The sequence below is a fragment of the Olleya sp. AS48 genome, assembly GCF_038900355.1.
GTDB lineage: Bacteria > Bacteroidota > Bacteroidia > Flavobacteriales > Flavobacteriaceae > Olleya.
The window spans coordinates 57672-115342 of the sequence record NZ_JBBMRD010000009.1; the positions used below are offsets into that span (position 1 = coordinate 57672).

General features: G+C 31.2%; 49 protein-coding genes (2 of these 49 cut by a window edge). 19 read left to right on the forward strand and 30 right to left on the reverse strand.

The window, feature by feature from the left end; translation table 11 throughout:
• From WNY60_RS11765 to mnmE, 16 genes are all read right to left on the reverse strand, one after another.
• Positions 1–475 carry the 5' portion of a type I restriction endonuclease subunit R gene (locus tag WNY60_RS11765; RefSeq protein ID WP_342862490.1) on the reverse strand. Its footprint begins 2813 nt before the window's first position, so 475 of the gene's 3288 nt are visible here — the first part of the coding sequence; it begins with the start codon at positions 473–475; its stop codon lies beyond the left edge, outside the window.
• A 9-nt stretch (positions 476–484) separates the two neighbouring features.
• The gene (locus WNY60_RS11770; protein WP_342862491.1) at positions 485–2152 is read right to left on the reverse strand and encodes a DUF262 domain-containing HNH endonuclease family protein; all 1668 of its coding nucleotides are present in this window, start codon (positions 2150–2152) and stop codon (positions 485–487) included.
• Complete coding sequence (locus WNY60_RS11775; protein ID WP_342862492.1) at positions 2153–3448, reverse strand: restriction endonuclease subunit S; 1296 nt, start codon at positions 3446–3448, stop codon at positions 2153–2155. It lies immediately after the preceding gene.
• A gap of 2 nt (positions 3449–3450) precedes the next feature.
• Entirely contained in the window at positions 3451–5568 is a 2118-nt protein-coding gene (locus WNY60_RS11780) for a class I SAM-dependent DNA methyltransferase (RefSeq protein WP_342862493.1), read from the reverse strand.
• A gap of 3 nt (positions 5569–5571) precedes the next feature.
• On the reverse strand, positions 5572–6738 hold the full coding sequence (locus tag WNY60_RS11785; protein ID WP_342862494.1) for a hypothetical protein: 1167 nt from the start codon (positions 6736–6738) through the stop codon (positions 5572–5574).
• A 1-nt stretch (position 6739) separates the two neighbouring features.
• Positions 6740–9307, reverse strand: coding sequence for an N-6 DNA methylase (locus tag WNY60_RS11790; protein WP_342862495.1), 2568 nt, complete (start codon positions 9305–9307; stop codon positions 6740–6742).
• A gap of 59 nt (positions 9308–9366) precedes the next feature.
• Positions 9367–10380, reverse strand: coding sequence for a WYL domain-containing protein (locus tag WNY60_RS11795; RefSeq protein WP_116823057.1), 1014 nt, complete (start codon positions 10378–10380; stop codon positions 9367–9369).
• 284 nt (positions 10381–10664) lie between these two features.
• Positions 10665–10859, reverse strand: a complete 195-nt coding sequence (locus WNY60_RS11800; protein WP_342862497.1) for a hypothetical protein — start codon at positions 10857–10859, stop codon at positions 10665–10667.
• Between the two features lie 215 nt (positions 10860–11074).
• Entirely contained in the window at positions 11075–12271 is a 1197-nt protein-coding gene (locus tag WNY60_RS11805) for a primase-helicase family protein (protein WP_342862498.1), read from the reverse strand.
• 2 nt (positions 12272–12273) lie between these two features.
• The gene (locus tag WNY60_RS11810; protein ID WP_342862499.1) at positions 12274–12597 is read right to left on the reverse strand and encodes a hypothetical protein; all 324 of its coding nucleotides are present in this window, start codon (positions 12595–12597) and stop codon (positions 12274–12276) included.
• Between the two features lie 5 nt (positions 12598–12602).
• The gene (locus WNY60_RS11815; RefSeq protein WP_342862500.1) at positions 12603–13007 is read right to left on the reverse strand and encodes a hypothetical protein; all 405 of its coding nucleotides are present in this window, start codon (positions 13005–13007) and stop codon (positions 12603–12605) included.
• 29 nt (positions 13008–13036) lie between these two features.
• Positions 13037–13366, reverse strand: coding sequence for a helix-turn-helix domain-containing protein (locus tag WNY60_RS11820; protein WP_342862501.1), 330 nt, complete (start codon positions 13364–13366; stop codon positions 13037–13039).
• 193 nt (positions 13367–13559) lie between these two features.
• Positions 13560–14504 (reverse strand): hypothetical protein, encoded by a 945-nt coding sequence (locus WNY60_RS11825; RefSeq protein ID WP_342862502.1) that lies wholly within the window; start codon positions 14502–14504, stop codon positions 13560–13562.
• Complete coding sequence (locus WNY60_RS11830) at positions 14482–15633, reverse strand: site-specific integrase (RefSeq protein WP_342862503.1); 1152 nt, start codon at positions 15631–15633, stop codon at positions 14482–14484. The genes WNY60_RS11825 and WNY60_RS11830 overlap by 23 nt, the downstream gene beginning before the upstream one ends.
• A gap of 9 nt (positions 15634–15642) precedes the next feature.
• Positions 15643–16002 carry a helix-turn-helix domain-containing protein gene (locus WNY60_RS11835; RefSeq protein WP_342862504.1) on the reverse strand — a complete coding sequence of 120 codons (360 nt, stop codon included), beginning with the start codon at positions 16000–16002 and terminating at the stop codon, positions 15643–15645.
• Between the two features lie 255 nt (positions 16003–16257).
• Positions 16258–17649, reverse strand: coding sequence for a tRNA uridine-5-carboxymethylaminomethyl(34) synthesis GTPase MnmE (mnmE, locus tag WNY60_RS11840; RefSeq protein ID WP_342862506.1), 1392 nt, complete (start codon positions 17647–17649; stop codon positions 16258–16260).
• Positions 17650–17713: 64 nt separating this feature from the next.
• Here mnmE and WNY60_RS11845 point away from each other — a divergent pair, with 64 nt between their 5' ends.
• Positions 17714–18226, forward strand: a complete 513-nt coding sequence (locus tag WNY60_RS11845) for a TlpA disulfide reductase family protein (protein WP_342862507.1) — start codon at positions 17714–17716, stop codon at positions 18224–18226.
• Here the strand turns inward: WNY60_RS11845 and WNY60_RS11850 are convergent.
• A complete protein-coding gene (locus tag WNY60_RS11850; RefSeq protein ID WP_145001277.1) occupies positions 18223–18858 on the reverse strand; it encodes a rhomboid family intramembrane serine protease in 636 nt (211 codons plus the stop codon). The two genes, WNY60_RS11845 and WNY60_RS11850, sit on opposite strands and share 4 nt — an antisense overlap.
• Positions 18859–18921: 63 nt before the next feature.
• Here WNY60_RS11850 and WNY60_RS11855 point away from each other — a divergent pair, with 63 nt between their 5' ends.
• Positions 18922–19812 (forward strand): lysophospholipid acyltransferase family protein, encoded by an 891-nt coding sequence (locus WNY60_RS11855; RefSeq protein ID WP_342862508.1) that lies wholly within the window; start codon positions 18922–18924, stop codon positions 19810–19812.
• Between the two features lie 86 nt (positions 19813–19898).
• Here the strand turns inward: WNY60_RS11855 and WNY60_RS11860 are convergent, their stop codons facing one another.
• The 3 genes from WNY60_RS11860 to WNY60_RS11870 are packed head-to-tail and all read right to left on the reverse strand — an operon-like array spanning position 19899 to position 23880.
• On the reverse strand, positions 19899–21398 hold the full coding sequence (locus WNY60_RS11860; RefSeq protein WP_342862509.1) for an aminotransferase class V-fold PLP-dependent enzyme: 1500 nt from the start codon (positions 21396–21398) through the stop codon (positions 19899–19901).
• 26 nt (positions 21399–21424) lie between these two features.
• Positions 21425–22813 carry a phosphoglucosamine mutase gene (gene glmM, locus WNY60_RS11865; RefSeq protein ID WP_342862510.1) on the reverse strand — a complete coding sequence of 463 codons (1389 nt, stop codon included), beginning with the start codon at positions 22811–22813 and terminating at the stop codon, positions 21425–21427.
• On the reverse strand, positions 22810–23880 hold the full coding sequence (locus WNY60_RS11870; RefSeq protein ID WP_342862511.1) for an acyltransferase: 1071 nt from the start codon (positions 23878–23880) through the stop codon (positions 22810–22812). Before WNY60_RS11870 ends, glmM begins: the two co-directional genes overlap by 4 nt.
• 40 nt (positions 23881–23920) lie before the next feature.
• On the opposite strand from WNY60_RS11870, the gene WNY60_RS11875 reads away from it, so the two are divergent.
• Genes WNY60_RS11875 through WNY60_RS11885 form a run of 3 tightly spaced genes read left to right on the forward strand, consistent with a single transcriptional unit; the run spans position 23921 to position 26949 of the window.
• Complete coding sequence (locus WNY60_RS11875) at positions 23921–24520, forward strand: acyl carrier protein phosphodiesterase (protein WP_342862512.1); 600 nt, start codon at positions 23921–23923, stop codon at positions 24518–24520.
• The gene (ggt, locus tag WNY60_RS11880) at positions 24517–26196 is read left to right on the forward strand and encodes a gamma-glutamyltransferase (RefSeq protein WP_342862513.1); all 1680 of its coding nucleotides are present in this window, start codon (positions 24517–24519) and stop codon (positions 26194–26196) included. The genes WNY60_RS11875 and ggt overlap by 4 nt, the downstream gene beginning before the upstream one ends.
• Before the next feature lie 39 nt (positions 26197–26235).
• A complete protein-coding gene (locus tag WNY60_RS11885; protein WP_342862514.1) occupies positions 26236–26949 on the forward strand; it encodes a hypothetical protein in 714 nt (237 codons plus the stop codon).
• A gap of 78 nt (positions 26950–27027) precedes the next feature.
• Here the strand turns inward: WNY60_RS11885 and WNY60_RS11890 are convergent, their stop codons facing one another.
• Positions 27028–27552, reverse strand: coding sequence for a hypothetical protein (locus tag WNY60_RS11890; protein ID WP_028282992.1), 525 nt, complete (start codon positions 27550–27552; stop codon positions 27028–27030).
• 129 nt (positions 27553–27681) lie between these two features.
• On the opposite strand from WNY60_RS11890, the gene uvrA reads away from it, so the two are divergent.
• From uvrA to WNY60_RS11915, 5 genes are all read left to right on the forward strand, one after another.
• On the forward strand, positions 27682–30513 hold the full coding sequence (gene uvrA / locus WNY60_RS11895) for an excinuclease ABC subunit UvrA (RefSeq protein WP_028282991.1): 2832 nt from the start codon (positions 27682–27684) through the stop codon (positions 30511–30513).
• Positions 30514–30569: 56 nt separating this feature from the next.
• Positions 30570–31259, forward strand: a complete 690-nt coding sequence (locus WNY60_RS11900) for a TIGR00730 family Rossman fold protein (RefSeq protein WP_028282990.1) — start codon at positions 30570–30572, stop codon at positions 31257–31259.
• A gap of 8 nt (positions 31260–31267) precedes the next feature.
• Positions 31268–32533 carry a T9SS type A sorting domain-containing protein gene (locus tag WNY60_RS11905; RefSeq protein WP_342862515.1) on the forward strand — a complete coding sequence of 422 codons (1266 nt, stop codon included), beginning with the start codon at positions 31268–31270 and terminating at the stop codon, positions 32531–32533.
• On the forward strand, positions 32530–35358 hold the full coding sequence (locus WNY60_RS11910; RefSeq protein ID WP_342862516.1) for a metalloprotease: 2829 nt from the start codon (positions 32530–32532) through the stop codon (positions 35356–35358). Before WNY60_RS11905 ends, WNY60_RS11910 begins: the two co-directional genes overlap by 4 nt.
• 153 nt (positions 35359–35511) lie before the next feature.
• Positions 35512–37923 carry a thiamine pyrophosphate-dependent enzyme gene (locus tag WNY60_RS11915; RefSeq protein WP_342862517.1) on the forward strand — a complete coding sequence of 804 codons (2412 nt, stop codon included), beginning with the start codon at positions 35512–35514 and terminating at the stop codon, positions 37921–37923.
• 79 nt (positions 37924–38002) lie between these two features.
• Here the strand turns inward: WNY60_RS11915 and WNY60_RS11920 are convergent, their stop codons facing one another.
• Positions 38003–38833 carry an alpha/beta hydrolase gene (locus tag WNY60_RS11920; protein ID WP_339808976.1) on the reverse strand — a complete coding sequence of 277 codons (831 nt, stop codon included), beginning with the start codon at positions 38831–38833 and terminating at the stop codon, positions 38003–38005.
• A 193-nt stretch (positions 38834–39026) separates the two neighbouring features.
• Between WNY60_RS11920 and WNY60_RS11925 the strand changes: the two genes are divergently transcribed.
• Positions 39027–39290, forward strand: coding sequence for a DUF202 domain-containing protein (locus tag WNY60_RS11925; protein ID WP_145001247.1), 264 nt, complete (start codon positions 39027–39029; stop codon positions 39288–39290).
• Complete coding sequence (locus WNY60_RS11930; protein WP_145001245.1) at positions 39291–39761, forward strand: hypothetical protein; 471 nt, start codon at positions 39291–39293, stop codon at positions 39759–39761.
• Between the two features lie 66 nt (positions 39762–39827).
• Here WNY60_RS11930 and WNY60_RS11935 read toward each other — a convergent pair whose 3' ends face one another.
• The 3 genes from WNY60_RS11935 to holA form a co-directional block, all read right to left on the reverse strand.
• Entirely contained in the window at positions 39828–40388 is a 561-nt protein-coding gene (locus WNY60_RS11935; RefSeq protein WP_292949354.1) for a type 1 glutamine amidotransferase domain-containing protein, read from the reverse strand.
• Positions 40389–40551: 163 nt separating this feature from the next.
• Positions 40552–40917 (reverse strand): cupin domain-containing protein, encoded by a 366-nt coding sequence (locus WNY60_RS11940; protein WP_145001241.1) that lies wholly within the window; start codon positions 40915–40917, stop codon positions 40552–40554.
• 27 nt (positions 40918–40944) lie between these two features.
• Positions 40945–41949 (reverse strand): DNA polymerase III subunit delta, encoded by a 1005-nt coding sequence (gene holA, locus WNY60_RS11945; RefSeq protein ID WP_145001239.1) that lies wholly within the window; start codon positions 41947–41949, stop codon positions 40945–40947.
• Between the two features lie 70 nt (positions 41950–42019).
• Between holA and WNY60_RS11950 the strand changes: the two genes are divergently transcribed.
• The 3 genes from WNY60_RS11950 (at position 42020) to WNY60_RS11960 (ending at position 44606) form a co-directional block, all read left to right on the forward strand.
• A complete protein-coding gene (locus tag WNY60_RS11950) occupies positions 42020–42469 on the forward strand; it encodes a type I restriction enzyme HsdR N-terminal domain-containing protein (protein WP_292949358.1) in 450 nt (149 codons plus the stop codon).
• Positions 42470–42521: 52 nt separating this feature from the next.
• Positions 42522–43505: a glycosyltransferase family 2 protein gene (locus tag WNY60_RS11955; protein ID WP_342862518.1), complete on the forward strand. Its 984-nt coding sequence runs from the start codon at positions 42522–42524 to the stop codon at positions 43503–43505.
• 240 nt (positions 43506–43745) lie between these two features.
• Complete coding sequence (locus WNY60_RS11960) at positions 43746–44606, forward strand: OmpA family protein (RefSeq protein ID WP_028282978.1); 861 nt, start codon at positions 43746–43748, stop codon at positions 44604–44606.
• Between the two features lie 136 nt (positions 44607–44742).
• Here the strand turns inward: WNY60_RS11960 and WNY60_RS11965 are convergent, their stop codons facing one another.
• From WNY60_RS11965 to WNY60_RS11975, 3 genes are all read right to left on the reverse strand, one after another.
• Positions 44743–45363: an L-threonylcarbamoyladenylate synthase gene (locus tag WNY60_RS11965; protein ID WP_342862519.1), complete on the reverse strand. Its 621-nt coding sequence runs from the start codon at positions 45361–45363 to the stop codon at positions 44743–44745.
• A 17-nt stretch (positions 45364–45380) separates the two neighbouring features.
• Positions 45381–47714, reverse strand: coding sequence for a UvrD-helicase domain-containing protein (locus WNY60_RS11970; RefSeq protein ID WP_145001231.1), 2334 nt, complete (start codon positions 47712–47714; stop codon positions 45381–45383).
• Positions 47715–47793: 79 nt separating this feature from the next.
• Entirely contained in the window at positions 47794–49362 is a 1569-nt protein-coding gene (locus WNY60_RS11975) for a hypothetical protein (protein ID WP_342862520.1), read from the reverse strand.
• Between the two features lie 203 nt (positions 49363–49565).
• Here WNY60_RS11975 and WNY60_RS11980 point away from each other — a divergent pair, with 203 nt between their 5' ends.
• Positions 49566–51119, forward strand: coding sequence for an FMN-binding glutamate synthase family protein (locus WNY60_RS11980; RefSeq protein ID WP_292949367.1), 1554 nt, complete (start codon positions 49566–49568; stop codon positions 51117–51119).
• Between the two features lie 153 nt (positions 51120–51272).
• Entirely contained in the window at positions 51273–51791 is a 519-nt protein-coding gene (locus WNY60_RS11985) for a hypothetical protein (RefSeq protein WP_145001225.1), read from the forward strand.
• Positions 51792–51863: 72 nt separating this feature from the next.
• On the opposite strand, the gene WNY60_RS11990 is transcribed toward WNY60_RS11985, so the two are convergent.
• Both WNY60_RS11990 and WNY60_RS11995 read right to left on the reverse strand, forming a co-directional pair.
• On the reverse strand, positions 51864–52781 hold the full coding sequence (locus WNY60_RS11990) for a patatin-like phospholipase family protein (protein ID WP_145001223.1): 918 nt from the start codon (positions 52779–52781) through the stop codon (positions 51864–51866).
• Position 52782: 1 nt separating this feature from the next.
• Positions 52783–54783, reverse strand: a complete 2001-nt coding sequence (locus WNY60_RS11995) for a M1 family metallopeptidase (protein WP_342862521.1) — start codon at positions 54781–54783, stop codon at positions 52783–52785.
• A 337-nt stretch (positions 54784–55120) separates the two neighbouring features.
• Between WNY60_RS11995 and recG the strand changes: the two genes are divergently transcribed.
• Together recG and WNY60_RS12005 are read left to right on the forward strand one after the other, a co-directional pair.
• Positions 55121–57223 carry an ATP-dependent DNA helicase RecG gene (gene recG / locus WNY60_RS12000; protein ID WP_339808996.1) on the forward strand — a complete coding sequence of 701 codons (2103 nt, stop codon included), beginning with the start codon at positions 55121–55123 and terminating at the stop codon, positions 57221–57223.
• 3 nt (positions 57224–57226) lie between these two features.
• On the forward strand, positions 57227–57671 hold the start of the coding sequence (locus tag WNY60_RS12005; RefSeq protein ID WP_342862522.1) for an FAD-dependent oxidoreductase. The gene runs 632 nt beyond the window's last position; only the first 445 of its 1077 coding nucleotides appear in the window; it begins with the start codon at positions 57227–57229; its stop codon lies beyond the right edge, outside the window.

The following is a 57671-nucleotide window of genomic DNA, read 5'->3' on the forward strand; positions in this document are numbered from 1 at the left end:
CTATCATCACTAATGGCAAACCATTGACATACAGCAACAAATCAGGTCTTCTAGTAATATTTTCTGTTTGCAAATATTCTATACTTAATTGAGAAACAACTAAAAAATCATTATTGTCTGCATCTTCAAAATCTAAAACTTTTACGTATCCATTTTCTTCTCTTCCTTCCTTATTTTGATAAGAAACTGGAACACCATTTTTGATTAAATTATAAACCTCTTTGTTAGCAATAACAGGTGTTAAACTTGCTCTACTTTTTGATAGTTCATCAATAGCAAATTCTACACATTCTTTTGGTAACGTATCATTTAGTCTTATTAATGCAGTTCTTAAATCTTCTTTTAAAACTACATCTTTAAGGCTGTCTCTACCAATAAGTTTTTTCTCCCAAGCATCCTTATGAGTATAACCTAGCATTAGTTCAAAAAATTGAATATCTGCTTCTTCTATATGTGATTCGTTTATAAATGCCATAAATTAATTTTAAATTGTATTCGGATTCCAGTAACGTTTAGCAAAAATTACAATATCATCTTGTCGTTTTTTTATTTCAACTTCAGTCCAATTTTCTTTGAAAGGTTCTAAATTCTGTCTTTGGATTAAAACCGAGCTAGTAGACCTTTCTTCTGGTAAATTATTACTATCACTAGAATTTCTACTTCTAGTTGCTAAGACTAAATTCCCTATGTTGTTTAAAAATTTTTCATTAAACTCTTTTGAATATTCCAACTCATCTGGTTTTTGTGGTGTCCAATGATCTAAAGTGTTTTGATATTTAAATTTACCATAGGTATTTGCAAAATCATTATAACTCATTGCTGGTTCACGTACTTCATCACTGTTTCTTAAATCATTTTCGTATTTCCACAATAAGTAACGAGTTGGTTTTTCATAATGATTATCACCTTCAAGTTTGCTTTCAAAATCTCTAGTAAAATTCCAATACCATTTAAAACCATTATTAGCAAAGTTTAGTAGCTGCTTGTTTAATTCGACTAAATCACCTTGAAAATGTATAGCGGTATGATGTAAGTGATTGCTCTTATATCTTCCAACTGTGTATTCTTTTTTAAATAAAATTATTTCAATTAAACGAAGTGATTTCCTAAAGTTTTCTATCTCGTGAAAGTGGAATAATTTTAAAATTAAAGGAAAAGCGTTGTATTGGTCTAAATACAAAACATCGCCTAATAAACTTTCTTTATTTTTAGATCTTTGAATAGCAACTACGCTAGAAAAACTCTTTTTTAAAGCAACCGAAAAGTCTTTAATCCAATTACTTTTATTGTCTTGTTTTTTTAGTTCCTTTTTTACACGTTCTAATGAGGTATCATTATTTGAGACAAATGCGATAGTATGATAATTTAAGATCTGATCTTCATCAGCTATTTTTATGAGTTCTAATGACTGATAAATGGTCTCAAATTCCTTTTCAATATACGTTATATCATTGTTAGGGTTTTTACCTGAAATAGTACAATCTAAATAAATATTGAACATTAAAAACGACTTTAGTTTTTCTAACTCGGTTAAGTCTTTTCCTCTGTCGTTTTGAAATGTAAATAATTGTGTGGCTTCTGCTTTATCTGAAACAGAGTCTGTAGTTATTTTAGCATTTTCAATTAAATCTTTCCAATGCATAATATCTTCAATGGAAACTTCTTTTTTATTTAATTCTGAAGTAAAAAACTGAAATGCTTCTATAATTCGTTTTCTAGATTTGGTATCTGCTTTATCTTGTACTTGTCTGATAACGATATTTTCAAAAAAATTATTATCATAGGTTACTGTACAATATTTTTGGTCGCTATCTGTATTTACTAAATATTCATTATAAATATTTTTAGCTACATTGTTATAGGCTTCAATATCTTTTAGTTTGTTATACACACAACTTAAAAAGATAACCACTGTTGTTAGTCGTTGTTGACCGTCTATAATCCAAAATTTGCTTTTGTTATCTTCATCTTCTTCAAATAAGAAATGACCTAAATGATATTGAGCCACAGATTTAGGATGTTCTTTAATATCTTTTAAAAACTGTTTTATTTGCTTGTCTTTTTCCCAAGAATAAGCACGTTGGTAATTGGGTACTGCAAATAGGTTTTTACGTGGACTAAATATGTCGCTTATGGTTGATTTATAATCCATTTACTTACTATATTTTTCTTGTGGCTCTGCAGCCCTATTTAAACTTTCTCCTACCTCCAAATCCTCCACAGACAACTTACCACTTATTAAACGTGGTAATAATAAATCTCTGGTGTCTTGAAGGATTTTGTTTTTCTTTAAAAGAATAATTATTTCATCAAAAAATGATTTAGTTATATCTGAAAACTTCTCTAGTAAATCATCTGGTGGTGTGATAAATTTTAATTCTGAAGTATCAACTGGACTCAAGTTTTGTTGTGCTGCTCCATTAGAATAATTTTCTAATGTCATTCTTAAGAAATCACTTCTAAAGAATAAATACACATACTCAAACAAGTCTTTAGTTTTAGGTTTCAATTTTGCAACACGCTGATTTAATAAATAGTTATCTCCGTAAACCAAACAAATTCTACCAATGTTCCCAGTAAGAGAAAGTAAAATATCTTTGTCCTTTAAAAAAATATCATCCTTTATATTTTTAGGTAACTCTTTAATATAATCTGTAGTTTTAGTTACAAAAAAACCGTTCTGAACATTTTTAATCGTCACTAAGCCATAATCTCCATCTTCTTCAAAAGATTCAGTTTTAAAAGCATAGCCAGAAATAATATCAACAATATCTTTAGTAGGCCGTTTCTCCCATCCCTCAGGAATAGCACCTTTACTACCATGAGCAACTTTATTACCTTCTTTATCTAAAAAAGTAGCTTCTTTATACCCAGGAAAACGAAAACGTACAAACCACTCTTTGTAGATTTCTTCAGCCATTTCTTCTAAGAGTTTAATGCGTTGGTTGTTGTTTTCTATTAAATCATCGTAAGCAGAAAGGATTGAAGCTGTTTTTTTTTGGGTTGGTAGTTCTGGTAAATCTATTTTAAGTTTTAAAACTTCATCCTTATATATCCTTGGAGCTGTTGCTCCGTGAGAAATAGATTCAAAATATTTTAAGACGCCTTCTGTTAGTAATAAATAATAAATGTAAGTTTCGTCTGCTAAATCTTCATTTACTTGAAGAGCAAATACTCTACGAGAAATCATATAAACTTGATCTCCAGGAACTTTTGCTATTTCTCCAACAGGAGCTTCGGTTGTAATTAATATATCACCTGGTTTAATAAATCCTCTTGTGGTCCATTTATCATAATATTCTTTTGAGATAAACTTATCATCAATTTTAATTTTTCCTTTTTTAACATTTGCGGCAGATAAAACAGGAATACCACTATCAAACCTTTTAGGAGTTTTACCCCTGTAATCTATCGTCCCATGAATAATATCACCTAATTCATATTCCATACTTATATAAGATTTGATAAATTAGAAAATATAGACTCGTTGATATCATTCGATTCATTTACTAATTTTTTTAGCTTGTCTATGTTTAATTCCATTCTACCTTCAAACTCTTCTTTTGTAATACTATCTCCATCAATTACAACTCCTACATAACGTCCAGCATTTAAAGAGTAATCTTGTTCATCCACATATTCTGTTTTATCTGCCATTTTACATAAACCTACCACATCTTCGTATTTTGCTTCTGGAAAACGAGATTGTAACCAGTTTATGTTTGTACACCAATAGACAGCATCCTCTGTAGCTTCTAAATACAATTGTAAAGCTTCTTCTAAATGTTTATCAGCTTTTACTAAATCGTAATTACTCCAAACTTTATCTGAAGATAGTTTTAGGTTTTTGTCTGCTATTTTATACAGTTCTAAAATGGTATTGACATCTTGTTTTAAAGCATCACTTTCAAGCTTGTTTTGTGCAACATTCCATTGTAAATTTTCTGCTACTTGCAGTTGCGCTTCGTTATCTAATGGCGTACGTTCTATAGGGTGTGCTAGGTTGTTTAAAACAGTTTCATTTGCTTTAGATTTTATTCTTTTAAACCCTTGTACTAGATTAAAGAATTCAGTTTCTTTTAAAGCTTTGGTTTTTGCAGGTGTACGTTTAGCCTCTTTAGTTTCTGAAATGTGCTTTTTAAGGTTTTTAAATACTTTTTCTAATTGTAAGACCAGCGTTTCTTTAGCTGGTGCAATTTTAGCTTCCGCTTGGTCTGCTGCTTTTATATAGGTATCAATTAACTCTAAATAGCGGTTAGTTTCACCACGATACAAACGAACAATAGCAGCTAAATTTTGTTGGTTTTCTACTGTCCATTCTCTATGAGCTCTGTCTATTTGGTTATATACGTTACGTGCATCTAAAAACAAGATTTTGTCTTTACGTTCTGTATGTACTTTTTGCTTATCAAAAAACCATAAGGTTGCAGGTAAGGTTACCGTTAAAAACATATTGGTTGGCATACTAACCATACAATCTACAATACCAGAATCTACGATGTTTTTACGAATGTCATATTCAGAATGTCTAGCATCACTTGCAGAGTTAGGCATTACAAAACCTGCACGTCCGTTTTTGTTTAATGAGGTAGCAAAAAGTGAAATCCATAAATAATTGGCATCGGATATTTTATCGCTTTTCCCTTTACTTTTAGGTAAACCATATTTATAAAATCGTTCATCGTTCTTTACAGTAGCTTCCTTTACAGATTTTACGTTAAATGGAGGATTAGCCATGACAAAATCGAACTTTCCTAAACCATCATATGGGTCACTATCGTAAGAGTTGGCTTCTGTAATTTCGCCACGCAAATTGTGTACTAGTAAGTTCATTTTAGCCAAACGCACGGTTTCACCCATGTATTCTTGTCCGTAGACATAGATATCGTTTAGGTCGTGCCCTTCGTGTGCAATAAAATCGGCAGATTGCACAAACATACCACCAGAGCCACAAGCAGGATCGTAAATTTTACCTTTGTAAGGTTCAATTACCTCAACAATAAAACGTACTACAGAAGTTGGTGTAAAGAATTCGCCTCCTTTTTGTCCTTCGCTCATTGCGAATTTGCCTAAGAAGTATTCATAAATCTTACCAAATATATCTCCAGAAGCCTCTTTAGGAATGTCTGAAAAAGATTTTAATAGTTCTGGTAGAATATCGTCTTTCTTCTTTTCTATTTCAAAATAAGCTTCTGTTGGTAATACATCTTGAAACTTGGCGTCTTGATATTTTTCAATACCTTTCATAGCATCACGCAAAGCTTCTGCTCGTTTGTTGCCTTTTAATTTTAATAGATAATCATATCTGGCATTATCTGGTAAATAGAAACCACATTTAGCCAAGGCAATTTCTTGAATGGTGCGTTCCATTCTGGTGCCTTTATCTTTTTGGTATTCTTTTAGAATTTCAGGTTCGTGTTGGCTGTATTTATTTTCGGCAAACTTTAAGAAGATTAAACCTAAAACTGGTACTGCGTAATCGGATGCTTTAATTCCTCCATGTGCACGCATGGCATTGGCAGAATCCCAGAGTTTATCTTCTAAGTTTTTTAATTGATCGTGATTCATATATTATTCTATGAGTTTTTTTACTCGTTTTTTTAATTCTTGTGTTCTATTGTCTGTGTATTCTTCTATTTCACCTGTAATTAAATCATTTTCTTTTAAACTATGATTGGTTACTAAGTGAGGTGGAATAAAAACATTATCTGTCCCATCTTCAGGTTGTAAAAAGGCAAAACCTTTAAAGGGATGCAAATTTATTACCTGCCCTTTTTTAATATTACTTTCTATTTCTTGTGTTGTGTTTTCAATTTTACTCCAATTTTCTTTTTTCGGGTTGCTGTCAACATGAATTTTAAACCAGACTATGACATCTAACATTTGATATAGTATACTTTGAAAGAGGTAAGAAGTATTTAAATATTTAACATGTGCATCTATTTTTGACCTATGTGAACCATCTTGTGTCACAGATAAAATATTCCGCAACATTGTAGAAATCTGTGCAGGTATATGGGTATCTTCTAAATGATGATAGCCTTTTTCTGAGAAAAATTCTCCTTTATGATTTTTACCAGATAAGAATTTACTAGATTCATTTAATGCTACTGAAGGTGTAATAAACTCCGCAGGTAATAACTGAAATTTATTACAAGCAATAAAAATATCTTCAACAATTTTTCTTAACGTGTTAAATTGATTGTCTGTATTTGAATTATCGATACTTAATAATAGACTTAGTAAATCTGCGCCTGCATTCTCACCAATATATTTTTCTGTACATACATCAAAAACTCGCTGATACTTGTGCCTAATTTGAGTATCAATTTGCTTATCTGCTTCATCTTTGACAGCTTTAAACAAAGCATTATTATCTTTACTTTTAATAAAGATAGTTTCTTCTGCAAGCATTTCTCTTGCACTCGCATGTTCATCTTGATCAATATAACCAGAGAAAATAAAATAGGGTATTTTTTTTCTTTCTGATAAACGATTAATTTTTTTTATAGAATTAAATAGACCTGTTAATGCTGCTTTTTCGTCTTCTGACTCGTTATATACCATGGCATCTAAAATAACAGCATCATACTGCTCTATTTTAGAAGTCAATTCTTCCATTCCTAATTTAGATGTTTTACAATAGTTTATATCCAAACCGTTTAAGTATGCAGAATCTAAAAACCCATCTTGCTTTTCTGCATCATCATCTATCCATAATACTTTATATCTATTCATACTAAAGCGTTTCTAAATTAAATTGAAATTTAAAGCCTACAGGAAATTCACTTTCTGGTTCATCATAAACTTCTAGGTTACAATTAAAATGTTTTGCTATTTCCGCAACTTTCCATAGCCCAATACCTGTACCTGCTGTACTTCCTGCCTTCTCTCCTTTTACATCAAATCTTTCGGCAATACCTTTTGGAAATGGTTTTCCATTATTAACAAAATTAATTTCTAAAAAGTCATCTATATAAGCAATTGTAATTCTAAAAATATACGATTTGCTTTTATCCACAAAACCATGATTAATAGCATTCTCTAAAATATTATTATATATTTCTTCAAAATCGTTTTTAGAAATACTAATTAAAGGTTTTTGTTCTTGAAACGTAGCCTTTTCAACAATAATTTCTACTGAAAACAAATTATTTTGTAATCCTCTTTCCTTGCATTCCTTTATTATTTTAACCGAATCAATTATTTCAGCCGCATCATATCTTAATTCATTGGTAATATTATCTACATAATAAATTACTTTACCTAAACTTTCTTGTAAACGCTGAAAACGCTTTTCTACGGTAACACCTCGTCTTGGATCAATAATCTCATCTGACTTTAAAATACCATTATTTAACTCCATCATAGTAGTTAGAACATCCGCTGACGCTTTTACATTATTAAGATGCTGCATGATATTATGCTTTTTAGAACCCAAATCTTTCATTTGAGCTTCCTTAAGTTTGGCTATTTCTTTTTCAAAACCTAGATCTTTTGCAACAGATTGAAATCGAACTTCTCGCTCTTTTTCAAATATTTCTTTTTGTTCTTTTAATGGCGGAACAAAAATTTGGATGTTTAATAAATCTTGACGACTAATAGTAGACATACCAGTCCCTTTTCTGTAATTATCTAATTGAAATTGAACATAGTCTTTATGTAATTCTGCAATTAAGTATTCTAAATCTACTTGCTTAAAATCTACTTTAAAAGTATAGATTGCATTAGAAGAAAATGCTATTTTATCACTACTACTTTTATGATAAGTAGGTTTTAATTTGTTTCCTAATCTAGAAATCAAAAGTATATTATCTCCCATTAATCTATAATCTAGCCGGAAATCTCCTTTTTCTAAGATACTAGAATCAAGAAAAAAAGAATCCTGATTTGAAGCCAAATCTTTTATACTTATTCTTTTATAAGTAACATCAGAATCTATTTTCTTGGGTCTTTTATATTCTAAAATATCTCCTAGATTGATAGCTTTACTTAAATCTATTTCATCTAATTCCTCAATCCCAACATATCTACCTGGTGTCAATAGGTAATCGCTACTTCTAATTCCAGATAAATCAACAGATTTATTAAATCCTATTTTGTCATTGTATTTTAAATCCCCATCCTGCCATGACTTAAATAGGTTAGATATATCCAAAATTTCTTTCTCCAACAATAATCGCTGTGACCTATTTATCATTTTGCCAACATTACTAGCGTCAACGAATAGTACTTTATCCTTATTTGACTTATTCTTATTCAATATCCAGATACTTGCAGGAATACTAGTGTTAGAAAATAATTGAGACGGTAAGGTGATAATTGCTTCAATTAAATCTGCTTCAATTATATTTTTACGTATTTCAGCCTCTTTGCCTCCTGTAAATAAAGAGTTATTGCTTAATAAAATCGCTGACTTCCCGTTTTCCTTTAGATGAAAAAGAGCATGCTGTATCCATGCAAAATTCGCATTACTTTTTGGAGGTGATCCATACTCAAATCTAGGATCAAATTGAGTATTATTTGTTAACCAGTTTTTTACACTAAAAGGAGGGTGCATGATTACATGATCAACCTTTAAATAAGGGAATTGATCTTCAGTTAAAGTGCTTTTTGCTTCACTAAACTGAATGCTATCTTCTTCTTTAAAAGCAAATCTTAGTCTCGCTAAAGCCAAAGTAGAACGGTTTTGCTCTTGTCCATAAAACTGAAAGATTCCTTCAGGATAGTTTTCTGTTATTTTTTCAAAAAAACCACCAGTACCACAAGCTGAATCTAATATAGTACCTTGTATAGGGTTTAACAACTCAATCATCAACTGTGAAACAGATAGCGGTGTAGTGAATTCGTTTCCTTTTTTACCTTCATTTTTAGCAAAGCTTATAATTAGACCCTCTATAATACTTGAAAAACTCACTGGTTCGTGGAAAAACCCAAAATCATTTACACCATAAAAAAGACCTCTAAAAATTTCATTATCAACTTTCCTTTCAAATTTATAATTAAGATCAAAAACACTAAAAGTATTCTTTAATTGATAATTCTCAGATTCTAATGTGTGTAAAGCTTTCTGAATGACATTTAAAAAATCAGAAGCACTTATAGCCTGATACAAATAATCCCATTGTGCATATCTAGAAACCTTTATTGGACTAAATTCATTTTCAGTAAATTTATCATTAACATACTTTAAGAAAATAAGTGATATGAATAGTTCTTTTAATTCACTTATATCTCTATGACCACGAACATTATTTAAAACATCCCAAAACCTATTATTCCAATAATTACTCGCTATTTTTTTCATTGACTAAAATTTAATTAAGCATTTCATTTATTTTACAAATGTACTTTTCAATTATGCACTCATTCTGCATAGTCATATTGATTGCTCATTAATTTTATTTTATTTATAATTTCAACTCTTACTAACTTAGGTGAAATCACTTCAATATCGGCCCCAAAAGACAACAGTAATTGATACAACTCATTATTAGGAATCACTTCTATACTTATAGTCCTTCCTGTAGGATCTGACCTATCCAATTTCTGTGATCCATGCAAAGGTTTTGTTAAAACATAATGAATACGTTTTTCTGAAAACTTTAAATGTGTTTTTTCTAGCTTTCCTCCTTCTGGTTTTGTCACTCCTATAATATCATCAAAATAATCTAACCAATTTATAGTACTTGGAATAAAACTATTACTTAACTCTTCAATACTATTTATTCTATCCAAAGGGTAATTAGAAATTGTTTTATAATCCTCATTAAAACAAAATAAAAACCAACGATTATTATATTGTTTGACATGATACGGAGAAATTTTCACATTAAATTGCGGTTTCCCGTAAGGCTCATAATTAATTTTAATTTTTTTCCGTTTTAATATTAGATTAAACAGCGTACCAATATGCTCTCTTCCTTTTAAATCTAAATTCTCTTGATAACTAATAATACCATTATCACCGCTTTCTACCAGCTTAAATGATTGTTCCATTCTTGGAATTAATTCTTCTAACCAAGAAAACTCTGATCGATGTTTATATCTTGATAAAATAGCAATAGTTGTTTCAAGCTGCTCAGAATCATTAAAATTAAGTGGATGGTTTGATATTGAAAAGTTTTTATCTAAATAACGAAACGCCTTTTTACGTCCTTTTTTTAATGACTCATCCAATGGTATAGCCCATCCTGAATCTGACTTCATATGTTCTATATCGTATTGAAGTTGTCGCAATTGAATACCATCTGTTCCTAAATCGTATAACACATTATTTACCTCGTCAAGTAGATCTAAATATGTATAAAGCCTATTACTATTACTAAAACACCTATCTAATATGGTATAACGAATTTGAGCGTGCTTATTGGTAGCCATAGGAATAAATTCAATTAGAAAATTTACAATTTACTTTTTAATTATAATTAACAAATAAGTTTGTGATTATAACTTATCTACAAAAGACTAATTAATAATAATATTAATCAGTAAAAAAGGGAATGATAAATATAAGATGTTTCTAAAGTTGTTTCTTCTCTTTTTTTGAAAAAAAAAGCAATTAATTTAAACTAAGACTGCATTTGAATTTGAACAATGTATAAGTAGCTAAAATACAGTGTTTTTTTTTTTTTTTTGAAATTTTTGTAGTATAATTCTTTAATTTACACTTCTTTATTCCCAATATGATTACCTATCGAGTGCTTTATTCCATCTGCGATAGTAAATTCGGGTAATTTTGCTATTATGTACTTTACCATATAACAAATCATAAAATTATTTGACATTAAATCACTTAACTTTATTTGATTTTTCTTAATTGGACGTTTTTCAATTATAAATTTATCTTTGGCTGTCATAATTTATTTTAAAATATAATTAATACAAAGAATCAAAATAATTATGTTGCCTGTTGCCAATTACACCAAAACCTAATGTTTTAGGCTATTTAGCGGTAAACACTAAAGAAACAATGTGTCAACAATTACAAAGTTGCAAATGTTGCTTATAAGTTGCTTGTTTGTTTATACCATAAGTGCCAGCTAGCATGGCATTACAGTAATACATCAACAGATCAACTTATAATTCCAAATTCCTCTTTCGTAAATGTATAATGACGACCTTTAAATACAGTTTCTTCAATTATAAGCTTATTATCTGCTGAAGTATATGTGTTATACTTAATATAACTGCTATTTTTAGCTTCTAGTTGGTATTGATTTTTTAATATCTCTGAGACTTTGAAAGAACTGGTTCTAATATTATTTTTACTTAGTTTATTTACTAAATCCGTAACTGAATACTTTAAAACGTTAGTTTCAAATAATAAAAACTCATCTGAAAGGATTTGTTCCAGCTCCTTGTTAATATAAGTTTTACTTCCATTTATCAAAACAGCTAACGCTTGCGTATATATTTGATCTGTAGTAAACCACATTCTTGTTTTTCTAGGACTTACAATTTTTCTATTTATTATAAAATGAATAAAGTGTGGTAACTCTTTTTGTAATGTTTCTAAAAGATTTGGGTTGTCTTCTGACAAGTCAAAAGGTATAATTTTACGTACCCAGTATCTAGTTTCTGAATTATCTATGTATACAAAGTTTTCTTCGTTATTGGAACATAGAATAAACTTACCAAAAAAACTACCTTCTATCTTATCTTTTCCTTTTGCTTCACTTTTATAAGATTTAGCTGTAGACAGGTTTTTTAAACGTTCACTATCTTCTCTTTTATCTAATAATACCTCATCCACTGCAATAATTAACTTAGATGCCCAGTCAGAATTAAAGCGACTTCTAAAATCTTCATTATTATTAATAGTCATGTTGTTTTGAAAAATTAATTTCATCCAATTTAGAAAGGTTGTTTTACCTGTATTTCTTTGATTACTGACCAAACATAAAATAGGAAGTATGTGCGTAGGTTTTTGCCATAAAATACTGATATAATCTAAGCCAATTTGATACTGCTCACCAAAAATATGTTTTAAAAATTTTAAAGTTTCAGGAAACCCACCCTCAATGATGTCATGATGTACCTTTTCATATTTATTATAAAATCCATTTATAACAGATTCATAGTCATTATGAGATGGAATTAAACAGAAGCCATCATATTTAGGCACTTTTTTAATAAAATCCTTACCATGATCAGTAATGATTTCTGATTTAGACCATTGTACAAGCTTTTTAATTGAATCATTACTTATTAATGGCATTTCTACATCTTTATAATAAGCAGATCCTATTCTTAGATATTTATCTTCCATGATTAAACGCTTATTTTTAAATTAGACAACCTAGACTCATCAATCACCCCAAATTTTGACGTAAACAATAACTTAATATTAACGCCATGACTAGACTTATCCCTTTTACAAATATCTATTACCTCCTTTTCGATATCGTACCATGGTAACCTAGGATTATAGTTTAGTTTTTTAATTATTATCTCTAATTTGATTATCAAATCATTTAAAATTTTTACTGAAAAAGGGTAGTTATCATTTAACCTTATTCCTAATAAATCTTTATAAAATTCTTCCATTTCTTTATGTACTACTGGCATAAAAGGGTTATTATTTTCTCTTTGCATGCTTGCTATTTTTTATAAATTAATATTTGTTGAATTGTGTTGAAATAAGCTCTTGCTCCATCTACTCTAGGTGGCACATTTTTTATTAGTATATCTTTATTTGAGCTACCATAAAGCAGCTTTTTAATATCACCTTTAGTAGCTGGCTTATTTTCTTCTTTAGTTAGCAGGCTTGATACTAAATTAACAGCCAGACTTCCTGCTGCTGCATTACCTACTCCACCCCAACTCATTTTATCTTGTGCTCCAACCGAATCAGTCTTTTTAACCGTTGGTAAGTTTTGGGTTTTAACCTGTCTTTGCTTAAAAGCATTCACCCTGCAACTATTGCTGCAATATTTTTGAACTCTTCTTCTTCTTGGGGTGTACTCTACACCACAATAGTTACAATTGTATGTATATCTATCCATTTTGCGTTATTTTAACGTTAGACTAACGATTAATTGAAAGGATTTTTAAGAAGATACTCGTCTGCTTTTTCGTGAAGTGTAGATTTTGTTTCACGTTTTCCACTCTTTATCCAATCCATAATTTCGGATTTAAGGAAATAGAGTTTGCCTTTTTTGTGATAAGGAATGTCATTTTTATGAACTAATCCATAAATACTTCCTTTAGTCATGGAAATAAATTTGGCTAGCTCATCAATGGTCATAAATTCATCTTCCTGGAGAGGGTCTCGTCCTAAGGAAAGATTTAATTTGTCTGTAATGCGATTGACAAGCTCATTTATAGCATTGTCATCCATTAAAAAGAATTGATTTTTGTTCATTTTTAATAATGTTTTAAGGATTAAATTTTAAACAAAATTAGATCTACATCATCTCTTAACTAGATTAATGGATATGCTATGGATATTGCATGGATATTGTAATGAACTATAAAACAAATACTTAAACAAAAAAAACCTTTAAAACAAGGCTGTTTTAAAGGTTTTAAATCTTAAAAAATTTTATTATTCTTTATTATTTTTTATTTAAATGATTAGAAAAATCAATTTTTAATTCTGCTTCAATTTCTTGTAGGCCATGATTTTTTAATTTCACTCCTAATTCACTAATCTTTGATCTTAACTCTTTACTCTTAAATACAGAATATCCTTTATGCGCCTGTTTATACAAGTAACTATTACTTGCACTTTTAACTTCAAATATCTCAAACTGATCTGTAGCTCCTATAATTAGTATTACCTTGATAATTTCTGTTAATTTTAGTTCCTTAAACCTATATTTTAATAAGTGAATCAAAATAGCTCTCTCTTTAAGGCTAAATTCATTTTGAATTGAATCTCTTGTACTTAAACCCTTGTTATTAACGTTTACATTACCTATAAATGTTTCAGATATATTTATTGATGGATCGATAACATCAAAACCAGTTGGTTGGTTAAAATTATTAGGGTATTTAATCTTAACCATCTCTTTATATTCCTTTGAGCTTTCAAAACTTATTCTTTCAAAATTTTTAGCATGAAAATATTTATAATAATCTAGATCATAAATTAACTCATAGTAATTACTGTAATTTTTAAAATGATTTTTTATTTCATTTAAAGACATAAGTTTGGATACTTTTTGAATAAATGATTTATAATCATTACCGCTTAATGTTTCAAACTCACTTTTCACTTCATTCATTAAAGACAATTCAATAATTTCATCTTTATATAAATCGTTTTCATATTCTGAATATCTACCCTGAAATAAAACTATACACCTATTATAACCGTCACTTTCAAATTGGTTATACATTTGCTCAGATTCTTCATTTAATGTTTTTAATAGACTATTATAAACTTTATTAAAATTCTTTTTATTTCTTTTTGCTAATTTTAGCTCTTTAATTGTTTGGTTTTTGATTTCCAACCAAGTCTTATCAAATTGTACTTTATATATCTGTAAGTAATCCATCTAAATTTAAGTTAATTCTATTTGCTGCTTTTATTTTATTTTTGTCCATCACTTTAGTGTATATCTGTGTTGTTGATACATTTTTGTGACCTAGTAATTTTGATACCGTGTATATATCTGTTCCGTTTGCTAATTGAAGCGTTGCATAACTATGTCTAAAATTATGGAACGATATTTTTTTAGTTATACCTGAGTCTGTGATCCATTGCTTAAGTGGTCTAGTAACTTGCGTGTATTTTATATCTTTAAAAATATTACCCTTACCTACACCTTGAGCTTTTAATAAACTATATGCTTTTTTAGATATTGGATGATTATTGATATTACCTGTTTTTTGCTCTTTTAGTTGAATATAATAACCTTGATGTTTGTCATTATACACAAATTCCCATTTTAAGTTTATAATATCCGAAAAACGAAAACCAGTCAAAGCTGCAAAAAATGCCATATGCTTGATCTTTTCTATTTTAATATCCGTTTTCCATAACTTATCAAGTTCCTGCTCTGTTAGATATTCACGATGCGTTTGCTCTTCTTTTATATATTCTGCATTATCTGCTAAATCCGTTAATATCAAATTTCTTTTATATGCCTTTTTTAAAACAGCTATAAAATGTTTAAAATACGTAGATGCAGTATTAATTGTTAGCTTGCTACCATCATTAACTCTAAGGTTATTGGTTGATAATAAAAAGTTTCGGTATTTAACAAGATGACCATCGTTTAATTGATGCGTGTGAATTTTTTGACCAAAAAATGTTTTTAAATACTTTAATGACGCTTTCCATGCTAGATAATTTGAATGACTTGTAGCATTCATTTTCTCCTCAATTATCGTTTCGTAAAAAGCTATAAAATTAACGCTAAGATTAACGTTCTCTTTAAAACCATACTCTTTGTCTCTAAACTGAATTAGTCGTTTTGCTCGTATTATTTCAGCAAACTCAATAGTTTCTTTATTATGTTTTTTTTGTGCTGCATCTTTTGGCGCTCCAAAAACCTGTAATTTCAAAAATTCACGTCTTGTATCTTTTCCTGTTTTAGGATTAGTTATAGCAGGCCAATAATCTAGATACAAACTATACATATTATTAGCAAGTTTCTTTTTACGAACAGTTATGTTTACCATTAAAATATTTTATAACGTAGTTAATAGTCTCTCTATTTCAGATCGTTTTACACGGATCAATCTTTCAGACAAATTAGAAGCTTTAAGTTGTCCTTCATTTATTAAACGATAGGTCGACCTTTTAGAAATATTTAAAAGCGCAGAGGTTTCTTTTACGGTTAAGTAATCCTTTACCTGAATAATCTCTAATGGTTCTAATTTAATCTTTACAGTCTCAGTGTTAGACTTTTTTACCTTGGTGTTTCTTTTTCGCTTTTTATAAGCAATTTTAGCACAATTACCTCCACAAAATCTTGTAACAGTAGTCTTTGCAACAAAAGGTGTTTTGCAATTTTCACAAACTCTATTAATTCGAATATTTGAACTCATTATAACTATTAATTTCTCCTATTTTTTTTGTATCATTAAGGGTATTTAAGATGCATTAAGAGTAATTAGGTGTAATTAGGTGCCATCATTTCGCCCTATGGTTCAAATATAAATAAAAAGACTAAACGAGGTACAAAATAGGTACAAAAAAGACTATAAATTAATAAAATATATTAAAATATAGTCTAAATGAAAAATTGTAAAATGCTGATTTACTGTATATTAGTTTATTTTGTTTTAGTATTTTTTAGCCATTTATTTGCCAATACAGAAATTAGCAAAAATATTACCTAGTAAATCATCACTAGTGATTTCACCAGTAATTTCGCCAAAATGGTACAAGGCTTGTCTAATATCTATTGCCAATAAATCACCCGACAAACCAGACTCTAAACCATATTTTACTTTCTGTATTTCTTCAAAAGCTTTTAATAATGAGTCATAGTGCCTTGTATTAGTAACAATTGTTTCGTTATTACGAAGGGCTCCTGTGTTTACAAAACCAATCAGTTTTGCTTTTAACTCCTCTACTCCAAGACCAGATTTTGCGGATAGTAAATGGACATTTTCAATCTGAAGCTTTAGTCTATCTAATTCTTCCGAATTTAAAGTATCAACTTTATTGGCAATAATCAAAAGTGGCTTCAATGGAAATCTATTTTTAATTTTTTCGATTTCTACCTTTAGTCGTTTACTTTCTGTTTTAAACTCTTCTGCAGAAAAAAGGAGCACAACCACTTGGGCTTGTTCCATTTTTTCAAAGGTTTTCTTTATTCCAATACTTTCAACCACATCCTTAGTTTCTCTAATTCCTGCAGTATCAATAAACCTAAAGCCTATACCATCAATAACTAACTCGTCTTCAATAGTATCCCTTGTTGTACCAGCAATATCGCTTACAATTGCTCTTTCTTCATTTAAAAGCGCATTTAAAAGGGTTGACTTTCCTACATTTGGTTCTCCTACAATAGCAACAGGAATTCCGTTTTTAATAACATTTCCTACAGCAAAACTGTCTATCAATCGTTTTAAAACAAAGGTGATTTTTTCAACTAAAGCCTGAAACTGCGTACGATCTGCAAATTCCACATCTTCTTCTGCAAAATCTAATTCTAATTCTATTAACGAAGCAAAATTCATTAATTCTGCTCTTAATTTAGCAATTTCGCTAGAAAAACCACCACGCATTTGTTGCATCGCAATTTGATGTGACGCTTCATTATCACTAGAAATTAAATCTGCCACAGCTTCTGCTTGACTTAAATCTAATTTCCCATTTAAAAATGAACGTAAAGTAAACTCTCCAGCATTAGCCATTCTACAACCATTTCTTAAAAACAATTGAATAATTTCTTGCTGAATATAAATAGAACCATGACACGACACCTCTACAACGTCTTCACCTGTATACGAGTTTGGATTTTTAAAAACAGAAACCAAAACTTGATCTATAGTACGCTTGTCATCAACAATATGTCCTAAATGTATGGTATGTGTTTTTTGGTTTAAAAGTGTTTTATTACTTTTTACAGACTCAAAACAGCGGTCTGCAATAGCTATAGCATCCTTACCAGATAATCTAATAATGGCTACTGCTCCTGCGCCTGAAGCGGTTGCTAATGCTACAATTGTATCGTTATAAATCATAATGCAAAAATAGACATAAAATATTCAATTTTTATATTTTATATTTGTAAGAAATATTTAAATCATGAAACCATACATACTACTTTTACTAGTTGCAACATTAAGTTTTTCTTGTAAACAAGAACCTTCAAAACCACTTGTTTTTGGTACCGAAATTGGTGATTATGCTCCAACATTTACATCCAAAACGCCTGAAGGCAAAGACCTATCTTTAAATGATGTTGACGCTAAAGTAATTGTATTGGATTTTTGGGCTAGCTGGTGTGGTCCTTGCAGACGCGAAAACCCAAATGTAGTTAGTATGTATAATCAATACCACGACAAAGGTTTAGAAATTGTTGGAATATCTCTAGATAAAAAAGGACAAGAAGACCGTTGGTTAAAAGCAATTACACAAGACCAATTAACTTGGAAACACGTCTCTAGTTTAGAGGGATGGCAAGAACCAATCGCTGTAGCATATGGTGTAAGATCTATTCCTGCAACATACATTTTAGATGGTGATGGTAAAATTATTGCTAAAAACTTACGCGGAAAAGCTTTAGAGGATAAGATTGCAGAAATTTTAACTAACTAAATTTTACCTAATTTTTGCATAACAAATAATACTACAATTGGTATGGCTAAAACCAACACCATTGTTAAGTCCGTTTGTAACAACCAAGGTGCAATAATAAGCGTTGTAACGTAACCTCCTACAGCACCTCCAAAATGGGCATCGTGACCAATGTTACCTATCTGTTTTTTCATTCCGTAAATAGAATACAATAAATATCCTATACCAAAAACCCAACCTGGAATTATAAAATTAATTTCCATCCAAGGATCAAACAAAATAGCAGAATAAATAACACCCATTACTGCTCCACTAGCACCAACTGCACTGTAATGGTAATTATCCTTATTAAACACCAAAGACAGTAAACTTCCTGCTACTAAACTAACTAAATAGATGATTATAAATTTAGTTTCGCCAATCCTAGCAATGACCAACCAAGCAAAAAAATAAAGCGTAATCATGTTAAACAACAAATGCTGCGGATTAACATGTAAAAATCCAGAACTAAATATTCTAAACTGTTCTCCTCTTTTTATAGCACCAACATTAAATTTATATTTTTCAAAAAAACTATAATCTTCAAACCCTTTGTAAGAGATAATAACATTAGCTGCAATTATTATTATAGTTATTAAATTTAAATTACCCATTGTCTAGTTTAACTTTATATCAAATATAGCATATATTTGCTCTCGCAAAATTAACAAGTATTCATGCAATTATTAGCTTATATTTTAATTTATCCTTTTTTATGGTTAATTTCTATACTTCCGTTTAGGCTTTTATATGCATTTTCTGATGGTTTATATTTTTTAATCTATTACATCATTGGCTATAGAAAAAAAACGGTTAAAGAGAATTTAAACCTAGTTTTCCCTGATAAGTCTGAGGACGAAATTAAAGACATAAGAAAAAAATTCTATCATCATCTATGTGATATGGTTGTAGAGGCTATAAAGTCTTTAACTATTACAGAAAAACAAATGATGAAACGTATGACTTTTCCTAACATTGAAGAAGTTAATCAATACAGTAAATCCAATAAAAGTATTGTGTTAATGTGTGCACACTATGGAAGTTGGGAATGGATTTTTATATTACAAAACCATGTAAACCACAAAGGTTATGCAGTATATAAAAAGTTAGAAAATAAATATTTTGACAAACTAGTTAAACGTATTAGAGCCAAATATAATTCTCATTTAATTACCACAAAAGAAACCTTTAGCACCTTACTACGTGCTAAAAATAATGGTGAATTAACTATTAATGGTTTTGTATCTGACCAAAGCCCAAAACCTTGGAAAGCTCACCATTGGTTAGAATTTATGGGTATTAATGTACCTGCTCATACAGGAGCCGAACTTTTAGCTAAGCAATTGGATATGGCTGTTGTATATTTTGCTGTAAAACGAATTAAAAGAGGTTACTACCAAACCACTTTTACAACTCTAGCTGAAAACCCAAACGACTTTAAAGACTATGAGATTACTGATGCTTTTTTTAAATTAGTAGAAAAACAAATACACGAAGCTCCTCAATATTATTTATGGACACATAAACGATGGAAACATCGTGATAAAACTCCTGAGGATTTTAAATAAAAAAAACACTCACAATTTTTAAAGTTGTGAGTGTTTTTTTATCCAACAAACTGATTAATTTTAGTAAATCTAATTCGTTTTTTTAATTACAGCTGAAACCAATCATTGACTCTTACATCGTTTTTAGGTACAAACGTTTTATGGATAAACTCGTTATTTGCTTTATTGTATTCATAATCTTTAGCCCATTCTTCATGGTTTTCTGCTAAAGCTATTAAACTTTCGCACACATAATCTATTTCATTACAGGTTGTTGTTGGATGTATTGACATGCGTATCCAACCTGGTTTACGAATTAAATCACCTAATGATATCTCATTAACCAAACTATGTGATTGCTCTTGGTCTACATGTAATAAATAATGACCATAAGTACCTGCACAACTACAACCACCACGTGTTTGAATTCCGAATTTGTCGTTTAATAATTTTACGCCTAAATTAAAATGTAAATTATCAATATAAAAGGAAACCACTCCTAATCGTTTTTTTTGATCTCCTGCTAATATTTTAATATTATCTACATGATCCAAGTTAGAAAATACTTGGTTTAGCAACTCATGTTCTCTATCTAACATATTTTTTACTCCCATTTGCTCCTTTAACTTTATAGCCAAAGCAGTCTTTATAGTTTGTAAAAAACCTGGAGTACCACCATCTTCTCGATCTTCTATATTGTCAATATATTTATGTTCTCCCCAAGGATTTGTCCAACTAACAGTACCTCCTCCTGGACAATCAGGTATCATATTTTTATATAGTTTTTTATTAAAAACTAAAACACCAGAAGTGCCAGGACCTCCTAAAAATTTGTGAGGCGAAAAGAATATAGCATCTAAAGCTTCGTCTTCATCTGCTGGATGCATATTAATATTTACGTAAGGTGCAGAACATGCAAAATCCACAAAGCATACACCTCCATTTTTATGCATTAATCTTGCAATTTGATGGTAAGGCGTCTCAATACCTGTGACATTACTTCCTCCTATTACTGAAGCTATTTTAAGTGGACAATCTTTATATTGTTCTAATAATATTTCAAGATTGCTCAAGCTAAATAAACCATCTTCTCCTGCAGGAATAACCTCCACTTTAGCCATAGTTTCTAACCAAGATGTGTGGTTAGAGTGATGCTCCATATGTGTTACAAATACCACTGGACGAATCTCGTCAGGAATAGTTGTAAATCTTTTTAAGTTTTCTGGAATTTTTAATCCTAATATACGCTGAAACTTATTGACTACACTTGTCATTCCGTTTCCTGCTACAATTAAAACGTCGTCTGCATTAGTATTAACATGTCCTTTAATAATTTGCCTAGCTTTATGATAAGCGTTTGTCATAGCTGTTCCAGACACAGTAGTTTCGGTATGTGTATTGGCTACAAAAGGTCCAAATTGATTTAATAGTTTATCTTCAATTGGTCTATATAAACGTCCAGAAGCTGTCCAATCTGTATAGACCATTTTTTGTAATCCATAAGGCGATTCAAACTCTTGATTTATACCTACAATATGCTGTCTGAATTTAGAAAAATAAGCTTCTAATTCTGATTTCTCTGTTCTTTGGGCTTTTGTAACGTGCATAACTAACTACTTGTTAAATAAAAATACTAAATATTAGCAATTTCCTTGATTTCTGAAATAATTTTATCTGCTAGACTATCTGCTTCTGTTTGGCTTTTAGCTTCTGTGTAAATTCTAATTATTGGCTCTGTGTTACTTTTTCGTAAGTGTGCCCAACTTTCTGCAAAGTCTATTTTAACACCATCAATGGTTGTTAAATTTTCATTGCTATATTTATCTTCCATTGCTTTTAAAATAGCATCAACATCCAAAGTTGGCGTTAATTCTATTTTTTTCTTACTCATAAAATAGCTTGTGTATGTTTTTCTAAGTTCACTAACACTTAATTTTCTTTCGGCTAACAAACTTAAAAATAAAGCAACACCAACTAATGCATCACGTCCATAATGTGATTCTGGATATATAATTCCGCCATTACCTTCTCCTCCAATAACTGAGTTATTTTTTTTCATTAAAGTAACTACATTAACCTCTCCAACTGCAGAAGCCTCGTATGTACCTCCATGTTTTTCAGTCACATCTCGCAATGCTCTGGTTGAGCTCATGTTGCTTACCGTATTACCTGGATTTTGACTTAAAACCCAGTCAGCACATGCAACTAAAGTGTACTCTTCGCCAAACATTTCGCCATTTTCATCCATAAAAGCTAAGCGATCAACATCTGGATCGACAACAATTCCAAAATCGGCATTATGCTTTTTAACTTCGTTAGATAAATCTCCTAAATGCTCTTTTAAAGGTTCTGGATTATGCGAAAAATGACCTGTTGGATCACAATATAATTTTACTGCCTCAACACCTAAACGCTCCAACAATAAAGGTATTGCAATTCCTCCTGTACTATTTACACCATCAACAACTACTTTAAAATTTGCGTTTTCTATTGCTTTTTGGTTTACATATTCCAATTCTAAAACCTCATCAATATGTATGTCTATATAAGCATCATTTTTAGTAATCGCTCCTAAATCATCTACTTCAGCAAATGTCATGCTATCAGACTCTGCAATCTCTAAAATTTTCTGTCCTTCTGCACCATCTAAAAATTCACCTTTAGCATTTAATAATTTTAAAGCATTCCATTGTTTTGGATTATGACTGGCAGTCAATATTATCCCACCATCTGCATGTTCCATTGGCACAGCAATCTCAACTGTTGGTGTTGTTGATAAACCTAAGTCCACAACTTGAATACCTAATCCTACTAATGTATTCATTACCAAGTTTTGAATCATGTCTCCAGATAAACGTGCGTCACGACCAACAACTACTTTATAATCGGTTTTGTCGCGTTGTTGTTTTAGCCAAGTACCATAAGCTGATGCAAATTTTACTGCATCTATTGGTGTTAAATTATCACCAACTGATCCTCCAATTGTCCCTCTAATTCCTGATATAGATTTTATAAGTGTCATTCTCTAAATTTGTTTTTTAATTTTAAAAAATAGGTTTCAAAATATTTATAAGACAGATGTGCCATTATAAAAGTAAATGCAAAAGTTAACATATAAATTAAAACTATTGTTAACCAGTCATTAAAAATTGTATCTATTTGTAGCTTCAAAAATAAGAAAACTACAGCGTTTAATGCGATTACATGAAACATATATAATCCATAAGATATTTGACCCAAGTAATTAAGTGCTTTATTTTGAATGTTAACACCTAGATTATTATGCGATATCGTGTGGATAAACATCCCAAATAACACCATAGTTATTAGGTTAAATATATAAGTGTCTGTTGAATGAAATATATCTGTTACAAAATACAACAATACCAAAACGACTATTATTATTGGGTAAATCTTATTCTTTTTAAAAAACTGAAGCTGCTTTTTTTCTTCTAAAACTGCTACAATTCCGCCAAAAAACAAAAAGAAAAATACCATATTAAAACTTTTAAGAAAACTAAAAAGGCTTAAATGAAATATTAAAAAGTACAAACCAGTTAGTCCTATTAAAAATTGTAAAACCCTATTTTTATTTACCAAAAATAAAGCTGGAGCAACTATAATATAAAATTGCTCCTCAATACCAATAGACCACAACACCTCCAATATACCTCCAGGCATGTAAAGCTTGGCAAAAATATTTGGTAAAAAAAACGTAGATAATAATAGACCATCCCATAATGGGTAATTATTTGTATACGGAATTTCTAATTTTGGAAGAATAATCCAATAAAACACAAACCCAAAAATAACAACCAAATAATACAACGGAAATATCCGTAATACACGACGCACGTAAAATTTACGTATAGAAAAAGCATCGCGCTGTTTACTACTATAAATAGTTTTAATTATTAAAAAACCACTTAATACAAAAAACATATATACTGCTTCTACTCCTCGATTAAATATAGGTGCATCCAAAAAGTATGGAAGTCCTTGATTACGACATAATTGTGGTAAATGAAAAAACACAACCAATGTGGCTAATACAAACCGTAATACATCTAAATTGGGTAATCGCTTCAAATTATAAAATTTACAGGGTAAAAATACATATATTTATAAGATGAATTTTCTAGCACACATTTATCTTTCCGGAAACGACAAAATGATTACCATTGGTAACTTTATAGCAGATGGTATAAGAGGAAAAAAATATAAAGACTACCCACAAGACATCCAAATTGGCATTTTATTACATAGACAAATCGACACTTTTACTGATGCACATCCCACAGTAAGAAAAAGCACCAAACGACTACACAAAAATTATGGACATTATTCTGGTGTGATAGTCGATATTTTATACGACCACTATTTAGCAAAAAACTGGTCAAAATACTCAGAAGTGCCTTTAGCAGACTATGTGGATGACTTTTACGATACGCTTGAAAATAATTTTGAAATCTTACCTTCCCGAATTCAAAAAATGATGCCTCACCTTTTAGCAGACAATTGGTTGCTAAGCTATGCATCCATTGAAGGAATAACAAAAGTATTGGAAGGCATGAATAGACGTACTAAAAACCGTTCTAAAATGAATTTAGCTGTCAATGAATTAGAAGAATTTTATAGTGAATTTGAAACAGAATTTACTAGCTTTTTTGATGAGCTTATCACTTTTACCAAACAAACATTAGAGACATTACAAACTAAGGACCAATGAAAAATTTAGCATTACTTTTTGTAATTTGTATTACTTTTTTTAGTTGCAAAAACAACAACAAACGTGGGTTAATTACCAAACAGGCTATGGTTGTTTCTGCACGAGAAGAAGCATCTAAAATTGGAACTGCTATTTTAAAACAAGGCGGAAACGTCTTTGACGCTATGATAGCAACAGATTTAGCCTTAGCTGTTTGCTACCCTTATGCAGGCAATATTGGTGGTGGTGGTTTTATGGTTTATCGATTGGAGGATGGTAGCATTGGCGCATTAGATTATCGCGAAAAGGCACCAAAGCTAGCAACCAAAAATATGTATTTAGACAGTTTAGGAAATATTATCCCTAATCTAAGTACTCAAGGTGGACTTGCTGTTGGAGTTCCTGGCACAATCGCAGGATTATTTGAAGTGCACGAAAAATTTGGTTCTTTACCTATACAAGACATTATGCAGCCTGTCATTGATTTAGCAAATCGTGGTTTTGTGGTCTCACAAAAAGATCAAGCTGTATTAGAAGAAAAAAAAGAAGCTTTCTTAGCAGTCAATAAAAGCGAAATATTATTTACAAAAAATTGGATTGCTAAAGACACAATTAAACAACCAAACTTAGCAAAAACCTTGGAAGCCATAATGCTAAATGGTCGTGACGAATTTTATAAAGGTCAAACCGCTAAAAAATTAGCAAGCTTTATTCAAGCTAATGGTGGCGTAATAACGGTTGAAGACTTAGCAAGTTATCAAGCCATATGGCGTAAACCTATAACATTTGAATATGATAATTTAAACATTATATCCATGTCACCTCCTTCAAGTGGTGGTATCTGTTTAGCTCAAATATTAAAGCAAATTGAAGATTTTGATTTAGATGAATTTGGGCATAATAGCCTTAAAAGTATTCAGGTTATAACCGAAGCCGAGCGACGTGCTTACGCAGACCGTAGTTTTTATTTAGGTGATCCTGATTTTGTTACAATACCTCATAACCAATTGTTAAGTGATGATTACCTAAAAAACAGAATGGCTAACTTCTCCTTTGATAAAGCGACACCTTCAAGTACTATTTCTCATGGAAAAGTTGACATTATTGAAAGTGATGAAACCACGCACTATTCTATTGTCGATCAATTTGGTAATGCTATAGCAGTAACAACCACCTTAAATTCTGGTTATGGCTCAAAGTTATATAGTTCAGAATTAGGCTTTTTCTTTAATAACGAGATGGACGACTTTTCTAGCAAACCAGGTGTACCAAATGTATATGGATTAATTGGTGCAGAAGCTAATAGTATCTTACCAGAAAAACGCATGCTTAGCTCCATGACGCCAACGATTGTAGAAAAAAACGACAAACTATACATGACTTTAGGGACTCCTGGTGGATCCACAATAATAACATCAGTATTGCAAACTATATTAAACGTGCATGAATATGATATGACCATGCAAGAAGCTGTTAATGCACCAAGATTTCATCATCAATGGTTACCTGACCAAATTAGAATGGAACCAAACTCTTTTTCTAAAGACCTAGTTAATCAATTACATCAAAAAGGCTATACTATTACAGAGAAAAATGCTGATGTGATTGGTAAAGTAGATGGCATCTTAGTTTTAGATAATGGTCAATTAGAAGGTGGTGCAGATAAACGTGGTGATGACACTGCTATTGGATTTTAAACACTAAACCAAATTTTAAAACAAAATAATTTTTACTTAATGAAATTAAAAAAAACATTAAAAATAATAACTGGAGTAATCATCTTTTTTACATTACCTAGTTTACTGTTTTTTGGGTTTGTTTACTTTAAATATAACGAAGATTTACCTATTGGTAATCAAACTAAAAAAGCAGATATTTTAGCTCATAAAATGCTTATTTCTTTAAATACCGATGCTTACAAGGCTACTAATAATTTAGAATGGACATTTAGACGTAAACACCACTACAAATGGGATAAAAAAAATAATAGCTGCGAAGTCTATTGGAAAAAAAACAAGGTTATATTAAACCTTAATAATCCGTCTATAAGTAAAGTTTTTGTAAATAAACAGGAAATTAATTCCTCTGATAAAAAAGAGCTTATCCAAATAGCAACAAATTACTTTAACAACGATTCCTTTTGGTTAGTTGCACCTTATAAAGTGTTTGACCAAGGTACGTCTAGAAGCATTGTAAAACATAATGGTAAAGATGCTTTATTGGTTACATATTCTAAAGGAGGCACTACTCCTGGAGATTCTTATTTATGGATTTTAGATGACAATTATAAGCCTACAAAATTTAAAATGTGGGTAGACATTTTACCTATTGGAGGTTTAGAAGCCTCTTGGAGTGACTGGAAAAAAACCGAGTCTAATGCTAAGTTACCAACCAACCACCAATTATTCTTTTTTAGTTTTGATATGGGTGACGTAAAAGGCACAAAATAAAATAAGCAGTATTTTAGCATTAGTTAGTTTTAAACTAAATGTCAAAATACTGCTTATTAAAATTAAAAGCAAGTTTTACTACTTACTTTTTTGCCCAACAAATTGCTGTTCTTTGGATTTAAATAACACATTAAAAGTGGTTAAACTTCCATATATACGTGTAATATACTGTTGTAAATCTACTTTTTCAGATGGTTCTAGATTACTAGAGTTAACTTTTTGTTCCATAACTCTCAATCGGTCTCTAACCATAGTAATTTTATGAAAAAAGTCTTCAATTTTTATTGCTTTACTTTTTAAATTACTGTCGGCTGGTTTTAACTCTAAGATGCCTCCTTTCCACTTGTCTCCAATTGGCACAATTTCCGAGACATCGCTATATTTTTTAAGTATTCTAACCAAGCTACTTTCTACATCAAAAAGACTAATAGTATCCACCTCGTTTTCTGCAGCTTCAATAACTTCAAAATCATCATTTAACGCAATGGTTTCTAATCCATTTTCAATAAAAGTAACCCAATAGTGTTTACTATCAAGGTTAGTTACCACTCCTTTTCCGTGTTCTGGATGGTTAATTCTAGAGCCTATTCCTAATATTTCCATTATCGTAATTTTTATAATTTCAAAAATAGTGATAATTAATAAAATCCTAACAAACTGTATTTCTAAAAGAATTACAAAATGCGTATCTTTACAGCTTTGTCTATTTCTGGACAAAAACACTTAAATGCTATGAGTAATTTTGAAGAAAACATTGAGGTTAAAGGTGCTAGAGCACATAACCTTAAAAATATTGATGTGACCATTCCTCGCGAAAAACTAGTGGTTATTACTGGTTTATCTGGTAGTGGTAAATCGTCATTAGCATTTGACACCATATATGCTGAAGGACAACGTCGTTATATCGAAACATTTTCTGCTTATGCAAGACAATTTTTAGGTGGTTTAGAGCGTCCTGATGTTGATAAAATTGATGGTTTATCTCCTGTAATTGCTATTGAGCAAAAAACAACCAGTAAATCTCCAAGGTCAACCGTTGGTACTATTACAGAGATTTATGACTTTTTACGTTTATTATATGCAAGAGGTAGTGATGCCTACAGCTATAATACTGGTGAAAAGATGGTGAGCTATAGCGATGAGCAGATTAAAGAGTTAATTACCTCAAGCTATAAAGGCAAACGTATAAATATTTTAGCTCCTGTAGTACGTTCTAGAAAAGGACATTATCGCGAGTTATTTGAGCAAATTGCTAAACAAGGCTTTGTAAAAGTACGTACTGATGGCGAAATCAAGGATTTGGTTAAAGGTATGAAGTTGGATCGTTACAAAAACCACGATATTGAGATTGTAATTGATAGACTTAAAATTGATGATGGTGTTGATAATGACAAACGTTTAACCGAAAGTATTAATACTGCCATGTACCATGGTGATGATGTATTAATGATTATTGACCAAGACACACAAGAGGCTCGTTATTTTAGTCGTAGCTTAATGTGTCCAACTTCTGGCGTTTCTTACCCAAATCCAGAACCCAACAATTTTTCATTTAACTCGCCTAAAGGTGCTTGCGATAATTGTAATGGAATCGGAACTCTGTATCAAGTTAACGAAAAAAAGATTGTTCCTGACGATACGTTATCCATAAAAACAGGTGCTCTGGCACCTCATGGTCCAGAAAAAAAGAGTTGGATTTTTAAACAATTTGAAACCATTGCAGAACGCTATAATTTTAAATTAAGCGATCCATATAAATCAATACCAGAAGAAGCTAAACAAATTATTATGTTTGGTGGTAATGAAAAATTTTCGGTAGAAAGTAAAACTTTAGGAATTACTAGAGACTATAAAATAGACTTTGAAGGTGTTGCTAACTTTATCGAAAATCAATACAAAAATGCTGAGTCAACCTCTTTAAAACGTTGGGCTAAAGACTATATGGACAAAATAGAGTGTCCAGTTTGTCAAGGTGCTAGACTAAAAAAAGAATCATTATACTTTAAAGTAAACGGTAAAAATATTGCTGAATTAGCTAATCAAGACATTAGTGATTTAGCCATTTGGTTTAAACAATTACCCGAATTTTTATCCAAAAAGCAAGTCAAAATTGCTGAAGAAATTATAAAAGAAATTAATGCTAGGCTTCAGTTTTTATTAGACGTTGGTTTGGACTATTTGTCTTTAAACCGAAGCTCAAAATCGTTATCTGGTGGAGAAGCACAACGTATTAGATTAGCCACACAAATTGGATCGCAATTGGTTGGTGTACTTTACATTTTGGACGAACCTAGTATTGGGCTACACCAACGTGATAACGAAAAATTAATTAATAGCCTTGTGTCTTTGCGTGACATTGGTAACTCCGTTATTGTGGTAGAACATGATAAGGATATGATAGAACGTGCAGATCATGTTATTGATATTGGACCTAGAGCTGGTAAACATGGAGGAGAAATTATTAGTCAAGGGACTCCTAAACAGTTATTAAAAGAAAAAACACTTACTGCAGAATATTTGAATGGTAAAAGAGAAATCGAAATACCTAAAAAACGACGCGAAGGTAATGGTCACTTCCTAGAGCTTAAAGGCTGTACAGGTAATAATCTAAAAAATGTGTCTGTAAAATTTCCTTTAGGTAAAATGATTGGTGTTACAGGTGTCTCTGGTAGCGGAAAATCTACATTAATTAACGAGACACTCTACCCTATTTTAAATGCACACTACTTTAATGGTGTTAAAAAACCAATGCCATATAAAAGCATTAAAGGTTTAGAGCATATAGATAAGGTTATAGACATTAATCAGTCTCCTATTGGTCGTACACCAAGAAGTAATCCTGCAACTTACACCAAAACTTTTGACGAAATCCGTAGCCTTTTTGCTAAAATACCAGAAGCCATGATACGTGGCTATAAACCTGGACGATTCAGTTTTAATGTTGCTGGAGGACGTTGCGAAACCTGTAAAGGTGGTGGCTTACGTGTTATTGAAATGAATTTTTTACCTGATGTGTATGTAGAATGTGAAACCTGTCAAGGTAAACGTTTTAATCGCGAAACATTAGAGATTAGATATAAAGGAAAAAGTATTAGTGATGTTTTAGACATGACTATAAACGAAGGTGTTGACTTTTTTGAAAACATTCCTAAAATTCATAAAAAACTAAAAACAATTAAGGATGTTGGATTAGGTTACATTACCTTAGGACAACAAAGCACAACGCTTTCCGGTGGAGAAGCTCAACGTATAAAATTAGCAACCGAGTTAAGTAAACGTGATACTGGTAATACCTTTTATATTTTAGACGAACCCACTACAGGCTTACATTTTGAAGACATTAGAGTGTTAATGATTGTTTTAAATAAATTAGCAAATAAAGGAAACACTGTCTTAATTATAGAACATAATTTAGATGTCATCAAAACCGTTGATCATATAATTGATATTGGTTACGAAGGTGGCAAAGGTGGTGGACAAGTCGTCGTAGAAGGCACTCCAGAAGTGGTTGCAAAACATAAAAAAAGCTATACAGCTAAATTTTTAAAGAAAGAATTAAAATAGTAATCCCAATGGTTACTTTTACAATAAATAATTAATAGAAAATAAACAGTTATATAATGAGAGAAGAAAAACATCCAAAAGGTTGGAATGAGAAAAAAACAAATGATTCTTGGGCGATTTTTAAAATCATGGGAGAATTTGTTAATGGATTTGAAAAGATGAGTGCCATAGGACCTTCTGTTTCAATTTTTGGTTCTGCACGTACTAAACCAGACCACAAGTATTATAAGTTAGCAGAAAATGTTGCGTCAAAAATTGTTGATGCTGGTTATGGTGTTATTACAGGTGGTGGACCTGGTATTATGGAAGCTGGTAATAAAGGTGCCCATTTAGCAGGAGGTACATCTGTTGGTTTAAACATAGAATTACCTTTTGAACAACATGATAATCCATATATAGATTCTGACAAGAACATCAATTTTGACTACTTTTTTGTTAGAAAAGTAATGTTTGTAAAATATAGCCAAGGTTTTGTCGTAATGCCAGGAGGATTTGGAACTTTAGACGAATTATTTGAAGCGATAACTTTAATACAAACTAATAAAATCGAAAAATTCCCAATTATACTTGTAGGTACTGACTTTTGGGAAGGTTTAATGGGATGGGTTAAAACCACACTTTTAGATAGTTTCGCAAATATTAGCGAAGGTGACTTAGATTTAATACATTTAGTAGATACAGCAGAAGAAGTTGTAGATATTTTAGATAGCTTCTACAAAGATTATGGATTAAGCCCTAATTTCTAAAACAATTAATGATAAAAAAAACATTATACTTATTAATACTACTTAGTTTTTCAGGTGTCTATGCACAAGACACCTTTAAAACTATGTTTTATAATTTATTAAATTTTCCGCTTCAAGAACCTGCAAGTGATCGCTTAGACGAGCTAGATATTATATTATCCAATTACCAACCAGATCTTTTTATGGTTTGCGAGCTTAATAATAGCTCTGGAGCAAATGCTATTTTAAACATGATGCAACAAAGCATTAATGTTAATTATCAAATGGCAAACTTTACACTTAACTCAAGCGATAATAACTTAGGAGACCAAAATGACTTACAAAACTTAATCTATTTTGATAGCACAAAATTTAGTTTGGAAGGACAAAATCAAGTCACTACAATTTACAGAGACTTTAATCATTACCAATTAAAGTTAAACACACTAACTCAAGACACAGACCCAATATATTTAAACGTGATAGTGTGTCACTTAAAAGCATCAAGTGGTACTACAAATCAGCAATTACGTTTTCAAATGGCTCAGGATTTAACAACTTACTTATCCACTTTTTCAAGTAATGATTATTTTTTATTAGCAGGAGATTTTAATGTGTACACAAATTCCGAACCTGCTTTTCAAGAGTTTATCAATCCTACAAACAATATTACCTTTATAGATCCAGCAAACAGGATGGGTAGTTGGCACAATAACCAAAGTTATTTAGATGTTTTTACACAATCTACAAGGACAGCAACAGGACTTGGTGGTACTACAGGAGGTTTTGATGACAGGTTTGACTTTATACTAACTAGTACCTCTTTGACTAATAATCCGGAATTACAATTTACGCCAAATAGTTATCAAGTATATGGTAACAATAACAACCCAAATTGCTGGAATAGCGCAATAAATAGTAACGATTGTTCTGGTATTTTGTTTTCAGAAAGTATTAGAGAGTCTTTACACAATTTTAGCGACCATCTTCCCGTTACTTTAAATATTGAAACCAATCAAAACTTTTTAAACATACCTGATGTGGTAGTTAAAAAACCGGTTTTCGAGATTATTGGATCCAATATGGTTTCAAGTTTATTAAATTTAAAAATTAACGCATCGCTTAAAAAAGACAATAACTTAAAGATTTACAACACGTTAGGTCAAGTTGTAAAAACAATTTATACAAACGACAAAACTATTAACGTTGATATTTCGTATTTATCAAACGGAATATATTACATTTCACTTAACAATATTAATGTTCAACCTTTAAAGTTTGTAAAAGTCAATTGAAGCTAAACTATTATATTTTTATTTGTTTTATACTATTTAGTATTTCGGCTTTAAGCCAAAATACTATTGACATTGAGGCTGTTTTTGATACTAAAAAAAATAGCATAAACGTAACGCAAAGTATACAATATAAAAACAATAGTAATACGGTTTTAGACACCATCTATTTAAACGATTGGAGTCATAGCTATTCTTCGAAAACAACTCCACTTGCCGAGCGTTTTGCAGATGAGTTTAAAACAACATTTCATTTTGCAAATAATGAAGATCGTGGTTTTACTGCATTAACTAGTATTAAACAATCTAATCAAACTACTTTTTTTGAACGTTTAGCTAAACACCCAGATGTTATTAAGGTAGCTCTTAACACACCTTTACAACCCAATCAATCTTATAATATTACACTTACCTACATTGTTCAAATACCTCATAATAAATTTACAAGATATGGTGTCACTGACTTTGGGGATTACAACCTACGCTTTTGGTACATTACGCCTGCTGTGTTTGATGGATCTTGGCATTACTACAGTAATAAAGATTTAGAGGATTTATTTGTAGAACCTGCAAATATTACCCTTAAACTTACCTATCCAAATAATTTTACGCCAGTATCTGAATTAAATATTCTAAATAATAAAGTTGGAACTGTTACAACCACTACATTTAAAGGTGAAAATAGAATAAACTCTAAATTATCACTAGTACAAAACAACGATTACAAAACAGTTGAAACAGATTTTTTTAATATTGAATCAAATATTGATACTGAAAGTCTAGAACCTACTGAAGTGGCATTAGCATCCGATCGAGTTGCACAATTTATTACCAAAAACCTAGGTGATTATCCACATGAAAAAGTATTATTAACTTGGATTGATTACAAAAAAGACCCTATTTATGGTCTTAATTTACTTCCTGACTTTGTAAGACCTTTTGAGGATACGTTTCAATATGAATTAAAATTACTTAAAACCACATTAAAGGTATATTTAGAAAACACTTTGTTAATAAACCCAAGAAAAGAACAGTGGTTACTAGATGGTATTCAGGTGTATTATTTAATGAAATACGTCGAAAATTTTTATCCTAACCAAAAAATATTAGGAAAACTAGCTAATGTTTGGGGAGTAAGATCGTTTCATGCAGCAGACTTAAATTTTAACGACCAATATTCATTTTTATACATGCACATGGCACGTACAAATATTGACCAACCTATTGGTATGGCTAAGGACTCGTTATTAAAATTCAATAAAAATATTTCTAACAAATACAAAGCAGCAATTGGATTAAATTACTTGGATGATTACATAGGTGACTCTATAGTCTCTAAAACTTTAAGTGATTTTGTTAAACAATCTAAATTAAAACGCACAACACCAGCAGATTTTGAAACTATAATTAGATCTAAAACGCCTAAAAATATTGATTGGTTTTTTGAAGACTATGTTAGCACAAGTAAAAAGATAGATTTTAAAATCAAAAAGATAAAAAAATCAGAAGACTCCATTAAAATTACTCTTAAAAACCTTAGGGATAATAAAATGCCTGTTTCGCTTTTTACTTTAGAAAACGATAGTATTACCTCCAAATTTTGGATTGATGGTTTTAATGGTAATAAAACCATTACAATAGCAAATAAAGACGTGGACCAATTAGCGTTAAACTATGATAATGTCATACCAGAATTTAACCAACGTAACAATTTTAAAAAGTTAAATGGCTTTTTTCTAACCAATAAACCTTTACAATTTAGATTATTTAAAGACATTGAAGACCCAAACTATAACCAAGTCTTTTTTATGCCAGAGTTTGACTATAATTTCTATGATGGACTATCTCCTGGTTTAAAACTATACAATAAGACCCTTTTAAGTAAGCGCTTTCTATACAAATTAAGTCCTAAATATGGATTTAAAAGTAATCAAGTTGTTGGTAGTGCCTCCTTAATTTATAATGCTAGACCAGAAGGTACAGACAATTTTAGAACACGCTATGGATTATCTGGTAATTATTACAATTATGCACCAAACCTAAGCTATACCTCTTTTACACCTTTTATTGATTATAATTTTAGAAACCATAAAGATTTAAGGGACAATAAACGTGAGTTTTTATCTTTTAGATATGTAAATATAAATAGAGAGGTAGATCCAACAGGAGAATTTGAAACAGATGGAGAGCCAAAATATTCTGTCTTTAATGCTAAATATGGTCTTGTAGACAATAATTTAAAAGACTACGCGTCTTTATTTACAGATTTACAAGTGGCTAAAAACTTTGGTAAAATATCGGCTACGTTAGAGTTTAGAAACCTAAACGAACGTAATAAACAATTTAATTTACGTGTTTTTTCTGGTTTGTTTTTATACAATGATACGTATCAAGATTCTGACTTTTTTAGTTTTGCTTTAGACAGACCTACAGACTATTTATTTGACTATAATTATTTAGGTAGAAGCGAACAAACTGGAGTATTAAGTCAACAAATTATAATAGCCGAAGGTGGATTTAAATCTAAACTATCTCAGCCTTTTGCTAACCAATGGATGACAACCGTTAACACAAGCGCAACACTTTGGAGATATATTATGCTTTATGGTGATGCTGGAGTTATAAAAAATCAAAATTTTAGTCCAGAATTTGTTTATGATTCTGGTATTAGATTAAATCTTGTCGAAGATTATTTTGAGCTATACTTTCCGGTCTACTCTAATTTAGGTTGGGAAATAGGACAACCTAATTATGACGAAAAAATTAGGTTTATAGTTACCCTATCTCCAAAAACTTTATTAGGTCTATTTACTAGACGTTGGTATTAATAAATTCTTAGCAGATTAGTCTTTTTTGCGATTAATTTATTAAATAACCCTACTTAAGGCTTAATTATTGAATAATTCACATTATTTTAAGATTTTTTGATATTGCTAAACCGACAATTTTTGATTAAATTTGTTTCAAATAATTCCTTACACATGCAAACAAAAGTTAACAATAAAAAAGACTTGTCTTTTGAAGATTTTAAAACTGAAGTTCTTAAAGATTACCACATCGCTGTAACCAGTCGTGAATGTAGTCTATTAGGACGTCGTGAAGTGTTAACCGGAAAAGCTAAATTTGGAATATTTGGTGACGGTAAAGAAGTCCCTCAATTAGCTATGGCTAAAGCTTTTCAAAACGGAGATTTTAGATCAGGTTACTATCGTGATCAAACCTTTATGATGGCTATTGGAGAGCTAACAATTCAGCAGTTTTTTGCTGGATTATATGCCAATACAGATTTATCGCAAGAACCTATGTCTGCAGGAAGACAAATGGGTGGACATTTTGCAACGCATAGTGTGGATGAAAACGGAAATTGGAAAAATCTAACTCAGCAAAAAAACTCAAGTTCTGACATCTCACCTACAGCAGGTCAAATGCCAAGATTATTAGGTTTAGCGCAAGCATCAAAAATTTACAGAAATGTTAAAGGTATTGATACGACCAATTTTTCTGTAAATGGTAATGAAATTGCTTGGGGAACTATAGGAAACGCAAGTACAAGTGAAGGTTTGTTTTTTGAAACTATTAATGCTGCTGGTGTATTACAAGTACCAATGGTAATAAGCGTTTGGGATGATGAATACGGAATCTCTGTACATGCAAGACACCAAACAACAAAAGAAAATATTTCTGAAATCTTAAAAGGATTTCAACGTGATAAAGACAATAATGGTTATGAAATCCTAAGAGTTAAAGGTTGGGATTATGCTAATTTAATAGCGACCTATGAAGAAGCTGCAAAAATAGCAAGAGAAGAACACGTACCTGTTTTAATTCATGTTAACGAGCTTACACAACCACAAGGTCACTCGACCTCAGGATCGCATGAGCGTTACAAAGATAAAGACCGTTTAGAGTGGGAAGCTAATAACGATTGTAATCTTAAAATGCGTGCTTGGTTAATAGAAAACAACATTGCAACTGACGAAGAATTACAAACCATTGAAAAAAACATTAAAAAGCAAGTTAGAGATGCTAAAAAAGCTGCATGGACTAATTATTTAAAACCTGCTTTGACAGAAAAAGAAGATTTAGTAGCGCTATTAAAAAATGTTGCTAACGCTAGTTCTAATAAAGTGTTTATTGAAAAAATTGCAAACGATTTAAGTGCTATTGGAGAGCCTAACAGAAAAGACTCTGTATCTGCTGCTAGAAAAGCGTTGCGTTATGTTATTGCTGAAAATTCTTCAGAAAAACAACAATTATTAGACTGGATTGACACCTTTTTTACCAAGGTACAACCCTTGTATAGTTCTGATTTACATAACGAAAGTTCAACTTCTGCGATTCATATAAAAGAAATTAAACCAACTTATGACAGTAAAACTGAAGATGTTGATGGACGTGTTATTTTAAGAGAAAACTTTGATGCTATCTTTAATACATATCCTGAAACTTTAGTATTTGGAGAAGATGCTGGTAACATTGGAGATGTTAATCAAGGATTAGAAGGTTTACAAGAAAAATATGGCGAATTACGCGTTGCTGATGTTGGTATTAGAGAAGCGACCATTTTAGGCCAAGGTATTGGTATGGCTATGCGTGGTTTACGTCCAATTGCCGAAATTCAGTATTTAGATTATATACTATATGCTTTACAAATAATTAGCGATGATTTAGCAACCTTGCGTTACAGAACAAAAGGTCGTCAAAAAGCACCATTAATTATTCGTACTCGTGGACATAGACTAGAAGGTATTTGGCATTCAGGTTCGCAAATGGGTGGCGTTTTAAATCTAGTTAGAGGGATTCATGTATTGGTACCAAGAGACATGACCAAAGCTGCAGGTTTTTACAATACACTTTTAAAAAGTGACGAGCCTGCCTTAATTGTAGAGTGTCTTAACGGTTATAGATTAAAAGAGAAATTACCAACTAATATTGGAGAGTTTACAACACCTATTGGAGTTGTTGAAACTATCAAGGAAGGTGCAGATATTACTTTAATATCTTATGGATCAACTTTAAGAATTGTTCAACAAGCTGGCAAAGAACTAGCTGAAGTTGGTATTGATGCAGAAATTATTGACATACAATCTTTACTACCTTTTGATATTAATCACGACATTGTAAACAGTGTCAAAAAGACCAACCGCTTAATGGTTATAGATGAGGACGTTCCTGGTGGAGCATCCGCATATATATTAGATCAAATAATTAACACTCAAAATGCATATAAGCATTTAGATAGCCAACCTAAAACATTAGCTGCTAAACCACATAGACCAGCTTATGGTACAGATGGAGATTACTTCTCTAAACCTTCAACAGAAGATGTTTTTGAAGCAGTTTACGCGGTTATGCACGAGTCTAATCCTAGTCGTTTTCCTAAGTTAAGATAATTGGTCAAACGCTATATACTAAATAAAAAAGCTCATCTATAAAATTAGATGAGCTTTTTACTTATATATTAGTTACCATTTACGATTTTAGAAAATCAATTAAGATAGTATTTAATTGGTCCTTATGGGTAATATTTAAACCATGAGGTGCACCTTTAATGACTTTAAACACATTATCTGTAATACCTTTTGCTGCTTGATTAGCAGACGTTTCAATTGGGACAGTGTTATCACTATCACCATGTACAATTAAAGTTGGCACATTTACATTTTTTAATTCATCTCTAAAATCTGTATGCATCCATGCTTTGGCAGTTTCGATTGTGGCTCTTGGCGAAGCGTGTGAAGCTACAACAAAATCATAGTCTAATTGTGCTTGACTAACCTTGTCTTTATTGTCTTCAAAATTATAAAACCCTTTAGAAAATTCTTTTAAAAACCCTACTCTGTCTTCTTCTAAAGCATCTTGAATACCTTGTAAATCCTTTTCAGAGACACCATCAGGATTATCCTCTTTTTGCTTAACTAAAGGTATTATACTACTTATTAAAGCTGCTTTAGCAATTTTATCTGTGCCAAAATCTGTACAATATCTTACAACTTCTCCTCCTCCCATTGAAAATCCTACAACAATCACATCTTCAAGATCTAACTGAGCAATAATTTGTTCTAAATCGCTAGCTAATGCAGAATAGTCGTATCCATTCCAAGGTGTACTACTTATTCCGAAGCCTCTCCTATCGTAGGAAATGCATCTATAACCTGATTCTACGATTTTCCACACTTGATGTTCCCATGATTTTCTACTTAATGGCCAACCATGAATTAAAATGACTGGTTGTCCGCTTCCATAATCTTCATAAAAAATATCTACGGTTTCTGCTGTGTTTTTGTTTGTAATAAATGGCATATCAATTTCTTTTTTTTGGTTTACTTAAAGATAAAATATCAATGACTAAACAGTGTTAAACCAGACTTAAAGTATTATTAACAAGTCGTTAAATTGCAAAAAATAAAATATATAAATGAAATTATGCAGACAATAGGCATTAGCTAGAGTAAATGACTCCTTTTTTTATACCTTTAAAATCTATTTAAAAATTATGATAGAACAAACCGATTTAACAACACGCGATTGGCTAGCTATTGAGCGTACCAAATTAGCCAACGAACGTACTTTTTTGGCTTATTTTAGAACTTTTTTAGTTATTTTAGGTACAGGAATTACTATACTTAAATTAGATTTACTAGCAGATTTAAAAACGTATGGTATCATATTAATAGCAATAGCTCCTATTATTTTAATAATAGGTATTGTACGCCTATATGTAGTCAAACGCACTATAAAAAAACACTATAAAATTTAAATGAAAGCTGTATCTGTTGTTACGATCCGAAAAGAGTTAAAACATAAAACCAACGAAGAATTGGCGGAACTATGTTTAAGATTATCACGTTTTAAAAAAGAAAACAAAGAGCTGCTTACCTATTTATTATTTGAAGCAGATAGTGAAGCTGGTTATATTGAAACCGTCAAAGCTGAAATTGACGAACAATTTGAACTAATAAATACAGATAGCTTTTTTTATATAAAAAAGAGTGTTAGAAAGATTTTACGAAACACGAAAAAATATATTAGATACTCGCTTAATAAAGAAACTGAAGTTGAATTACTGCTGTACTTTTGTAAAAAGTTAAAAACAATGAAACCGTCTATTTCTAGAAACACAACCTTAACTAATCTGTATGACCGAAACATTGAGGCGATTACTAAAAAAATATTAGCATTACATGAAGATTTACAATACGATTATACTACTGAATTAGAAGATATGTAGTTTAAAATTAAAACATAAAAAAAGCCAACCTTAACGGTTGGCTTTTATATTCAATCTGTAAATAGATTATGCAGTTTGCATATTGTGTTTACCCTCGTAAACTTCTTCTATTAATTTTTTATTAAAAGCTGGCAAATCGTTTGGATTACGACTTGTGACTAATCCTTCATCTACCACAACTTCGCTATCTTCCCACATGGCTCCTGCATTTACTAAATCTCTTTTAATAGAGCTAAATGATGTTACTTTACGTCCTTGCAATACACCTGCTTCAGCTAACAACCAAGGTGCATGGCAAATAGCTGCTACTGGTTTTTTATTCGCAAAAAACGATTTAATAAATCTAATTGCATCTTCATTTCTTCTTAAAGTATCAGGATTAATGACTCCTCCTGGTAATACTAGTGCATTATAATCGTCTTGAGACACTTGATCTAAGGTTTTATCTACTTCATAACTGTTACTCCAGTTTCCGTCTGCCCAACCTTTTATTTGTCCTGATTTTTCAGAGACGATATGTACATCTGCTCCTGCTTCTTTTAAAGCATTCATTGGTTCTTTTAATTCACTTTCTTCAAATCCATTGGTTGCTAAAATTGCAACTTTCTTTCTCTCTAAGTTTTCCATTTTATCTTTTGGTTTTTGTTATTAATAATTCGATTTACCTCTAAAGTACTATAATTAATAGCCTTAGACGAATTACAAAACCTGTTTAACTTCGATTTAATATCAAGTGTTAAATAATAATATGGAAGTGTTAAAACCCATTTAGCTTCGTTAAAAAAATTAACTATTTGGGTTCTATAATTAAATATATTGCAGTACTATCTCCAACATTTAGTACTTGATGCTGGCTAATTTCAGATTTAGACCAAGTCACTCCTGTTTTTACAGGAATAGTACGTGTACCTGTAGCATCTGTTATTTGAAAAGTGCTTCCTGCTAAGGTATAACCAAAATGTGGTTTATGATAATGCTTCTCATGACCAACATTAGGTGGAAACGTACATTTTAATATGCGCTGTTTTTTTGTGTCTTGTAATACTTTGCACACTTTATGTCCTTCCCAACCTGCTGCTAATGGATCTGGAAGTGTTTGTACAGTTTTACAAGAAAAGCTTAAAAGCACTATTGCGATTATATAATATGGTTTCATGATGTTTTTTAAAGTTTTAAATAAATGTTAGTACATAATCTTAACTAACATCTCTTTAAGCAAATCACCTTGTGGCACAGCATTACTATCAACACCTTTACTTTTACCATCAAACTCGCGTAAAATAGCAATAACTTGACTAACTTTTCGCATTGGATAATTGCGTGAAGCCTCTATATATTCGTTTACAAAATATGGATTAACCCGCAATGCAGAGGCTACACTTCGAGGGTTTTTATCAGACATTCCATGTAAATGCAATAATTGAGAAAAAAAGCTAAACAATAAAGATACAGTTAAGACCATTGGATTATCCTTTGGGTTTTCTGCAAAATAATGGACAATTTTAAAAGCCTGAGCAGTATTTTTTGCACCAATAGCTTTACGTAACTCAAAGTTATTATAGTCTTTACTAATACCTATATTTTCTTCGATATGGTCAGGAGTAATCTGTGTGTCTCTTGGTAAGACTATTTGTAGTTTGTTTAACTCATTACTTAATTTACTCAAATCTGTACCTAAAAACTCCACTAACATTTGTGATGCTTTTGGAGTTATAGAATAGCCTTTTGGTGACAATACACGACTTATCCAATCTGGTACTTGGTTTTCGTAAAGCTTTTTACTTTCAAAAACTTGACCTGACTTTTTAATAGCTTTGTAAACCGCTTTACGTTTGTCTACAGATTTGTATTTATAACAAATAACTAAAACCGTTGTAGGTTGTGGGTTTTTGGCATAATCTGCTAATTGATCAATTGTCCTAGATAAATCTTGAGCTTCTTTAACAATCACCACTTGACGATCTGCCATCATAGGGTAACGCTTAGCATTACTTACAATATCGTCCACGCTAATATCACGACCATATAACACCATTTGATTAAAGCCTCGCTCCTCTTCCGTTAAAACGGTTTTTTCGATGTAATCTGAGATTTTATCAATGTAATAAGCCTCCTCACCCATTAATAAATAGATAGGTTTAAGCTGCTTATTTTTTATATCAGTAACTAACTGTTTGACTTCGTCCAAAGGAAAAAAATTTAAAAATTTGGTTTTTGACTTTTGAAGTTTAACTTTGAAAAAAACCGAATACCATTAAATGCAAGAGTTAAACTTTCCAAAGTTTGTGTTTCGATTCAAAAATAACGAAAATAAAGTATCTATTTTTGATGTTATACGTAAAAGATTTATGGTCTTACAACCTGAAGAATGGGTAAGACAACATTGTGTACATTACTTAATAGAAGTTAAAAAATATCCAATCTCTTTGATTAATGTCGAAAAAGAACTAAAAGTCAACGATTTAAAAAAGCGTTATGACATTGTTATTTTTAATACTGACGGAAGCATACATTTAATTGTAGAATGTAAAGCGCCTAAAATAGAAATCAAACAAAACACTTTTGACCAAATAGCACGTTATAATTTGGCATTAAATGCAACCTATTTGATGGTAACAAATGGTATTAATCACTATTATTGCAGTATGGATTTTAAAGCAGAACAGTATCACTTTTTAAAAGACATACCAGATTATCAAGAACACTAGTTTTTGTTTAGTCTAAAGCATAAATAAAAAAACCAAAACGCCTTTAAAAAATTTGAAAATAGCAGTCGTTATATTAAACTGGAATGGAAGCGCATTGCTTGAGCAATTTTTACCATCTGTTATTGCATACTCTAAAGATGCAACTATTTATGTGGCTGATAATGCGTCAACTGATAATTCTGTAACATTTATTAAAACAAACTATCCTGAGGTTATAATTATTCAAAACTCAGAAAATGGAGGCTATGTAAAAGGCTATAATGATGCTTTACCTTTTGTTAAAGAAGATATTTATTGCTTATTAAATAGCGATATTGAAGTTACGCCTAATTGGTTAGTCCCTATTTTAAAAACATTTAAAGAGCAACCTGAAACAGCCATTATACAACCTAAAATTTTAGATTACAAAAGCAAAGAAAAGTTTGAATACGCTGGAGCTGCTGGAGGTTATATAGATAAATATGGCTATCCATATTGTAGAGGTCGTATTTTTAATACAATTGAAGTTGATACCAATCAGTACCAAAACGAAACCATTTTTTGGGCATCAGGTGCTTGCTTATTTATTAGACAATCTACATTTAAGGCTTTACAAGGATTTGACGAATCCTATTTTGCCCATATGGAAGAAATTGATTTATGTTGGAGAGCGTTTAACAAGGGTTATTTAACCAAATACATTAATAATAGTACTGTGTATCACGTTGGTGGAGCAACCTTAAACGCAAGTAGTCCAAAAAAAACCTATCTAAATTTTAGAAACAGTTTGTTTACTTTAACTAAAAACGCCAAAGGACATATTGCATTATTAATTTTTGTAAGATTAGTACTTGATGGTATTGCTGCCTTAAAATTTTTAATAGAATTTAAGCCTAAACATTTAATAGCAATTTTAAAAGCACATGTATCTTTTTACAAACATTTACCTAAGCTACTAAAAAAACGAAAAGCAATCTCGCAAAAAACTGGCTATTACCAGACAAAATCAATAGTTTACAACTATTTTGTTTTAAATAAAAAAACCTTTATCAAGTAAGTTTTTATTTAAAAAATAGAATAATTAAAAACTAAACGATATTTTATTTACGCTTTACTTATCCTGAAAAAGCACTGATTATTAACTGATTAAATATTTTAATTATTATATTAAATTTTAACCGTCAGTTTTAAACCTTATTTGCTTTTAGTTTTAGCAAAAGTTTTGTTAAAGCGTATTTTAACATTTTAATTATTTATACTTTTGGTGTGTATAAATTTAATTTATCATTTAAAAATTATGAAAAAAATCCTTTTATTTAGTGCAGGTGCACTACTATTATTAAGCTCTTGTGTGTCTAAAAAAGAATTTGCTGCATTAGAAGCAAAACAAAAAGAAACACAGGATTTATTAAACACAGCAACTGTTAAACTTAACTCTTGTTTAGCTGACGAAGCAGCATCTGCAGCGCGTTTAGCAGAATTACAAGCTCGTTTAGCAGACATGAAAGCAAATAATCTTGCATTGATTGAAAGCACAAAAGATATGACAATGTTAACCGCTCAAGGCGCTAAAAACGTTGAAAAATCTTTAGAAAGCTTAAAAGAAAAAGACTTAAGAATTACAAGATTACAAGATGCTTTAACTAAAAAAGATAGTGTAACACTAGCTTTAGTAACTAGCTTAAAGAAAGAAGTTGGATTAAACGATCCAGACATCGAAATCAATGTTGAAAAAAGCGTTGTTTTTATCTCTTTATCAGACAAGTTATTATTTAAGAGTGGAAGCTACAACATTACAACTAGAGCTAATGAAATCTTAGGAAAAGTAGCAACAGTTATTAATGGAAAACCAAACTTTGAAGCAATGGTAGAAGGTCACACAGACAACGTACCTTACAACAAAGGTGGTGTGCTAGTAGACAACTGGGACTTAAGCGTTAAACGTAGTACTGCTATTGTAAGAGCATTACAAGACTTAGGTGTTAAACCTCAGCAATTAATTGCAGCTGGACGTGGTGATCATTTACCTTTAGTACCAAATGATACTGCTGAAAACAGAGCAATTAACAGAAGAACTAAGATTTACATCTTACCTAAGATTGATCAGTTTTACGAAATGATTGAAACTGAAATGAAGAGTTTATCTAAAGAGAAATAATTCATTTAATTGAAATATAAAAGCCCAACCTTATAAGTTGGGCTTTTTTTTGTTTAAATTCCTATCGTTATTTACATCATGCGTTTAAGATAGATGTAAATAATCTGATTTTTAGTTGATGTGTTTAAAATATCAACTAAAAAATCTCGGTACTACCTTTTCCTTCTCTTATTATTTCAGGTTGTTCACCTGACAAATCAATAATTGTTGATCCTTGGTTACCTCCATAACCACCATCAATAACTAAATCTACTAGGTTATCCCATTTTTCTAAAATCAATTCAGGATCTGTGGTATACTCTAAAATTGTGTCATCATCTCTGATTGATGTGGACACAATTGGATTACCTAATGCCTTAACAATCTCTAATGCGATAGCGTTATTTGGCACTCTTATACCTACCTCCTTTTTCTTTTTAAAAGCTGCTGGCAACGTTTTGGATCCTGGTAAAATAAAAGTGTATGGTCCTGGCAAAGCACGTTTTAATATTTTAAAAGTTGTACTATCAATTTGCTTTACATAATCTGATAAATTACTAAGGTCATGACAAATAAAAGAAAAATTAGCTTTTTCTAACTTTACACCTTTAATCCTAGCGATACGCTCTAAAGCTTTTGAGTTAGTAATATCGCAGCCTAAACCATATACCGTATCTGTGGGATAAATAATAAGACCTCCTTTTTTAAGGATGTTTACTACCTTTTTAATTTCCTTAGGATTTGGATTTTCTTCATAAATTCTGATAAAGTCTGCCATAAAATTTTTTTTAAATATTATCCTATAAGCTCTAATTTTGCAAAACGTAGTAAAAGCTTTTTCTTTCCTCCAAATTCAAAATCAATTTCAGCTTTAACATCTCCACCTTTACCTTCGATACTTAAAACATCACCTCTACCAAATTTTAAATGTTTAACGCGATTACCTACTGCTAAATCTCCATCAAACAGATTTGCTTCTGCTGAAGGCTTAACTTCTGAAGCCTTTTTAAGTTTTTTAGGAGCACTAATTTCAAAATTTACTGGCTTAGATTTGTCTTTCTTCTTCAATTTAGGTTGCATTGGTTTTTTAAATCTCACTTTATTAGGTGGTGTGTCGCCAAAGATATCTGCAGACAACATTGGGTTAATGCGACGCTCTTCTATTGGTGTTATAATGTCTAAAAATTGATCGTCAATTTCTTCAATAAATCTACTTGGTTCTGAGTCTACTAATTTTCCCCAACGATAACGCGATAACGCATAGGTTAGATATGCTTTTTTCTCTGCTCTGGTTAAAGCTACATAGAATAAACGACGCTCTTCTTCAAGCTCGCTTCTTGTATTCATACTCATTGCACTTGGAAACAAGTCTTCTTCCAAACCAACGATAAAGACATTACTAAACTCTAATCCTTTTGAAGAGTGAATAGTCATTAACGCTACATGATCTGGATCTCCTTTGTCTCCATCAAGATCGGTTGCTAATGCGATATCTTCTAAAAACTCGGCTAAATCATCTTTAGAGTCTGCAATTTCCATTTGTCCTTCGACAAAATCCTTTATACCATTTAATAATTCTTCGACATTCTCTAAACGCGTGACACCTTCTGGAGTATTGTCTTTATTAAACTCTTTTATTAAACCACTAGTTTTAGTTACATACTCTGCTAAATCAAAAGCATTTGCTGTTTGATTCATTACCTGATAACTTTTAATAAGCGTGACAAAGTCTTTTAGCTTATTTTTTGTACCTCCATTTATATTTATATCTGTACTATCAATGTTTTCTAATAATCCAAAAATAGTTTTACCAGACTCATTAGCTGCAACCATTAATCTATCTATGGTTGTTTGACCAATTCCACGTGCAGGATAATTGATAACACGTTTTAAGGCCTCTTCATCAGATGGATTTAAAATCAAACGTAAATATGCTGTAACATCTTTAATTTCTTTTCTTTGATAAAAAGACAAACCACCATATATACGATACGGAATACTTCTTTTACGCAAAGCTTCCTCCATTGCACGTGATTGTGAATTGGTACGATATAAAATCGCAAAATCACTATTTGGCACATGGTCTGTCATTTTTGTCTCCCAAATGGCACTAGCCACAAAACGACCTTCGTCACCATCTGTTAAACTGCGATGCACTTGCACTTTAGGTCCATCCACATTTGCAGTCCAAACTATTTTATCTAATTTAGTTTGGTTATGCTCTATTACAGAGTTTGCTGCTCCTACTATATTTTTTGTAGAACGGTAATTTTGTTCTAATCGGTACATTTTTACATCTTCATAATCCTTTTGGAAATTTAAGATGTTACTAATGTTTGCTCCTCTAAAGGCGTAAATACTTTGTGCATCATCACCTACCACACAAATGTTTTGAAAACGATCTGCTAAAGCACGTACAATTAAATATTGACTGTGGTTTGTATCTTGGTACTCATCCACTAATATATATCTAAACTTATCTTGATATTGCGCTAAAACTGAAGGAAAACGCGTTAACAGCTCGTTAGTACGAAGTAATAAATCATCAAAATCCATTGCTCCTGCTTTAAAGCAACGCTCCACATAAGCTTGATAGATTTCTCCCATTTTTGGACGCCTAGCCATAGCATCAGCTTCCATTAATTCTGGATTATTAAAATATGCCTTGACTGTAATTAAACTATTTTTGTAAGAAGAAATCCTGCTGTATACCTGCTTGGTTTTATACAAGTCTTTGTCTAAACCCATTTCTCTAATTATACTACCCATTAATTTTTGAGAATCTTGAGTATCATAAATAGTAAAATTACTTGGATAACCTAAATGGTGACCTTCAAAACGTAATATTTTTGCAAAAACCGAGTGAAAAGTTCCCATCCACAAGTTTTTAGCCTCACTTGCACCTACAATTTCGGCTATTCTGCCTTTCATTTCTTTGGCTGCTTTGTTTGTAAAGGTTAATGCTAAGATGTTGAAAGAGTCTACACCTTGATTCATTAAATAGGCTATTCTATAGGTTAGCACACGTGTTTTTCCAGAACCTGCACCTGCGATAATTATCATAGGTCCTTCTTTTTGAACTGTTGGCGCGTATTGTGCTTCGTTTAACTGACTTAAATATTTCTCCAATTTTTATTCTTTTTTAAAAAAGCAAAATTAACCAAACCCTCTGTTTTTACTCTAAAGATTTGTTATTAATTATAAACAATCAATCATCTTTTTTACCGTCACCTGCCATAGCAGAGATTAAACCTGCTTGAGCATTTTTCCAAACAAAATTAAATATTGATTTAGTATTGTCGCGTTCTACTGTTTTAGTATTGCTGTTTCTAAAGTTATCTTTAGCGTCTTTGCTATCCTTTGAAACAAAAATGTTTATTATTTTGGATAGTATTTTATTTTTTTCGTTACCGTTTTCTTTAAGTAAAATAATATCAAAATTAGTGTACTTTGTTTTTAAATCCACATTAGAGGTTGTAGCATTTCCATCTATTGTAAACAGTGTTTGCATTAAATTACCTTCTAATTTTAAATTTAAATTAGGTTGCATAAATTGGTTTAAATGGTCTGCTTGTAAGTCTCCTAAATTTGCTTTAAAAATAAAGCCATCATTAGGATCATTAACATCAAACGACCAATCCACCCTAAGTGGTGTGCTTTGCATAAAGTTACAATCTATTTTAATTTCTGTTTTTTTAGGATTTAATTTAGTGTTACTTATGTGGTCTAAGCTTGCATTAAAGTCACTAAAAGTAAGCTGACCTGCTGTTTTATCTTGATTAACTTTTTCTTGGTAAACAATTTTACCTTCCACAATATTTATATGTTTAATATCTAATTTAACATTAAGCGACCTTAACATTGTACTATATAGGTCTTTTTGTGTTAAGTCGTCCGCAACTAACTTATCTCTGTAAATTGTCAAATCAGGTTTTGTAAAGGTAATTTTATCTGTGCTAAATCCCGATAATATGGTATTATCAAACTTAAAATCATAATTATCAATACGTATTTCTGGAGTTGCTAATTCAAAGTGATCACGCTCTGTGGTGATCACGTTTGATAATGCCACCTTATCATATTTTGTTTTTAAACTAAATCCAGATAAAGTCATTCTAGTATTATCTATTTTTAATTTATCAACACTTAAGTTTTCAAATCTGCTTATCTGATATTTTAAATTATTAGTGCTTAAAGTGCTAGATTTAAAATCGAAAAGCTTTGAAGACGCTAAATTATTATCAACAATAATCTGTGACATTGTAAAATCAAGATTGTTTGTGCTTAATAAAACGGAATCATTTTTGACATTAAAAACCTCAACTGAAGCCTTATTAACGCTAAGATATTTAATGTAAATTGTTTTTTTTATGTTTTTAAAAACAGACTCACTGCCTTGATCTGTATCAGCCAATGGGTTGTGGTAATAAGTTACTTTTGGAGTATCAAAATTTAAGTGATCAAACTTTAAATTGTCATTAAATAAATAGTTCCAATAACTAAAATCTTTAATAGATAAACTACTTAATTTAACCTGAGCATTGATTTGATTTGTCGTTTTTCCTTTGACTGTTAGCAAAGGGGATTTTAAAGTAATATTACCCTGTAAAAGACTAACATCTAAATCGTCATACAATAAAGATATATGCTCTGGTAAATTAACGATATAGTTTTTAAGTTTATTTTTAGCTATAGTATTTGCTATTACTAACGATAGTATTACCAAACCTATAAAGGCAACAAATCCAATTACTATTTTTTTTCTTTTTATGCTCATACTATAAAGATAAAACTAACAATCTTAAGTACCTCAATTTTTAAAAATCTTTAAGAAAACTTAATTGATTAAACTATCAGTTAATTAAACAAACACTTCAAAGATTACTCATAAATCAAAAAAATATTATGATTTATTTGTAAGATAAATAGTAACTAAAAATAGAGATATTCGTTACTTTTGAAAAAAACCGATTTTAAAACATGGATACATTAACAAACCTGATTTCAAACATTTCTTGGTGGCTTTGGATTATAATAGTATTAGTTATAATAGCTATTAGAGACATTGTTCAAAAAAAGCATACGATAAGTCATAATTTTCCAATTGTTGGACATTTTAGGTATATGTTAGAAAAAATTGGACCAGAATTAAGACAATATCTTGTAGCTAATAACAGAGAGGAGCTTCCTTTTAATCGTATTGAACGTGGTTGGATTTATGCGTCTGCAAAAAAAGAAAATAACTACGAAGGTTTTGGTACAGACAGAGATATATACGCACATCAACATATATTTATTAATAACGCAATGATGCCTTATAAGGTAGAAGCTAATCATCCACACGCAGCAGACATGTCGTTTTTACCTTGTGCTAAAGTTATGGGCGAATATAATAAACGTAAAAAACCTTTTAGACCAGGTTCTGTCATTAATGTATCTGCGATGAGTTTTGGCTCGCTTTCCGCGAAAGCGGTTGAATCTTTAAACAAAGGTGTAAAAATTGCTGGAGCTTACCATAATACTGGAGAAGGCGGTTTGTCTCCTTACCACAGTCATGGTGGAGACGTTGTGTTTCATTTTGGAACAGGATACTTTGGTGTACGTGCTGCAGATGGTGGATTCTCCATGGATAAAATGGTAAAATTAGTCGAAGACAATCCTTTTATTAAAGCTATTGAAGTAAAATTATCACAAGGTGCTAAACCAGGAAAAGGTGGTGTTTTACCAGGTGCAAAAATCACACCTCAAATTGCTGAAATCAGAGGTGTTGAAGTTGGTAAAGATGTATTATCACCTCCTAACCACAAAGCGTTTAATAATGTCCCAGAATTAGTAGACTTTATAGAAGCTATTGCTGATAAAACTGGATTACCTGTTGGTATTAAAGCTGCTATTGGTAAATTAGAACAATGGGAAGAATTAGCTGATATCATGGTAAAAACTGGTAAAGGTCCAGATTTTATTACTGTTGATGGTGGCGAAGGCGGTACAGGTGCTGCTCCACCAAGTTTTGCAGATCATGTTAGCTTACCTTGGGTTTATGGTTTTGGAGATTTATATAAATTGTTTCAAAGTAAAGGATTAAGCGAGCGTATTGTATTTATTGGTAGTGGTAAATTAGGTTTTCCTGCTAAAGCTGCTATGGCATTTGCTATGGGAGCAGATTGTATAAATGTTGCTAGAGAAGCCATGATGAGTATTGGTTGTATCCAAGCACAAGTTTGTCATACCAATACCTGTCCAAGTGGTGTCGCAACACAAAATAAGTGGTTGCAAAACGGAATTGATCCAACGTTAAAATCAGAACGTTTAGCACAATATTTTAAAACCTTTAGAAAAGAATTTATCGAAATCACTCATGCTGCAGGTTATGAGCATCCATGCCAATTTAAAATGACAGATATTGAAGTTAATGTGGATGACCACAACTTATCTAAAGAGCTAGACAGCACATATGGTTACAAAAAAACTGTGGTTCCGTTTAACGGAATACAAAGCTTAAAAGACTGTCGTTATCTAGGCGGAAAGGCTTAAAATGCTATAAAGGGGTTTCAATCGAAACCTCTTTTTTTTATTTCTATTTAAAACGCTATACAAACAAGTAGCACTTCTTACTATTACATTATCAGTTTACTTGTACAATAATTTAAAACATATTAAGTTTGTTACTTAACTAAAATTTATCCCATGGAACAACAGCTTTTAAACTTACTAATGTATACAGTCCCTTCTATAATTACAGGAGCAATTGCCTATCTGTTTTTTAGAGAACATATGCAAAACGAAGAAGAGCGTCGTAAATTTAATATTGTTAAAACCTTAAGTAAAGAGTCTTTACCTGTTAGATTACAGGCTTATGAGCGTATCACACTGTTTTTAGAACGTATCTCTCCAAACAAACTTTTGTTACGTGTGGCACCTGTATCTTCAGACAAGCAAGCTTACGAGGATTTATTGATAAAAAACATAGAACAAGAATTTGAACATAACCTATCACAACAAATCTATTTAAGCAATGACTGTTGGACTATTGTAAATGCATCAAAAAGTGCAACCATACAATTAATAAGAAAAGCAGGAATGAGTGATAAAATAGACTCTGCAAGCAAGCTTAGAGAAACCATTTTAAGCGAAATGATTGACAAGCCTGCACCAAGTAATGCTGGTTTACATTATATTAAAAAGGAAGTTGGAGAAATCTGGTAACAAATTTAAAAATATAAAAAAGCCTTATCAATTGATAAGGCTTTTTTTTATGCGTAATTATTAATTTACTATTTAAGGTATTGGCACTGTAGAGCTATACTCATCATGATTATCATATTTACCTTGCGCGTACAAATACCCTTGCAACCACCACTCTTCCATTAATTTTTTATTAAAAATCAATGAGTTTTCTGTTAACTTAGTTGGTGTGTAGTATAAGTTTAACTTTACATTTCTGTGTTTTGCTGCTAGTTTACCAATTGCAATATCTCCCTTTTCTACTTGATCCAATAAGTGACCAAACAAGTTTATCATTAACGAGAACGGGTTTTTACCCAACACCTTATTGTATTCTAAGTTTTCACTTTCTAAAACAATAGCATCAACTTCTGTTGCACCACGTAAAATAGCTTCCCTAATTGGTATTACACAACCTAAACCACCATCTGCATACTCAAAACCATCTTTTATAGCCAAAGACATAAACGGTATATAATTACAGGATATCCAAACCCACTCGCAAAACTCCTCGTAGCTGTAATCGTTAATAGACTTATATTCTACTCTGTTTTTAGATAGGTTTGTAACCGTAACAACCACATCTTCTTTAGTGGCTTTGATAATATCATATTCGGCTTTAGTAAAATGCTCCTTGATATGTTTTTTTAAGTTTTTACTTTCGCCAAAGGTTCGTTTTCTTTTTATAAATTGTAAAGCAGTATTAAAATAGTTAATCGATACATATTCTCTGTCTCCTTTTTTCTTAATCACAAATGGATTTATACTAAAAATAGAATTCTGATTAACATGCGTGTAAATATCATAAAGCTTTCCAATGTTTCCGGTCGCTAAATGCGGAATCAACAAACTTCCAGTAGACGTACCCAAAAACATATCGTACTTTTTACCTTCCTGCTCTATTAAATGTTGCGCAACGCCACCTGCAAATGCACCTTTACTTCCTCCTCCAGATATAACTAATGCTTTCAAATTATTGTTTTTGGTTATCCTGCAAATTACTAATTATAGATTTATATTTTTCATTTTCAGATAACAATTCTAAAAGTTGTTTAGCAAAACTTTTAAATCTCCAATTATAATGTTTTGAAGCCTCTATTAAATTAACCAAAGCTTTTTCATTAAACAAACCTAAACTAGCCAAAGTATCAAATGCGTTTTGCCTTAATGTAAAACTGTTTTTAGAATTTGTGTATTGCACTAATTCATTATAAAAAGCTTCAGTATTATTAGGCTCATAATCAGGAGTGGCAATAGCTAGCGCTAACCATAATACTCTAACATTATAATTATTAAAACCGTAAACCTTTTTAGTTTGGTCTAAATACAGGTTTCGCTTTCGCGGAAAATTAGCCCAGAGGTTATACAGTGCAGCTTCAATAGTTGTATAGGATTTATCTTGTAACAAAGATTCGTATTCCGATTGTAATGCCAACGGAATTTCGCGAACATGTTGCGCAATAGCTTGCCTTACTTTTACCGAATTTTCAAAATCCTTAGCCTGAATCTTATTTGGCATTTGACTAACCACTTTAATCTTAGTGTTATCAAATAAATAAGATGTTAAATAGTCCGAACACTTAGAAGAATACGCCTCACAATCAATTTGCAAATACCCATTTACAGCATCCGAATCCGATTTTAATTCCTCAATCATAACATCATATGGCAATAGCTTTGACTTTAACCAAAGACCAACAAAGTCTGTCAAATCCTGTCCCGAAGCTTTTTCAACTTCAACAATAAAATTTTTAGTCTCCACATTTTTAAAAGCATACGTATTCAAATAACTTTTAACAGCTTTTTTAAATGCCTTTTCACCAACTTGCTCACGTAACATATGTAAAACCCACGCACCTTTTTTATAAAACGTCGTGCTACTAGATTTTGGATCCAATAACATCGTGCCTTCTCCTGCTTTTTGCTGCTCCATTAACTCTTCTGCGTACTCATAAAGTCGCCAATAGTAATAATCATCTCCAAACACATCACGCTCTGCTAAAAGCGCGTAATACGTCGCAAATCCTTCTTGTAACCAATGGTGCATTCCAGAGGTTTCTGTTACTAAATCTCCAAACCATTGATGTGCTAGCTCATGTGCATTAACATTGACGTAATTTTTATCCACAAAACTAATGTCATCAATCATAAAGTCATCACTAAAAATGGTACAACTGGTATTTTCCATACCAGAATACAAAAAGTCTTTAACTGGTACTTGTTTATAATTTTGCCAAGGATAAGACACACCAATTTCGTCTTCTAAAAAGTCAAACATTTGTTTTGTGTAACGGTAGGTAGGTTCCACTTTTAGCGAATCTTCAGGATAGTAATATAATTCGATTGGAATTCCGCTTTTAGATGTGACAACCTGTTTATCATATTTCCCTATTGCTAATGCAACAAGATAACTTGACATAGGTTTTTGCATGTCATAATGCCAAGTAATAGTTGAATCGTTGACTTTTTTTTCAACCAACAAACCATTAGCAATAACCTGATAATCCTTATGATAAGTGATTGATAAATCAAATTCAATTTTATCATTCATATCATCAATACTTGGTAGCCAATGACTAGTATATTTACCTTGACCTTGCGTCCAGATTTGATTTGAATCTTCCTTTTCTGTAAAGTAGAGTGCTCTTTTAGGCTTTACTATGTACTCGATATTTAACTCGTGATACGTATTAGCTTTAAAAGCTGGTTTATATACAATTTGTTTTCCGTTATACTCAAAATCAAGATCATAATGATCATCATAAAAATTAATGATTTCCATATTTACAGCGTCAATAAATAAAGAATCAAAAGGCTTCAAAACTTTATAAATATACTTAGCTTTCCCTTTAACCGTATTATCTTTTTCAAAACTGACCTCAGCATTAATAGATATAAAATCAACAAATTCAGTTTGTTGCGCTTTCGCGGAAAGACATAAAAACGTAATAAATAGTACTAAGAAGTATCTCATAATTAGATTTAAACAAGGATTAGACCAAAATACAATTTTTTTGTGATGTCTTAACTCCTCTTTCTTTTGATTTCCTTAAAGGGAAATCAAAATTCATTCTGCTTTTTATCACTCGATTCATAATAAAATTGGCATAAAACTAAGCACAACTCGTCAGTTCGAGTGCTTCAACCTTAGGAGAAGTGTATCGAGAACCAAGCACTACTCTTAACGCTTCTCGATACAATTTGATCGTGCCTCACAAATCAATCGAAGTGACGATACGCAATAACTGTAACATACAAAGCAAATCAATTTAACTTTCACTTTAAATCAAAATAGATTAATTTCGTTGTTTATGAGTACTAACTTACAAACTCCAATAGATTACCTAAAAGGCGTCGGACCAAATCGTGCAGATTTGTTGCGCAAGGAGTTGGGTATTCACACCTATCAAGATTTAATAAATCTGTTTCCAAACAGATATTTAGATCGTACAAAATATTACAAAATCAACCAATTATTACCAAATGCAGCAGAGGTGCAAATTGTTGGAAAAATTGTAAAATTTGAAGAGATTGCCCAGAAAAGAGGCAAGCGATTAGTAGCCACTTTTAAGGACGAAACTGGCACTATGGAATTGGTCTGGTTTAGAGGTCAAAAATGGATTAAAGAAGGTTTAAAATTAAATGCAACTTACGTCATTTTTGGAAAAACAAACCTGTTTGCAAACAAGTATAATATGCCTCATCCTGACATAGAATTATTGTCGGAACACGAAGCCAATTTACGAAGTGCAATGCAAGCTATTTATCCTTCAACTGAGAAGTTAGCAAACCGAGGAATTAGCAATCGCGTGATGACAAAAATCATGCAAAATTTGTTCCTTGAAACCAAGGGTAGATTTGTTGAAACTTTGTCCGAAAAACTGCTCTCAGAAAACAAATTAATTTCTAAATCTGAAGCCCTTTTAAATGTTCATTTTCCGAAGGATCAAAACGCACTTTCTAAAGCCGAATTTAGACTAAAATTTGAAGAGTTATTTTACATACAATTACAATTAATTCTCAAAAATTTAATTCATAAAACTAAAATAAAAGGGTTTCCATTTACAACCGTCGGAACACACTTTAATACGTTTTTCAAAAACCATTTACCGTTTGAATTAACCAATGCACAAAAACGAGTACTTAAAGAAATTAGGTCAGATTTAGGTAGCAATGCCCAAATGAATCGTCTTTTACAAGGTGATGTTGGCTCTGGGAAAACAATAGTTGCGCTAATGTCAATGTTAATAGCACTTGATAACGGTTTTCAAGCTTGCTTAATGGCGCCAACTGAAATTTTGTCAGTACAGCACTATAATGGATTAATTGAACTATGCAACGAATTAGAAATCAGCATTAAACTACTTACAGGTTCAAGTAAAACTTCAGAACGAAGAGAAATACATAAAATGTTAGAAAATGGCGAATTAGACATACTAATTGGCACACATGCAGTTTTGGAAGACAAGGTTAAATTTAAAAATTTAGGACTTGCAATTATTGACGAGCAACACCGTTTTGGAGTTAAGCAACGTGCAAAGCTTTGGAAAAAAAACACCCTTCCTCCTCACGTTTTGGTCATGACCGCAACGCCAATCCCTAGGACTTTGGCGATGTCAGTTTATGGTGATTTAGACATCTCCATAATTGACGAATTACCTCCTGGAAGACAACCCATAAAAACAGTCCATAGATACGACTCAAATCGCCTAAAAGTTTTCCGTTTTATTCGTGACGAAATTGCTAAAAAAAGACAGGTCTATATCGTCTATCCTTTGATCCAAGAAAACGCCCAAATGGACTACAAAGATTTGATGGATGGGTATGAAAGTTTGACGCGAGATTTCCCGATGCCAGAGTATCAAATTTCCATCGTTCATGGCAAAATGAAACCTGCAGATAAGGAGTTTGAAATGCAACGTTTTGTTAAAGGAGAAACACAAATTATGGTCGCAACTACCGTTATAGAAGTTGGTGTAAATGTACCCAATGCTTCGGTCATGATAATTGAAAGTGCAGAGCGTTTTGGACTGTCACAATTACACCAATTAAGAGGTCGTGTTGGACGAGGTGCAGAACAAAGTTATTGCATATTAATGACCAGTCATAAATTGTCCGAAAATAGCAAAACACGCATCCAAACCATGACTAGTACAAATGATGGTTTTGAGATTGCCGAAGTGGATTTAAGACTTCGTGGACCAGGAGATATTATGGGTACACAACAAAGCGGAATTTTAAATTTACGCATCGCAGATATTGTAAAAGATAACGACATTTTACAACACGCGCGTTATTGGGCAAAAGACCTTTTAACTAAAGATCCAAGTTTAAGTAGTCCAGAAAATGCAATTATTTTAGAGACTTACCGACAAATGAGTAAGTATAAAAACATTTGGAATTACATTAGCTAAAACATGACTAAACAACATACTGACGTCCTTATTATTGGAGCAGGATTAACTGGCTTGACGCTAGCCTTTTTACTTAAGGACCTTAATATTAAAACAACTATTTTAGAAGCTAATACACGTATTGGCGGACGTATTATTACAAAACGCAACATTAATCAGGCACCAATAGATTTAGGCGCAACGTGGCTTGTCCCACAACAAACCAATGTCTTACAACTACTTAAAACACTTAATATTGACGTCTTTGAGCAATTTTACGGATCCACAGCTATTTACCAACCAGATCCAAACAAACAACCGCAACTAGTGTCTTTACCCATTAATGATTCGGTGAGTTACCGCATCAAAAACGGAACACAAACCTTAATTGAAACGCTTGCAAATCAATTAAAAAACACAAGTGTTATTACTGAGACAAGCGTTATTTCAATTCAGCTTAAAGCTGAAA

What these genes read in the sequence shown, in the direction of transcription:
- WNY60_RS11770 (WP_342862491.1), bottom strand. Translation starts at nt 2,152, where the DNA reads ATGGATTATAAATCAACCATAAGCGACATATTTAGTCCACGTAAAAAC.
- WNY60_RS11775 (WP_342862492.1), bottom strand. Translation starts at nt 3,448, where the DNA reads ATGGAATATGAATTAGGTGATATTATTCATGGGACGATAGATTACAGG.
- WNY60_RS11780 (WP_342862493.1), bottom strand. Translation starts at nt 5,568, where the DNA reads ATGAATCACGATCAATTAAAAAACTTAGAAGATAAACTCTGGGATTCT.
- WNY60_RS11785 (WP_342862494.1), bottom strand. Translation starts at nt 6,738, where the DNA reads ATGAATAGATATAAAGTATTATGGATAGATGATGATGCAGAAAAGCAA.
- WNY60_RS11790 (WP_342862495.1), bottom strand. Translation starts at nt 9,307, where the DNA reads ATGAAAAAAATAGCGAGTAATTATTGGAATAATAGGTTTTGGGATGTT.
- WNY60_RS11795 (WP_116823057.1), bottom strand. Translation starts at nt 10,380, where the DNA reads ATGGCTACCAATAAGCACGCTCAAATTCGTTATACCATATTAGATAGG.
- WNY60_RS11800 (WP_342862497.1), bottom strand. Translation starts at nt 10,859, where the DNA reads ATGACAGCCAAAGATAAATTTATAATTGAAAAACGTCCAATTAAGAAA.
- WNY60_RS11805 (WP_342862498.1), bottom strand. Translation starts at nt 12,271, where the DNA reads ATGGAAGATAAATATCTAAGAATAGGATCTGCTTATTATAAAGATGTA.
- WNY60_RS11810 (WP_342862499.1), bottom strand. Translation starts at nt 12,597, where the DNA reads ATGCAAAGAGAAAATAATAACCCTTTTATGCCAGTAGTACATAAAGAA.
- WNY60_RS11815 (WP_342862500.1), bottom strand. Translation starts at nt 13,007, where the DNA reads ATGGATAGATATACATACAATTGTAACTATTGTGGTGTAGAGTACACC.
- WNY60_RS11820 (WP_342862501.1), bottom strand. Translation starts at nt 13,366, where the DNA reads ATGAACAAAAATCAATTCTTTTTAATGGATGACAATGCTATAAATGAG.
- WNY60_RS11825 (WP_342862502.1), bottom strand. Translation starts at nt 14,504, where the DNA reads ATGGATTACTTACAGATATATAAAGTACAATTTGATAAGACTTGGTTG.
- WNY60_RS11830 (WP_342862503.1), bottom strand. Translation starts at nt 15,633, where the DNA reads ATGGTAAACATAACTGTTCGTAAAAAGAAACTTGCTAATAATATGTAT.
- WNY60_RS11835 (WP_342862504.1), bottom strand. Translation starts at nt 16,002, where the DNA reads ATGAGTTCAAATATTCGAATTAATAGAGTTTGTGAAAATTGCAAAACA.
- mnmE (WP_342862506.1), bottom strand. Translation starts at nt 17,649, where the DNA reads ATGATTTATAACGATACAATTGTAGCATTAGCAACCGCTTCAGGCGCA.
- WNY60_RS11845 (WP_342862507.1), top strand. Translation starts at nt 17,714, where the DNA reads ATGAAACCATACATACTACTTTTACTAGTTGCAACATTAAGTTTTTCT.
- WNY60_RS11850 (WP_145001277.1), bottom strand. Translation starts at nt 18,858, where the DNA reads ATGGGTAATTTAAATTTAATAACTATAATAATAATTGCAGCTAATGTT.
- WNY60_RS11855 (WP_342862508.1), top strand. Translation starts at nt 18,922, where the DNA reads ATGCAATTATTAGCTTATATTTTAATTTATCCTTTTTTATGGTTAATT.
- WNY60_RS11860 (WP_342862509.1), bottom strand. Translation starts at nt 21,398, where the DNA reads ATGCACGTTACAAAAGCCCAAAGAACAGAGAAATCAGAATTAGAAGCT.
- glmM (WP_342862510.1), bottom strand. Translation starts at nt 22,813, where the DNA reads ATGACACTTATAAAATCTATATCAGGAATTAGAGGGACAATTGGAGGA.
- WNY60_RS11875 (WP_342862512.1), top strand. Translation starts at nt 23,921, where the DNA reads ATGAATTTTCTAGCACACATTTATCTTTCCGGAAACGACAAAATGATT.
- ggt (WP_342862513.1), top strand. Translation starts at nt 24,517, where the DNA reads ATGAAAAATTTAGCATTACTTTTTGTAATTTGTATTACTTTTTTTAGT.
- WNY60_RS11885 (WP_342862514.1), top strand. Translation starts at nt 26,236, where the DNA reads ATGAAATTAAAAAAAACATTAAAAATAATAACTGGAGTAATCATCTTT.
- WNY60_RS11890 (WP_028282992.1), bottom strand. Translation starts at nt 27,552, where the DNA reads ATGGAAATATTAGGAATAGGCTCTAGAATTAACCATCCAGAACACGGA.
- uvrA (WP_028282991.1), top strand. Translation starts at nt 27,682, where the DNA reads ATGAGTAATTTTGAAGAAAACATTGAGGTTAAAGGTGCTAGAGCACAT.
- WNY60_RS11900 (WP_028282990.1), top strand. Translation starts at nt 30,570, where the DNA reads ATGAGAGAAGAAAAACATCCAAAAGGTTGGAATGAGAAAAAAACAAAT.
- WNY60_RS11905 (WP_342862515.1), top strand. Translation starts at nt 31,268, where the DNA reads ATGATAAAAAAAACATTATACTTATTAATACTACTTAGTTTTTCAGGT.
- WNY60_RS11915 (WP_342862517.1), top strand. Translation starts at nt 35,512, where the DNA reads ATGCAAACAAAAGTTAACAATAAAAAAGACTTGTCTTTTGAAGATTTT.
- WNY60_RS11920 (WP_339808976.1), bottom strand. Translation starts at nt 38,833, where the DNA reads ATGCCATTTATTACAAACAAAAACACAGCAGAAACCGTAGATATTTTT.
- WNY60_RS11925 (WP_145001247.1), top strand. Translation starts at nt 39,027, where the DNA reads ATGATAGAACAAACCGATTTAACAACACGCGATTGGCTAGCTATTGAG.
- WNY60_RS11930 (WP_145001245.1), top strand. Translation starts at nt 39,291, where the DNA reads ATGAAAGCTGTATCTGTTGTTACGATCCGAAAAGAGTTAAAACATAAA.
- WNY60_RS11935 (WP_292949354.1), bottom strand. Translation starts at nt 40,388, where the DNA reads ATGGAAAACTTAGAGAGAAAGAAAGTTGCAATTTTAGCAACCAATGGA.
- WNY60_RS11940 (WP_145001241.1), bottom strand. Translation starts at nt 40,917, where the DNA reads ATGAAACCATATTATATAATCGCAATAGTGCTTTTAAGCTTTTCTTGT.
- WNY60_RS11950 (WP_292949358.1), top strand. Translation starts at nt 42,020, where the DNA reads ATGCAAGAGTTAAACTTTCCAAAGTTTGTGTTTCGATTCAAAAATAAC.
- WNY60_RS11960 (WP_028282978.1), top strand. Translation starts at nt 43,746, where the DNA reads ATGAAAAAAATCCTTTTATTTAGTGCAGGTGCACTACTATTATTAAGC.
- WNY60_RS11965 (WP_342862519.1), bottom strand. Translation starts at nt 45,363, where the DNA reads ATGGCAGACTTTATCAGAATTTATGAAGAAAATCCAAATCCTAAGGAA.
- WNY60_RS11975 (WP_342862520.1), bottom strand. Translation starts at nt 49,362, where the DNA reads ATGAGCATAAAAAGAAAAAAAATAGTAATTGGATTTGTTGCCTTTATA.
- WNY60_RS11980 (WP_292949367.1), top strand. Translation starts at nt 49,566, where the DNA reads ATGGATACATTAACAAACCTGATTTCAAACATTTCTTGGTGGCTTTGG.
- WNY60_RS11985 (WP_145001225.1), top strand. Translation starts at nt 51,273, where the DNA reads ATGGAACAACAGCTTTTAAACTTACTAATGTATACAGTCCCTTCTATA.
- WNY60_RS11995 (WP_342862521.1), bottom strand. Translation starts at nt 54,783, where the DNA reads ATGAGATACTTCTTAGTACTATTTATTACGTTTTTATGTCTTTCCGCG.
- recG (WP_339808996.1), top strand. Translation starts at nt 55,121, where the DNA reads ATGAGTACTAACTTACAAACTCCAATAGATTACCTAAAAGGCGTCGGA.